Below are 57,671 nucleotides of genomic sequence, written 5' to 3' on the forward strand. Positions count from 1 at the left end.
CAGGTAACCCAGCCCGGCGGTGGCCAGGGCCACGTTGCCCACCACGTTGGCGAGCCAGTAGACCAGGTTGGTCTGGTAGCCCATATAGTCACCGAACGCCTTGCGCGCATAGGCGTAGGGGCCGCCGGCAGCCGGGTAGAGCGACGCCAGCCGGGCGAACACCAGCGCCAGCGCCACGGCGCCGGCCACGGTCACCAGCCAGCCGATCAGCGAGATGCTGCCCACCACGGCCAGGTTGGCGGGCAACATGAAAACCCCCGAGCCCATCATATTGCCCGCCACCATCAGCGTGGCGGGTACCAGGCCGATCTTGTTCTCTTCTGCCGTTTCCGTTGCCATGGTTACTCCGTCTGGATTGTTCTCCCGTGCTGCAGGAGCTTGTCCCGCAGGCGAAAGTTTTCCGGGTGCCGTGTGATTCGCCTGCGGGGCAGGCTCCTACGGGGCCGGGGTCCAGTTATTTCAGTGCGTAGATGCAGTAGCGCCCGTCGCGCACCTCGACGCCGTGGTTGTCGTGGCCGAAGCCTGGGAACTGTCGGTCGTAGGCCTCCAGCGCCTTCAGGTAGCCCAGCAACGGCCCGTCCGCGGGGCCGAAATTCTCTCCCGGCATCAGCAGCGGAATCCCGGGCGGGTAGGGCACCACACCGGTGCCGGCGCTGCGGCCCGCCAGTTGATCCAGCGGCAGCATTTCCACCTCGTTGCGCACCAGGCGTTCGTAGGCCTGCAGCGGCGAGCGGTCCGCCTGCGGCAGGGTCGAGAAAGCAGCCGACATCTGCGCCGTGGTGCGCAGGTGTTTCATGCTCGCGAACATCTCCTGTGCCAGGTCGCGCAGGCCCATTTCGCGGTATTGCGCGTGCTCACCGGTGAGACCGGGCAGGCACTCGTCCAGCGGCCGGTTGTTGTCACAGTCGCGCTTGAACGCGAGCAGGGCGTTTACCAGCGTGCCCCACTTGCCCTTGGTGATGCCGATCGAAAACAGGAACAGGATGGTGAAGTCGGTGGTTTTCTCCACGATGATGCCCAGGTTGTCCAGGTAGCTGCTGACGATACTGGCGGGGATGCCCCATTCCGCCAGCTCGCCGCTGCGCTGCATGCCCGGGGTGGTGATGGACACCTTGATCGGGTCGAGCATGCAGTAGTCCCGCTCCAGGTCGCCGAAGCCGTGCCAGCTGTCGCCGGGCTGCAGCAGCCAGCAGTCCGGCTCGCTCGCCAGCAGTTCCGGCGGCGCCTCGTGGAAGGCATAACTGCGGCCGCCGGCCGGGTCCTGCACCCTGTCCGGCTGCCAGCCGTTGAAAAACCACTCGCCCTTGGCGTCATACTCCCAGTTCAGGCGCGCCAGCACCTGGCGAAAGGCCACCGCCTCGGCGATCGATTCGCCGGTGAGCGCCGGTCCGCCGGGGCCGTCCATCATCGCCGCGCTGACATCGTTGGAGGCCATGATCGAGTACAGCGGCGAGGTCGAGGCGTGCATCATGAAGGCCTCGTTGAAGCGGCCGTGCTCGATGGGTTTGCGCCCCTCGCGGATATGGATCATGGACGCCTGCGACAGCGCCGCGAGCAGTTTGTGGGTGGAGTGGGTGGCGAATTTGGTCGGGCCCTCGCCCGCCTCGTCGGCGCCGCGCTCGTACATGGCGAAGCGATCGCGGTAGAGGGAATTGAAGCGCGCATAGGCGTACCAGGCCTCGTCGAAATGTAACCGGTCCACCGTCTCGCCCAGCAGTTCCTCCACCCGGCGCACGTTGTAGCAGAGGCCGTCGTAGGTGGAATTGGTAATCACCGCGTGTACCGGGCGGCTGTCCTCCGCGTTGGCGGCCAGCGGGTTGTCGGCGATGGCCTGCTGCACCGCGGCCTTTTCCAGCCGCTCTGGCGGTATCGGGCCGATGATGCCGTAGTGGTTGCGCACCGGTACCAGGTAGGTGGGCAGGGCGCCGGACAGGGTCATGGCGTGTTCGACCGACTTGTGGCAGTTGCGGTCGCACAGGGCCACCTGGCCGCGGGTGACCGAGGCCATCAGGATCACGCGGTTGGAGGTGGAGGAGCCGTTGGTTACATAGTAAGTGCGGTCGGCGCCGAACACCTTGGCGGCGTAGCGCTCGCCCTCGGCGATGGGGCCGGAGTGGTCCAGCAGCGAGCCCAGCTCGCCGACGGAGATGGACAGGTCCGAACGCAGCATGTTCTCGCCGTAGAACTCGTAGAAGGCGCGCCCCACCGGGGATTTCAGGAAGGCGGTGCCGCCGGTGTGGCCCGGCGTGTGCCAGGAGTACTCGTGCACCCGCGAGAAGTGCGCCAGGGCGCCGAACATCGGCGGCAGCAGCGCATTGCGGTAGCGCTCGATGGCACTCAGGATACGGCCGCCGATAAATACCGGCGTGTCCTCCAGCATCCAGATAAAGTCGTTGGCCAGTTCCAGTACGCGCCTGGGCATGGTGGACACACTCTCGCGGTCGGCGAGCAGGAAGACCGGCAGCTTCTCATTGCGCGCGCGCAGTTTGCCCAGCACCTGCAGGGCGCCGTGCTCGGTGCCGTCGCCGGGCACTTCCCAGCTCAGCAGCAGGCACTGGATGGCCGGATTGGCGGACAGCATGACGCTGGCGTCGTCGGCGGTCCCGGTGGAGATCACATTGACCTGCCGCCGTTCCAACTCCGCCTGCAGGCGGCGCGCGGCGCGGCCGGCGGGGGTATCGGCGTTGATATCTTCGCTGACCAGCAGGGCCAGCATGCTGAGGGGGGCACGCTCTTCGGGGAATGCCATGAACGGAGGCTCCGGAACTGCTTGGAGGGAATTCGCGCTGGATAAATATAATTAATAGCAGTTATATCGCTGTCCGCAGGGCGCTGCTGCCCGACCTTCAGTCCGCGCTGCGTCGGGGCGCCGTATTGCGTTCCTGCTCCAATTTGATGGCGGGCTCGAAGCTGTCCGCGCGGGCGGCTCGCCACCAGTGGGCGTAGGGGGTTTCGTCCGGCGCCTCGAGCAGCTCCCGGTCGCTCAGGAAGTGCCAGATCCGGTCGATGGGCTTGGACTCGGTGGCGCCGATGCGATGAAACAGATGGTGCGGTTGCAGGTCGCGCGGGTGCTCCAGCCCGGCGGCGGCGACGATATCCCCCAGCGCCGCCAGGGTCCTGGCCTGGAAGGCGGCGGCGCGCCCGGCCTGCACATCGACGATCAGGCCCCGTTGCCGGTGCGGGTCCTGGGTGGTGACGCCGGTGGGGCAGGTATCGGTGTGGCAGCGCTGCGCCTGTATACAGCCGATGGAGAACATGAACGGGCGCGCGGCATTGCACCAGTCGGCGCCGATCGCCAGGCACTCCGCCAGTCCCGCCGCGGAATAGATCTTGCCGCTGGCGGCCAGTCGGATCCTGTCGCGCAGGCCGCTGCCCACCAGCGCATTGCGCATTACCACCAGGCCCTCGCGCAGGGGCATGCCCACATGGTTGGAGAGCTCCAGCGGCGCCGCGCCGGTACCGCCCTCACCGCCGTCGACGACGATGAAATCGAGCAGCGAACCGGTCTCGTGCATCGCCTTCATCAGCGCCATCGTCTCGTGTATATGCCCCACGCACAGTTTGATGCCCACCGGCTTGCCACCGGACAGCGAGCGCAGCCGCTCGGCGAACTCCAGCATTTCGACCGGGGAGGAAAACGTCGAGTGGGCGCGCGGTGATACACAGTCGACGCCGGCCTGTACTTTGCGCGTGCTGGCGATTTCCCGAGTCACCTTTTTGCCCGGCAGCACGCCGCCGTGGCCGGGTTTGGCACCCTGGCTCAGCTTGATCTCGGTCATGCGCACCCGGTCGCCGCCGGCCTGCTCGCGGAACAGATCCGGATCGAAGTGGCCGTCGTCGGCGCGGGCACCAAAATAGCCGGTGCCCAACTCCCACACCAGGTCGCCGCCGTGTTTCAGGTGGTAGGGGCTGACGCCGCCCTCGCCGGTATCCTGGTAGAAGCCGCCGATCGATGCGCCCTTGTTGAGGGCCTCGATGGCGGCTGCGGACAGGGCGCCGAAACTCAGCGCCGATATATTCAACAGTGCCGCTTCATAGGGTTGCGAGCAGCGCCCGGCGTTCACACTCACGCGATCGTCGGTGCGGGGTTCCGGCGCCGGCGCCATGGAGTGGGTGAGCCAGGCGTACTCGTCCGATTGCACATCGTACTCGGTGCCGAACGGGTGCATGTCGGAGGTGCCATCGGCGCGCGCGTAGACCAGCCGGCGGGCCTCGTAGCTGAAGGGCTTGCCCTCCTCATCGCCCTCGACGACGTAGGCGCGGAGATAGGGCCGCAGGTTCAGGAACAGCCAGCGGATGCGCGCGGCAACCGGATAGTTGCGGGTGATGGTCCAGTGGCGCTGGGTCATGTCGTACAGGCCCAGGCCCACCACCGCCAGGCTCGCCAGTAGTGCGAGTAGCCACCAGTGGCTGGCCAAGAGGGCCAGCACCAGGAACAGCGGTGCCGCGAGCAGGGCGGTGGCAGGGATGATGGCGCGCTTGAGCCCATTTCTGCTGGCATAGGCGCGCCACGCCTCATAAATGATCATGCAGGCGATCCGTCATTGGCTAACTACGCAAACGATAGTAGTTGGCGCGGAGTGGCCGCGGTGGTGGATCAGCAGGCGGGAATAAGGCGCTGCGCGTGGGCGAGGGGCTCCAGGGCGGTGACGATTGAATAGGGCGCCAGTTCGGCGAGGATTTCGTCCAGGCTCAGCAGCTGCCAGCAGGCGCTGGCGCCGGCAGTCGAGTAGTCGCCGCGCAGGATCCTGCGCGCCATGGCCGCGGCGGGCGCGGCGGGAATCCAGGGGCCGTCGCCGTTCAGGCCCAGGATCTGCCACTGGTAACCGGCGAAATCGCCGCGCGTGTCCGTACCCTCGAGGCGGATGCGCATACCACCGTGATCGCAGCGGCCCGGCCAGCGGGCCGCGAGCCGATGACCCAGGTGCGCGAGCCAGGGGCGCGTGGCCGGTAGCTGCAGGCGCGCCAGGTGTGCGCAGAGGGCCAGGCCGAGCTGCAGCGGTCGCGGCTGCACGCCAGTACCAAAACGGGCCGTCTGCAGCCCGGGCACGGCGCGCGGGAACAGTTCCAGGTCCGGCACATCGAAGTTGCACAGCCAGCGTTCACCCACAGGGTGGGCAAGCTGGGCGCGCCGCAGGTCGTCGCCGGCAAAGGTCTCGCGCCACTGGCCATTGCGCAGTTGCGGGAAGGGTTCGCCCAGCGCCTCGAACCCGGCGCGCACTGTGGCCAGGCCGCGTTCGATGCGGTGTGCCGGGGCGATTTCGATATCCACGCTGCGCAGTTGTGCCAGCTGCGTACCGACAGCCTTGAGCACCGCCGAGCTTATCGCCGGCAGGCTGCTGGCGCCGGAGACCATCGGGATACCGGCGGCGCCGGCCTCCGCCGACAGGCGGTTGAAGTCGCACACGAAACGGCGGGCGTCGGCGATATCGATATAGGGCGTGCGGGATTCTATACAGGCATTGGCTACCCGGTAGTCCTGTTTCTGGAAGGGGCCGGCGCAGTGAACCAGCAGGTCCAGGTGCAGCGTCTTCAACTGTGCGGCCAGGTTGACCGCATCGCGTTCCAGCCGCAGCCCTTCGGCGAGGTCGGGCAGTCGGGAGGCGCAGAGCTCGGCCTTGAATTTGTCGCGCCCGGCGATGATCAGCTGGACATCCGGCTCGCCGCTGAGCATCTGCGCGATGCGCGAGCCGAAGGTGCCGTAGCCACCGAGAATCAGTACGCGTTTTCTGTAGTTCTTTACCATCCTGGCTTTAACCCCGATTACCGGCCCGATTCCGGCAGAGTGCGCCGCGCGCACCGTTAAGCATCAACGGTGCGCGGCGCACCCTACATGGACAGAATCATGCTATGGGCCAGTGCTGCAGTTCAAGGGAATTCCGGTCGGCCTTGAGACACCAGCCGAATGTTCCCCAGTCGCCCAGCACGATGCGCTCGGCCGCTGTGCCATCGAGACTGAACTGGTGGCGGTCCGGCCTGTGGGTGTGGCCGTGGATCAGGGTGTGTACGCCGTGCGCGCGCATCGCCTTTTCCACCTCCGCCGGGGTCACGTCCATGATGTCCTCGGCCTTGCGGCTGTTCATGGACTTGGACACGGCGCGGATCTGCGCGGCGATCTGGCGGCGCTCGTCGAGGGGTTTGGCCAGCAGGGCTTCCTGCCAATCGGGATCGCGGGCCTGCTGGCGGAAGACCATGTACTCTTCGTCGAGGGTGCAGAGGCTGTCGCCGTGCATCAACAGGACTTTCTGCCCCGCGAGTGTCACCAGGCTCGGGTCCGGCAGCAACACGGCGCCGGCGCGGTGGGCGAAATCCTGGCCCAGCAGGAAGTCCCGGTTGCCGTGCATCAGGTAGAGCTCGACACCGCTGCCACTGTAGCGGCGCAGCTCGTCGGCCACCTCCCTGGCCAGCGGTGCATCGTCGTCGTCGCCGATCCAGACCTCGAAAAAGTCACCGAGGATATACAGCGCCTCGGCACCGGCGGCCGGTCCGCGCAGGAAGTCGAAGAAGGCCCGCGTGATTTCGGGGCGGTTCTCGTCCAGGTGCAGGTCGGAGATCAGGTAGCTGGTCAAACCCGTTCCTCTGTATCAGATGGCGGCATGTGTAGGAGCCTGCCCTGCAGGCGATTCTTCCGGCGATCGCCTGCAGACTAGTGTGGTGTAAGGTATTGGGGATCAGTCTTCGGCGACAGTGATGCCGGTAACCTCGATGGTCTCCAGCGGCACGTCCTGGTGGAAGCCCTTGCTGCCGGTCTTGACGTTCTTGATCTTGTTGACCACGTCCATGCCGTCGACCACCTTGCCGAACACACAGTAGCCCCAACCCTGCGGATCCTTGCCGCGGAAGTTCAGGAAATCGTTGTCCTTGACGTTGATGAAGAACTGGGAGCTGGCGGAGTGGGGGTCCATGGTGCGGGCCATGGCCAGCGTGCCGGTTTCGTTCTTGAGGCCGTTGTCGGCTTCGTTCTCGATCGGATCGCGGGTGGGCTTCTGTTCCATGTCCGGGGTCATGCCGCCGCCCTGGACCATAAAGTTGTCGATCACCCGGTGGAAGATGGTGCCGGTGTAGAAATCGTCGCGGCAGTACTGCAGGAAGTTGGCCGCGGTCTTCGGTGCCTTGTCGAAGTCCAGTTCGATGGCGATATCGCCGTGGGTGGTATGCAGGGTGATCATAAAACGTCCTAATCGGTGACTGTGGGGCGGCATAATACCGTTTAGCCGCGGGCTGTAAAACGAGAAAGCGGGCAGGGGCGCTTTCTGTTCAAAAAGTGATCGGTCTGTGATGGTTACTCCAGTCCAAAACGGATTTTGTCAATCGGGTACTCTCCGCCTTAACTAAGCTATAATCCGCCGCTTACATTCGCCGAGCTGTAATAGAGAATCCTATGACATCCGAGAGCAAGCCCGCTCACTTTTTACAGAACATCATTCGCGAAGACCTGGCCGAGGGCCGCGTGTCCCAGGTGGTGACCCGCTTCCCGCCGGAGCCGAACGGCTACCTGCATATTGGCCACGCCAAGTCCATCTGCCTGAACTTCGGCCTGGCGGAGGAGTTTGGCGGTGCCTGTAACCTGCGCTTCGACGACACCAACCCGGCGAAGGAAGAAGAGGAGTATGTCGACTCCATCAAGCGCGATGTCACCTGGCTGGGTTTCGAGTGGGCCGGCAACGTCAAGTACACGTCGGACTACTTCGAACAGCTGCACGACTGGGCGCTGCACCTGATCCGCGAAGGCAAGGCCTATGTCTGCGACCTGTCGCCGGATGAGGCGCGCCACTATCGCGGCACCCTGAAGGAGCCGGGCAGGAACAGCCCCTTCCGCGATCGCAGTGTCGAGGAGAATCTCGAATTGTTCGGAAAGATGAAGGACGGCGTGTTCGACGAGGGCCAGTGCAGCCTGCGCGCCAAGATCGATATGGCGGCGCCGAACATCAACCTGCGCGACCCGGTGATCTACCGTATCAAGAAAATGGCGCACCACCAGACCGGCGACAAATGGTGTGTCTATCCGAGCTACGACTTTGCCCACGGCCAGTCCGATGCGCTCGAGGGGGTCAGCCACTCCATCTGTACACTGGAATTCGAAGACCACCGCCCGCTGTACGAGTGGTTTATCGACAACCTGCCGGTGCCGGCGCAGCCGCACCAGTATGAATTCGCGCGCCTGAACCTGAACTACACCGTGGTTTCCAAGCGCAAGCTGAAGCAACTGGTGGATGAGGGCCATGTGGACGGTTGGGACGATCCGCGCATGCCGACCCTGTCCGGCCAGCGCCGCCGCGGATTGACCCCGGCGTCGATCCGCAGGTTCTGCGAGATGATCGGCGTGACCCGCTCCGATTCCGTCGTCGACGTGGGGATGCTGGACTACTGTATCCGCGATGACCTGGACAAGAATGCACCGCGGGCCATGTGTGTGCTGGAGCCGCTCAAGGTCACCCTCAGAAATTACCCGGAGGGCCGACGCGAGCTCCTGAGCGCACCCGGCCATCCGGTGCGCGAGGACCTGCCGGCCCGCGAACTGCCGTTCACCGGCACCGTGTATATCGAGCGGGAAGATTTTCGCGAGGAAGCCAACAAGAAATACAAGCGCCTGGTACTGGGCAAGAAAGTGCGCCTGCGCAACGCCTATGTGATCCAGGCCGAGGACGTGGTCAAGAACGCCGATGGCGAGATCGTGGAAGTGATCTGTTCCGTCGATCTCGATACCCTGGGGGAAAACCCGGCGGACGGCGTCAAACCCAAGGGCGTGATCCACTGGGTCAGCGCCGACGAAAACGTCGACTGCGAAGTGCGTCTCTACGATCGCCTGTTCGACGACCCGGCGCCGGATGCCGGTGGCAAGAACTTCCTCGACCACGTCAACCCGGACAACCTGCAGATACTGACCGGCTGCAAGGCGGAAATCGGCCTCGCCAGCGCCGAGCCGGAGCAGGGCTACCAGTTCGAGCGCCAGGGGTATTTCTGTCGCGACAGCAAATACGGCAGTGCGGACAAGCCGGTTTTCAACCGTACCATTGGCCTGCGGGATTCATGGGCCAAGGAACAGAACAAGTAGCCAGATCCATGCGGTGCGCACGGCGCACCCTACCAGGCTGCAGCGAAATTCGACGTAGGGTGCGCCGCGCGCACCGAACCGAAAGATTGCGAGAAGATGGCTCTACAGCTCTACAACACCTTTTCCGGAAAGAAAGAACCCTTCAAGCCGCTAGTGGAAGACCGCGTGCGCATGTACGTCTGTGGTCCCACCGTCTACAACCGCGTGCATATCGGCAACGCGCGCCCGGTGGTGGTGTTCGACACCCTGTACCGGCTGCTGAAACGCAATTACAGCGACGTGATCTACGCGCGCAATATCACCGATATCGATGACAAGATCATGAAGGCGGCGCGGGATGGGGGTGAGGAGATCGGCGTACTCTCGGCGCGCTTTTCGCAAGCCTATTTCGAGGATATGGCCGCGCTCCACAACCTGGAACCGGATATCGTCCCCTACGCCACCCAGCACCTGCCGGAAATGATCGCCATGATCGAACGGCTGGTCGAGAAGGGCCATGCCTACGCGGCCGAGGGCCATGTGCTGTTTGCGGTGGAGAGCATGGCCGACTACGGCAAACTGTCCAAGCGCTCCCTGGACGACATGCTCGCCGGTGCGCGGGTCGAAGTCGCGCCCTATAAAAAGTACGCCGGCGACTTCGTGCTATGGAAACCCTCCCGCGATGACGAGCCGGGCTGGGACAGCCCCTGGGGCCGCGGCCGCCCGGGCTGGCACCTGGAGTGCTCGGCAATGATCCAGAAACACCTGGGCGAGACCATCGATATCCACGGCGGCGGCCGCGACCTGACCTTCCCGCACCACGAGAACGAGCGCGCCCAGAGCTGCTGCGCCAATGGCACAGACTTCGTGCGCTACTGGATGCACAACGGCTACGTCAACATTGACGGCGAGAAGATGTCCAAATCCCTGGGTAACTTCCGCATGGTCAACGACCTGCTCGGCCATTACCCGGGAGAGGTGCTGCGCTTTGCGCTGCTGTCCGCCCACTATCGCTCGGAGCTGAATTTCAGCGCCGATTTGCTGGACCAGGCGTGGCGCACACTGGACACCCTCTACGGCGCGCTGCGGGAAACCGAATCCGTGGCCGCGGCGGAGCCCGACCTGGGTGGTTCCGCGTTTATCGCCGCGCTGGAAGACGACCTGAATACCCCCGTTGCCATCAGCGAACTGCACCAGATCGCCAAGGACCTGAACAAGGCCGATGCCGCGGACAGGCCGCATCTCAAGGCCACACTGCTCGCCGCGGGCGAGATGCTGGGTATACTGCAGGGGGACCCCGAGGCCTGGTTCCAGGCGGCGCGCGGTGGTGACACCGAAGAGGCGATCTCCGCCGGGGAAATCAAGCAACTGATTGCCGAACGCGCCCAGAGCAAGAAAGACAGGAACTTTGCCCGCGCCGACGGGATCCGCGATGAGCTGAAAGCCAAAGGTGTAGTGCTTGAAGACAGCCGCGAAGGCACCAAGTGGCGCCGGGAATAATAACTCGTTATCTGACGATGTCGTCATTCCGGCGGAGGCCGGAATCCAGAGGCTCCCCGGGGCTTCGATCTGGATACCGGCCTCCGCCGGTATGACTATGTTGGGAGTTTTGTAGGATGGGCAAAGCGCAGCGTGCCCATCAGAGTCCGGGAAGATGGGCAGGTCGCTGCGTTCCTTTGTCCATCTTGCAGAAAATACGGAAAGCAGAATGAAAAAACTATTTGTCATGGTCACCTCCATCATCGCCCTGGCAACCCTCACCGCCTGCGAACCCAAGCGCGGTTCCGAGAAGTGGTGCAAGAAAATGGACGAAACCCCGAAAGGAGACTGGACCCTGAGCGATGCCGGTGACTACACCAAGTACTGCGTACTGAACCAGAAACCGGACGAGAACGAGCAGTAAGCGGACGTTACGCCGTTGTTTTTCGAGGACCGCTACCAGCATTTCTTCCGCCCGCTCACCGGTAAATACCGCGAGCAGGTGGTGGAATGCCTGCGTCTGTTGTACGAGCGCCTGTACACCGCCAAGGCGGACTACGGCGAGTCGCTGGTGCGCGAACAGATACTGGAGATTTTCGGCGAGGCCCTGACCCGCGCACCGCAGCTGGAGGGCGAAGACGGGGACGCCGAGTATACCGAGGGCCGCTTCCGCAACCTGCGCGAGCAGGCCGTCTGGGTCCTGAATAGCCTGGTGGAATACGGCTGGCTGGAGAAACTGGTCGACAGTGCCACCCTGTCGGTGACCTATCCATTCAGCCGCCGCGGCCGCCTGTTCACCCAACCGCTGGTGGAGCTGAACAGCACCCGCGTGCGCACCCGCCACCGCAATACCCGCAATACCCTGAACGCGCTGGAAGCCTTCGCCGGGCGCGGCGAGGTCTACGACCTGATCGACGCCTGGGAGTACTCCGAGCGCATCGTCGCCGACTTCACCGATATGATCGCCGAGCTGGAAGAGCGCAAGCGCGAGCTGGTGCGGGAAGTGGAAGCGCAGATCCTGGTGCAGCAGGCCACCGATGAATTCTTCTCCTTTATGGAGAGCCGCTTCCAGCCGGACCTGGCCATCCGCCTGTCCGCCGACAGCGTGGAAAAACACCGGGACTCCATCGACCGGGTGATCGGGCAGATTCGGCGCAAGAAAAACGAGCAGAAGGCGGAATGGGAACGGCGCCTGCGCCAGTTGCTGCCGGAGCTGGCGGTGGAGGGGCAGTCCATCCTGTGGATGATGCTGGATACCATCGAGGACCGTATGCGCCGCGCCTGTGAAGTCAAGCTGCCGGCCCTGCGCCAGGCGCTGCACGGCTTCACCAAACGCGCCGAGATCATCATCCGCCAGCTCAGCTATCTGCAGAGCAGCAGCGAGGGCGCCTTTTCCGAGTTGTGCCAGGAACTGGGCAGTGCCGATGATCGCGGTGAACTGCTGGAACAGCTGGGCGAGGCGATGTCGACCTTCCAGCTGCGCCTGTTCGACCCGAAGCAGGTGCAACTGTGGCAGCGCAGCCGCCGCCAGCCGGTCAATACCCGTGTGCAGGAGAATGCGCCGCTGGAGGCGGAAAACCGCAGGGAGATATTGTTACAGCAACTGCTGGACCAGGCGTTCACTATGAACAGTGGCCAGATAAAGGATTATATGAGCCGCGCACTGGGCAATGGCCGCGTAGTAAGAAGCTCGGAGTTACCTGTACGTGACGCGCGAGACCTGTTGGCCATGAGTCATGCGCTGGAAGCTGGTGCGGCCAATCAGGTTTCATCGGAATTCGAGCTTCGTATCTCCGATGAAAAACGCCGCGGTAAAAACGTTTACCTGGAATTTGATGAGTTCAAGTTTGAGTTGGTACTCCGAGATTGAGCGAGATCCGCAGAGCCGGTGCCGGCACGGACTGTAGCCCGGATGCAGGCGCGCAGCGCCGGAATCCGGGAGGGTGGCTCCATTCCGGGCGATTCCCGGATTCCGCTGCGCTCCATCCGGGCTACGGCAGAGGCCGGAATAGATTGGTAGAGAAATAAAAGTGATTGAACAGGCTTTGGAAGAGGCGCTGACACAGTGCCGTACAACGCGCAGTGAATTCTCCGAGCTGCTGGTGCGCCTGCTCGACTACGGCGTGATCTGCCGCGACGAGAGCAATATTGAAACGCTGCTCTACGACCGCTTCCAGCGCTGTGAGCAACTGGTGCGCGAGTGGCTGCAGCCGCTGGGTGTGCGGCTGCAGCACGACAGTCGCTTCCGCTTTATCCGCGTCTACCCACCCGGCTCCGAAGTGCCGGCTATGCCGGACCAGGAAGAACCGCACCACGGCGGTTTCCGCGCGCGCCTGACACAACAGGAAGTGGCGGCCATCCTGGTGCTGCGGGTGGAATACGACAAATGCCTGCGCGAGGGGCAGGTGGACGAGCAGGGTTGCGTGGCGCTGTCGCTCGAAGCGCTGGAACTGGGTCTGCGCAACCTGCTGAAAATGTCGCTGCCGGAGAAACTGGCGGAGCGCAAGCAGTTGCTGAAAAAACTGCGCCAGCTGCGCCTGGTCCAGTTTGCCGGTGAGGACAGCGAGGCCGTCGCCGATACCCTGTTGCGGGTGCGGCCCACCATCGCCCAGTTCGTGACGGAAGCCACGCTGCAGCAACTGCTCGATCGGGAGCCGGGCGAGCGGGCGGAAGTGGAAGCTGAAGGGCAAGAACAGGAACGGATAACGCCGGACAGCGAAGACCACAGCCTGTTCGCCGAAACGGAAGCCGGATAATAGAAACGCTCATTAATTCAAACCTATCTTGATGTATAGGGTTTCGTCATTCCGGCGCATGCCGGAATCCAGGGGGCACGAACTGGATACCGGCCTTCGCCGGCATGACGAATCGACTGGCGCCAGATAAAAATATGTTTCTAAAAAAACTGATCCTGATCAACTGGGGCAATATTCCGCAACTGGAATACGAATTCGGCCCCATCAACCTGTTTTCCGGTGGCAATGGCTCCGGCAAGACCACGGCCGCGGACGCCATCCAGACGCTGATGACCGCCGCCCACGACACGCTGTTCACCTTCAACCCGGGCCAGGATGAAACCACCCAGCGTGGCCGCGGCGGCAAGCAGGTGCGCACCCTGGCGTCCTACGTGCTCGGCTGTGACGACGGCAGCTACGCGCGGCTGCAGCCCACCGACTGCTATATCACCGGCGTTTTCTACCCCACCGAGGGTGAGGACGGCGAACCGTTTACCGCGGTGATGGGCATCCGCGCACACCTGGACTCCAGCAGCAAGCCAGCACAGGCGCGCCAGGATGCGCTGAAGTTTTTCGTGATTCCCGGAGAGCAACTGGCACTGACCGATTTCGTCAAGGAATACCGGGACGGCAAGCATTTGCTGGCGCTGGACAAATTCTACAGCGTGGCCAGCAAGCAGTTCGAGAAAGTCGAGCAGTACGACAAGAAAAAGGCCTACCTGCGCCGTCTCTACGGCGCGCTGCGCGGGCGCCGCGATGCGGTGCCGGATCGCGAGGCCACGCATGCGGCGCGCACCTTCTCCAACTTTATGGCCTACAAGCCGGTCAAGAGCATCAACGACTTCGTCGCCCAGGAGGTGCTGGAGAAACGCGACCTGGGCGACGCCATCCGCTCAGTGTCCGAGTTGATGAAGACCATCCACGGTATGGAGCAGGAGGCGCGCGAGATCGTCGAGCGCGTCGACTCGCTGCAGCGCATCGCCGAATCCGCCGATCTCTATACCGAGCAGTGGCGGCAACTGCGGGTGCAGGAATACCTGCGGGCCAAACACCAGCAGCTGCAGGTGCAGAAAACCTACCTCGAGGGCAAGAACCGACAGAAGGAATCGCGCGCGGAACTGGAGCACAGCAGCCGCGAAATCCAGCTGGCGGAACAGCGCAGCCGCGAACTGAATGAGCAACTGGTATCCGTACAGGCGCAGCGCCAGGGGATTGCCGCGCTGCGCACCAAGGACGAGCTGGACCGCAATATCGCCGATGCCAACCGCGCCCTGGCGGCGCTGGCCAATCCACTGTCGGCGCAGCAGAAAACCTTTGCCGCCAACCGCACGGCCGCGAGCGACTTGCTGGAACTGATCAACAGCACTTCCGTGTCCATGGAAATGCCGGCCTTCGCCGACAAGGGGCTGCTCAAGGCGATCAAGTCCGCGGCCCGCGCCGAGGATTTACCCGACCTGCAGAACCTGCTGGGCCGCGACTGGATCGACCTGGCCGCGCAGGAATCCCTGCGCGAGCAGGTGGCCGCGGCGGAATCCCTGCAGAGCCGACTGGTGGAACAGCTGGGCGAGCCGGGTTCCGGCGACGGTTCCCTGCGCGAACAGGTCACCGAACTGGTTTCCCGCGGTGAGCTGCGGGTACAGCAGTTGCAGAAACAGCTACACCAGCAGGAGAGCCGTATCCACCACCTGCAGTCCAACCGGGTGCGTTACCCGCAGTCGGTGGAGCAGGCCCTGGCCGCCATTCGCGAACAGTGCCCGCAGGCGGAGCCGCAGGTGCTGTGCGATTTTGTCGAGGTGCTGGACGAACGCTGGCAGATGGCGGTGGAAGGTTATATGGGCGGCGCGCGTTTCTCGATCATCGTCGAGCCGGCCTGCGAGGCCGAGGCGATCCGCATCGTGCGCAGCCTGTCCGGCCGCAATAACCGCGCACGGGTGATCCAGGGGGACAAGGCGCGCCGGGATGCGGAGCGCATGGAGCCGCCGGCCAGATCGATCCTGGAGTTGATGTCTTTCTCCCACAAGACCGCCGAGTACTACCTGCGCGCCTCCTACGGCTCGGTACTGCAGGTGCGCGACGCCGAGGAGCTGCGCGGCACCCGCCGCGGCCTCACGGCCGAGGGCCTGGCCAGTGGCAACTACAGTATGTGGCGCTGCGATATCGACGAGGCGGACCTGGTCTTCGGCCAGGGCGCCCGCGCCCGCGCGCTGGCGGCGCAGCAGCAGGCGCTGGAGCAGCTGCTGCTGGAAGCTTCGCAGGTCAACGATCAGCAGCGCCAGTTGCGCCGTATCGGCGATGCGGTGCGGGCGTTGGCACCGCTGAAACTGCTGGAGTCAGTCGACGCGGCACTGTCGGCGCAGCGGGAGCTGCGCAGCGCCGAACAGGCGCTGGCCAACCTGGACCTGGACGACGGTATCGAGCTGGAGCGGCAGGCCTCGGAACTGCACGACAAGCTGGAGGCGGAGCGCAAAACCCAGGCCGGCCTGCAAAAGCAGGTGGGCAAGCTGGAGCGGGACCTGGAAAATATCGACAAACAGCTCAAGGGCCTGTCGACGCAGCTGGATACGCTGGAGGAAACCCTGGCCGATTGCGAGGCGGCGGTACAGCGCATCGTGCATATCAGCCCGGATTTCGATGCCGAATCCACCCTGCAGAGAGCCGATGACCAGGCGGCCCGGGCCGGCAGCAGTTTCGATTTCTCCGAGGATATCGAGGAGTGGCAGGGGCTGCTGCAGAAATACCAGAACCAGTTGCTCAGTGGCGTGCGGGATTACAACAGCAACTGCAGCACCGGCGACACACTGGCGTTCGATCCGGATTTTTCCGCCGGTCACAACGAGGGTCAGTTCAAGCTGGTATGCCAGCTGGTGGAGCAGGTGACGGCGCTGCGCAACCGCCTGAAGAACAACCTGCTGGTGGACCGCCACGAGCAGCTCACCGGCCTGAAGAAATCCTTCAACACCACCTTCGTCACGCATCTGTGTCACGCCATTTACCAGTCGATCAACGACGGCAAGCGGGTGCTGGACGACCTGAACAAGGAACTGGAGCACCATCGCTTCGGTGCCGACCGCGAGCGCTTCCGCTTCGATTACAAGTGGGTGCCGGAATTCCGCGAGTACTGGGGCTTTTTCAAGGCGGTGATCGAGCTGCCCAACCTGGGTGAGGAGGAGAGCCTGTTCGACGCGCAACTCAGCGACGAGCAGGCCAGGGTGCGCGACAGGCTGCTGAATATGCTGCTCAGCGATGACGAGCAACTGGCGCGGCGGGAATTGGAGCGCATCAGCGACTACCGCAATTACCGCAACTACGAGATCTACAAGGAGCCGGACGGCAAGGAGCCGATCGCGCTCAGCCAGTATGGTACCGGTTCCGGCGGCCAGCTTGAGACACCGGCCTATATCATCCGCTCGGCGGCGGTCACCTCGGCGTTTCGCTTTAACGAGGGCAGCAGCCACCTGCAGATGGTGCTGGTGGACGAGGCCTTCTCGAAGATGGACGAATCCCGCTCGCGGGAGGTGATCCGCTACCTGACCGAAACCTTGGGCCTGCAGCTACTGTTTATCATGCCGTCGAGCAAATCCGGCCCTTTTATGGACCTGATCTCCAACCAGTTCGTATTCAGCAAGTGTCCGAGTGCGACGCCCATCGGTGAACTGAATACCCGCGTTTACGTGGACCGCAAGGTCTGCAATAGCGAGCGGATCGCCGAACTCTGGGCCAATCACCGCCGCACAATCCGCCAGCAGGCGTCGTTGGAATTTATGGATATGGTGGAGTAGCTTCACAATGATCGGTTTTTTTCGGGGCTCCCAAGGTGGTGCCCATTAGAGAGCTTTGGGCGGGCCTGCCACCGGTAGCTGTTTGCGGGAGACGCCGTGAATACATCCCTGTAGGCTTGTCTGCGAGGTCCCTCTCGCAGACACTCCCGCAAACAGCTACCGGCAGCAGGCCCTTCGCATCGACTGTGGAGTTTTTATCCGCCGAGGGGAGCGCAAGGTTCGCCTCTACGGAAGTCGGAAGGGAACAGGGAGGAAATAATGGCAATACAAATCCCCGAACTGGCCGCCGCCAACCCGGTGATCATGGACGTGCTCGAATACGTGCTCGACCGGCGCGACCGGCAGATCCTGACCGGCGAGGAAAAGCCCATCGCCCTGACCCTGGACCCGAAGAACGCGCCCCGCGACCTGCGCGCGGCCCTGTCACCGTTTACCGACCCCCACTACGACGACGGCGAGCTCTGGGACGAGCTGCAGTGGCTCGCCAATGACTACAACTGTTTCTCCATCAAGCCACCCAAGCGGCCGGGGGCGGGCAGTGCAGCCTGGGAGGGCGCGCGGCTGTATTTCAACGACCGGCGCGAGCAACTGGTTCGCGAATGGCTGGATCGCCCGCGCCCGGTGCGGGTGAACCCGGAGTGGCAGGCGGCGCTAACGGCGCGGGCGGGCCGCTTTGAATACCCCGATGCCTTTCCTCCCGGTGGCCTCGAACTGGATCCCGGTTTTGCAGATTTTGAACAGCTGCTGGCCTGCTGGGCCTCGGTCGGCGGGGAACTGGCCGGGGCCGAGACGCTGTCCTGGCGCCAGCTGTCGGCCCGCTGCTTCCTCGGCGATTCCAAGTACCTGGATGCGGAGTCCCGCCAGGCGCTGGTGCGAATGCTGTTCCCGAGCCTGTGCAACCGGATTCGCGAGCGGCCGTTGCTGATGCACCTGTACCTGCCGGAGCAGCTGCAGCGGGTGCTGCTGGTGGAAAACCAGGATTCGTTCCTGGCGCTGGCGGGCTGCCAGCCGCAGACTGCGGCACTGGTCTATATCGAGGGCTACCGCGGCGGTGCCGCGCGGGTCAGGGCGCCGGGCGTGGCCCGTTTCAGCGTCCTCAACCAGGCGCCGCTGGAACTGCGCCGGGATTTCCTGCAATGGTGGCAGGACCAGGGGGAGACCGAGCTGCCGGTGCATTTCTGGGGCGATCTCGACTACGAGGGCATGCAGATTGCCGCGGCCCTGAAGCGCAGTTTCGCCGATCTGGATTGCTGGCAGCCGGGATACTCGCTGCTGGAGCGGCGCCTGCGCGGGGGCTGTGGTCACCTGCCGCTTCAGGCGGGGAAAGTGGGGCAGCGGGTGATCGAGGCAACCGGCTGTGACTATGCGGATCGGGCCCTGCTGCCGGCACTGCGGCAGAGTGGCCGCTGCGTGGACCAGGAAGCGGTGGCGCCGGGGGAGCTGGATGCGCTGGTGGCGCAGTCGGGACTGTGAGTTTGCGGATTCCGCCGGATTCCCGGATTCCGCTGCGCTTCATCCGGGCTACGTTCCCGCTTGGGCCCCGGGGGAAATACTGGACTTGCAGTCACGTTCAGCGCTTGCGATTTATGCGCAGGTTCGCAGAAGATGTCGCTCACTTTTTTCATAATCGGCAACTCTGAAAAGGAATTTGCTGGAGAGTGCTATGCGTCAGTTTTCCATTCTGGTTGTTTTCGTTCTGGCTTTTGGCGGCGCCGCAGTGCTGTACGAAAAAGAGAGCCGCAAGGTCAAGGGAGTCCTGACCCAGATCACCGAGCTGCAGGCCCAGGTGGGCGATCTGCAGGCGGAGGTCAACCGGCTCAACGGCGAGCTTGAGGCGGTGAAGCTCGCCGAGCGCCGCCGCCCGCATTTGAGCACCATTGCCAATCGTGTGCGCCGCGACAACCGCACCGTGCGGCCTGCGGAAAGGGAAGTCGACAGTTCACGCCAACGGCGTCGCAGCGACGGACGTGAATTGATCGCCTCCGACGTTACCAGCAGCGCGCCCGCTATCCACGGCGATGAGGGCGATGATTCCGGGAGCGATGCCGAGTGGGAAGGGCCCACGGTGGATGCGGAGCAGTACCGCTCGCAATCGCAAGACAGCGGCGACGCCGAAGCGGGCCAGTTGGTCGATCCCTATCAATAGCCTGCAATAGCCCGCTTGCCATTGAATCTGTAGACATAGCCCCCAGATTGAGCGAGGTGCCAGGCGCCCGCGGTTATCCGGGGGCTTTCTTTTGCCTGGCGTATTTTCCGAAATCGGACCCGGAGTAGGAGATCCATGTCGAGCGGTAATTTTTACGACGCCCTGAGCGAACAGCTTTCCGGCCTGCTATCCGGCGAGCGCGACTGGCTGGCCAATACGGCCAATGCCGGTGCGCTGCTGTTTATGGAGCTGGCGGATATCAACTGGGCCGGATTCTACTTCCTGCACGGGGAAGAGTTGCGTCTCGGGCCCTTCCAGGGCAAACCGGCCTGCACCCGTATTCCGGTGGGCCAGGGGGTTTGCGGTACCGCCGTGGCCACTGCCGAGTCGCAGCTGGTCGAGGACGTACACGCATTCCCCGGCCATATCGCCTGCGATGCGGTATCCGCTTCGGAAGTGGTGATTCCGCTGTACAACGGCGATCACTGCCTGGGGGTACTGGATATCGACAGCCCCACCGTCGGCCGCTTTACCGGCGACGACCTGGCCGGGCTGCAGCAATTTGCGCGAGTGCTGCTGGAGCACTCGGACCTGCCCGGCTGATGGCGCTGGTCTGGCAGAAGAGGGCCGCCGGCAACCTCTACCAGGTGCGCAATCACGGCGCCAGCGTGCGCCTGTTCAGCAATGGTGTTTTCCATTCCCAGTGGAATCCACGCGATCCGTTGAAGGGCTCCCTGTGGGAACTGCTGCTGTTGCCGGCCTTCTTCCTGCCCGCCGGGCAGATCCGCTCGGTGCTGCTTCTGGGGGTTGGCGGCGGTGCGCTTATCCGCCTGCTGCAGACCTTTGTGGCTCCGGCGCGGATTGTGGGCGTGGATCTGGACCCGGTGCATCTCGACGTGGCGCGCCGCTTCTTCGGGGTGCGCGACGCGGAACTGGTCTGTGCCGACGCGCGGGAATTTGTTGCATCGGCATTGGCGGAAGGGCAACCGGGTTCCTACGATCTGGTCATCGACGATCTTTTTGGCCATGCCGGCGGTGAGGTGGAGCGCTCTGTGGCGGCGGACCGCACGTGGTGCCGCAGCCTGTCCGGACTGCTCGATGACGATGGACTGCTGGTCAGCAACTTCGGCAGCCGCCGCGAGCTGCTCGCCAGTGCCTGGCGCGATTCCGCCGTCGGGGCCGAATTCCCGCACCGCTGGACTGCCGAACTGCCCGCCTATGAAAACTGTGTGCTGGCCACCAGCCGGCGCCCGTTGTCCCGCAGACAGCTGGTGGCGGAAGCCCCGGCCCGTATCAATCCGGGCCACGCTTCCCGCCGGCTGGACAGCCGACTGAGGCGTCTTAAATAGTCCCGTGCGGGTGGCGTCACGATTGGCGCCGTTTGTCACAGCGTGTCTATACTGGGAATGAGGTAGTTCTTTTTTCGGTATCGGTCGATGCGCTACAAAACCGTCGAAGATGTCATCCACGAGGGGCGGGCTTTTCATATCCAGCTGGCGCAAAAATATGGCGAGTACGAACAACTGGCCACCGATAAGCGCGTCGAGTTGTTGCTGGATCAACTCAAGCGGCGCGAGAACTCGATGGCCCACTCGCTGGAAAATTTCCACGACGACCTGACGCCCGGCGCCCTGCACACCTGGGTACAGTTTGCCCCGGAGGGGCGAGAGCAGCAGTTCCTGCAGCGGCTGCGCAACCTGGATATAGAGAACCTCGACGATATCTCCAGCCTGGCGATGGATATAGAAATGTACCTCGCCGACCAGTACCGCGACCTGGCCCAGGGCGCCGAGACGCCATCGGCGCGGGATGCATTCGAGCGATTGCGGGATCTGGAGGAACTGGAAGAGCACACCCTGTCGATGAACCTGTTCAATCTGCGCGACTATTAGGTAGTTGCCGTAGCCCGGATGAAGCGCAGCGGAATCCGGGAATCCCGCTACCGAAAGAGTCCCCGACGCCAAGACCCCCGGGCAGGCTGTTACGACGGACCGGCAAGACGGTAAACGCAGAAGCCCCTGTCCCTGGCGATCAGGTCCACTGTTGCAAAATATGCCCGCGCCTTGCGCCCCAGGGGAATAAACTCGTTGACCACGAACAGGGCCCGCCCCCCGGACTTCAATACCCGCGCGACATTTTCCAGAAAGCGGTCGGTGAGGTCGCCCTCCACCTGGAAGCCCTGGTGAAAAGGCGGATTGCAGATCGCCAGGTCGGCGCTGTTGCTCTCCAGCCTGTCGCCCGCGTCGGACGGTGTGACTTCCCCCCGGATTTCCCGCTCGGCAAAATTCCGCGCGCAGGCGGCCAGGGCGGCGGCGTTGTTGTCGGTGGCGATAAAGTGGAAGTCGCCGAGGGCGGCCAGCTGGCTGCCGAGATAGCCGTAGCCGCAGCCCAGGTCGACAACGCGGGCGCCGCTTTCGGGCAGGTGATCGCCGAACTGGTGCGCGAGTAGTGCGCTGCCGGTATCGACCTTGTTCCAGCCGAACAGGCCCGGTTTGCTGTAGAGGCCATCCAGGGTTTCCAGCGGGCGGAGCTGCGCGTAGTCGCTGTCATCCAGGCGGGTTCCGCCGGCGCCGGTATCCGGCAGTGCATTGATACTCAAATATTCCTGGCCGGATTTCCGCAGGGCCTTGGCGCAGCCGAAATACTGCGCCACCTTGCCGGCATAGGTTTTGATGCCGCTGCTTTTCTGCCCGCACAGCAGCAGTTGCCCCTGTGGTGCAAGGATATCCGCTGCCCGGTTGATCACATGGTGCGCCACGGCCTTTTCTTTGGAGACCGGGAACAGGACGCGTCGATAGGTTTTTTTCGCGGCGGCCAGGTCAAAATCGCTGAAAAAAATCTCGCGGGTCCTGTGCCGGGCCAGCTGCGCTATATCCCAGCGATTGGTCAGCAGGTCGCCGGCAAAGCGGAAGTCCCCGGCCAGCAGGGCCTTACTGTTTTCGTCGGCGATCCACAGGGTCTCGGCGGGATCCTCTTGAAGTAGTTGTTGCAGCAGGGCGGTCATGGTTTGGCTTCGCCTAGTGGACCGAGGCGATTTCCTCCGCGGTCAGGAAACGGTAGTCGCCGGGCTCGAGTTCCTCGTCGAGCAGGATGTCGCCGATGCGTTCGCGGTGCAGCTCCAGCACCCGGTTGCCCAGGGCGGCAAACATCCGCTTGACCTGGTGGTAGCGGCCCTCGCCGATGGTAAGGCGTACCTCGTTGGCGTAGAGGATCTCCAGTTTTGCCGGTTTGGTCCGTTTCTTCTCGTTGTCCAGCCAGATGCCCCTGGCAAATTTCTCCGCGGCATCGTCGCCGATCCGCTCCGCCAGGTGGGCGTAATAGGTTTTGTCGCAGTGGTGGCGCGGCGAGGTGATCCTGTGGGACCACTGGCCGTCGTCGGTCAGCAGTACCAGGCCGGTGGTATCGATATCCAGGCGGCCGGCGATATGGAGTTTGTGTTTGTTGGGCTCGTCGAGCAGGTCCAGCACCGTGGGGTGTTCGCTGTCCTTGGTGGCGCTGACGTAGCCCAGCGGCTTATGCAGCATGATGTAGCGCGGCCCCGGTTCCTGCAGCGGTTCGCCGTCGAGGCAGACAAGGTCGCTGTCGGCTATTTGGGCGGCGGCATCGGTGACTACCAGGTCGTTGACGGTGATCCGCTCCGCCCGTGCCGCTTTTTTGACGTCGGAGCGGGACAGGTCGGTGACCTGGCTGACGGCTTTGTCTAGGCGCATTGAGTGTTTCCGGTCGCGCAGTGGGAGTTCGGTGGATGGCCCTGGCCCCGGATCGGGGCCGGGGCGGGCTGGGACCCTTTCCCGGATGGGGAGGGCCGGCGAGCGGAGGTTCAACCCCCGATCTTGCGCTCACCCGAGTCCACGGACTGGTAGATCAGTGTATTGATGGTCATGGGACCCACGCCGCCGGGCACCGGCGTGTAGGCGGCCGCGCGCTCTTTCAGCGGCTCCAGTTCGATATCGCCGACGCCGCCGGGATGGTAGCCGGCGTCGACGACCACGGCGCCGTCCCCGATCCATTCGGCCTTGATAAACTCCGGGCGGCCGACGGCGCCGACGACGATATCGGCGCGGCCGATATGCCCGGCCAGGTCCCGGGTGCGGGAGTGGCAGATGGTGACGGTAGCGTTGGCGTTCAGCAGCATCGCGGCCATGGGTTTGCCCAGGATCGGGCTGCGGCCGACGACCACTGCGTGCTTGCCGGCGAGATCGATCTCGTAGGCCTCCAGCAGGCGCATGATGCCTTTCGGCGTTGCGCAGCCGTAGGCTTCTTCGCCCATTGCCATGCGGCCGAAACCGAGGCAGGTGACACCGTCGACGTCTTTGTCCAGTTCGATGGCGTCAAAGCAGGCGCGCTCGTCGATCTGTTCCGGCACCGGGTGCTGCAGCAGAATGCCGTGCACATTCGGGTTGGCATTCAGTTCCCCGATCCTGGCCAGCAGTTCCTCCGTCGTGGTAGAGGAGGGCAGCTCCACCTGCATGGAATCCATGCCCACGCGGCGGCAGGCGTTGCCTTTCATTTTGACGTAGGTGGCGGAAGCCGGGTCGTCCCCGACCAGGATGGTGGCGAGGATTGGCGTCTGGCCGCCGCTCTTCTCTTTCAGTGCCGCCACGCGGGCGGAGAGTTCCTCTTCCGTTTTCTTTGCCAGGGCTTTGCCGTCCAGAACCAGTGCAGACATAGGTGCTATCTCAAACCAAAATAGAAGTCGTGGGCTTGTGGGCCGTAGCAGACGATTGCCCGGCCGAAATTGCGAAGCCGGCTATTTTCGCACAGGCCGGGAATAATTTCCGCCCCCGGTCATGGGGCCCGAATCCGTGAAGTCCCGGATTCAGGACTGTGTATACTGTCGGGTAAATTACTTCAAAAAGAATAGCTTAGCGGCGTTGACTCCCTCCGGGGGTGTCAGTATTATGCGCGCTCTCTCGGGGACGGCAACGGCCGGTCACGAGACCGCGGGGAAGAGGTATCGATCTCCGCTGCCAGATCCTGGGATTTGGCCTTAACGGGGCATAGCGCAGTCTGGTAGCGCGCCTGCTTTGGGAGCAGGATGTCGGGGGTTCGAATCCCTCTGCCCCGACCAGGTTTTACCGGGTTGTCATGCGCCCGTAGCTCAGCTGGATAGAGCATCCGCCTTCTAAGCGGATGGTCGCAGGTTCGAGTCCTGCCGGGTGCGCCATATTTTTGGTGGCGGCTTAAAGCTCGGCAGTTTCGAAGGAATCTGCTGCTGGCTTGGGGTCGCAGGACTATTCCGGCCCATCAGCGTAGCTGATGGGCGCCGGGACGGACGCGAAGCGGTGCTTCGCAGACGTCCGCCCCGGCCCTGCCGAATGCCTTGTCTATCGGCAGGTTTGACGTTGCCACAAGGCGTCAGCTGATAGCACTTTCAATGGTGGCCGTAGCTCAGTTGGTAGAGCACAGGATTGTGGCTCCTGAGGTCGCGGGTTCGATCCCCGTCGGCCACCCCATTTCTCCAGCCTGCTTTGCAGGCTCCGAAAAACCCGGCTGAATGCCGGGTTTTTTCGTTCCGGTCGGTGTTTTTGGCCTGGCGGCGCTTTACGCTGCGCACTTAATGATCGATAATTTGTAAGCACCTGAATTTCAATAGCTTTTGGTTATAAGTCCATGCCGTTGAGCGGGTGTTGAATTGAAACGATTGGTGAAGGTTTTGGGGGATAAAAGGTGACAGAGACCGTGGAACGCAAGGCGACAAATATTCATTGGCACGATGGTGATGTAACTCGCGACGATCGCGCCGGGATGCTCGGTCACAAGGGCGTTACCCTGTGGTTCACCGGCCTGTCAGGCTCCGGTAAGAGCACCGTGGCCGTGGCAGTGGAAAAGGCCCTGGCCGCGCGCGGTGTACTGAGCTACCGCTTGGACGGCGACAATATCCGCCACGGTATCAATGCCAACCTGGGTTTCTCCGCCGAAGACCGCACGGAGAACATCCGCCGGGTGGGTGAGATCTCCAAGCTGTTCGCCGACAGCGGGGTGGTGGTGCTGAGCAGTTTCATCAGCCCCTATCGCGAAGACCGCGACATTGTGCGCCGCATGCACGTCGAGGGTGACCTGCCGTATCTCGAGGTGTTCGTAGACTGCTCCCTGGAGGCGGCCGAGTCCCGCGATCCCAAGGGGCTCTACAAGAAGGCCCGCGCCGGCGAGATCCGCGGTTTTACCGGGATCGACGATCCCTACGAGGAGCCCACCGCGCCGGAACTGCACCTGCGCACCGACCAGATGACACTGGAAGAAGAGGTGGAAAGCGTCCTCGCCAACCTCGAGCAACGCGGTATCATCAACTCCTAGAATTCCCAGATTCCGCTGCGATACATCCAGCATCAATAACATGACTGATGTAGCCCGGATGCAGCGCAGCGGAATCCGGGAATCCCCACTAGCCCGTCCCGGCAGCTAATCCCCCACTGGTATTTCTTTCGCCGCCAGTGTTTTCGCCATTCTCAGCACTCTGGCTACATTGGGCGCCAAACGCCGGTGAGCCCGCCTATCCGTACATATACTTCAGTGCAGTACCAGATAAGTAGTGTGGAGGCGCAGATGTCGCGTTGGAGGGCAAGGATACTCTCTGTGGTCGGGCTTGTTTTGGTGGTGGTTGTCGGTGTCGGCGGCTGGGTTGGCTACCAGAAACTGCCGAGAATTCCCGGTGTGCCGGAAGCGCCCGTGGTCGGGGTTCCGGAGGGGGCCCTGGATCACCAGCCACGGCCCGCCTATTCCGGCCCGCATCCGCGGGTCATGGAACGCCCGCCGGAATATTTTCCCTTTCCCATCGCAGTCGGCGAGGTGGGGCCGTCAGAAACGCTGTTCGCCGGGCCATCCACGTATCCCTTCTACTGCGGCGAGAATAAGGTCACCAATCGCCAGCCGCTGGTGGACAACCAGAAGGGGGAAGGGGTGCCGGTGTTCGCGCTCGGTGAAGAGGGCGAGCGCACCGAGGAGGTGATTGGCTACAGCCGCGACTGCAGTCACGCCACCGCGGTGGATTATTTTTACCGCAGCACCGAAGACGGGGATTTTCATCCGCTCGACGATGCCGATGGCGATATCGACCAGGTGACGGTCAACGGCCGCACCACCGATTTCATCGTGCGCCTGGAAACCGGCACCATCAATCGATTCTTCTACGCCATTGCGGTGTTGAAGGGCGAGGGGGAAACGGCCAAGAACCCGAGTCCGGGCAACTGGAACCGCCGCCTGATCTACCAGCTCCGTGGTGGTGTCGGCATCGGCCGGCGCCAGGGGGACATCAGCAGGAGCGATATCGTACAGCGGCGCGCGGACCAGTTGGCACGTGGTTACGGAATCGTATACTCCAGTGCCAACCAGACCAGCAACCACTACGATATCTGGCTGGCCGAGGACACGGCGCGCCGGCTGAAGAAGCAGTTCACCGCACTCTACGGCGAGCCGATGTACACCGTCGGTCTCGGTGGTTCCGGCGGCGCCATCCAGCAATACCTGTTTGCGCAGAATGCGCCCGGCCTGCTGGACGCCGCGCTGCCGCTCTACTCCTATCCGGATATGGTCAGCCAGACCATCTATGTCTTCGACTGCGAGCCCCTGGAATACTTCTTCGATGTGGTCGAGGCCGACAACCCGCGCTGGCGGGATGCCGACGAGCGCACCGTGATCGAGGGGCTGGCCGCCAGCAGCGAGGTCGAGAGCCGCTTTGGCATCCTGAAAAAGGCGGCCGCCCTGTTCGACGGCCGCTACCGCGACGGCACTGAGGGGGCCACCGAGTGCACCCAGGGTTGGCGGGGCCTGGTACCGCTGGTCAACAACCCGCGTTTTGTACACTTCATCAAGAATTACGCCGACGATGTCGCCAGCCGTACCCACTGGTCCCACTGGGAGGACCTGCGGCGCTTCTACGGTGCCGACGACACCGGCTACGCCAACAGCGCCTGGGATAACGAGGGCGTCCAGTACGGCCTGGAAGCCCTGGTCAGCGGCGATATTTCCGTCGACACCTTCCTGCGCCTGAACGCCACCATCGGCGGCTGGAAGAAACCGCTGAACCAGAACGATGAACGCCTCTGGTTCCTGAACGGCGAACTCTTTCCGGTCCAGCTGTCAGTCTGGAGCGAGCAGAACATGAACCTGGGCAACCTCGACAACCCGGCCCCGCGGACCCGCGCCCGGCGCGAGGCCATCGAGGGGATCTACCGCTCCGGCCATGTCTTCCTGGGGGACGTGGAAATCCCGATCATCGATCTCCGTCACTACCTGGATGGAGACCTGGACATGCACCACGCGTCGGCGTCCTTCTCCGCCCGCGAGCGGATCCGGCGCGCCCGTGGCCATGCCGACAACCAGCTGATCTGGGTCAGCCACAAGGACTACACGCCCCTGGACGAGGCGCTGGATACGATGGACCGCTGGATGCAGAACATCATCGAGAACCCGCAAGCCGGCGTTGCCGCCAACCGGCCGATAGACGCCAGTGACCAGTGTTTCGACAGCGAGGGCAATGTGATCGCCGCGGGTGCGGGCGTGTGGAATGGCGCCTGGAACAGCCAGCCGACCGGCCCCTGCATGCGCAAATACCCGATCTACAGCACGCCGCGCCAGGTGGCCGGCGGGCCGATTACCGGCGATGTCTTCAAGTGCGCCCTGCAGCCGATTCCGCGGGCCCTGGCCAAGGGCGCCTACGGGCCCTACTCGAGGGAGATCGCCGATCATATCGAGGATATGGAGCGTATTTTCCCCACCGGCGTCTGCAACTACAACCAGCCGGATATCGCGCGACCGACGGCGGACCTGATTCCCGGCAAGGCCCCGGTCGAGATTGCCGGCCAGTCGATCACCCCCGACTACCGCCGGCCGGTGAATCATCTCGCCGGAGAAGAGCCCGCGGATGCGGTGGAGCCGGAGCAGCCAATCCCCGTCTCACTCCCGCAGGGGCAGCAGGCAAGTGATTGAAACCAATTAAGTTTTTGGCGTGAATTTTGTTGACACCCGACTTCAATCCGGTATGATTCGCGTCGCTCGAGGGGCACAGCCCAGAGCGCAAAATGGGTGGTTAGCTCAGTTGGGAGAGCGGCGGCCTTACAAGCCGTAGGTCACAGGTTCGACCCCTGTACCACCCACCAAATCCTGTTGCAGGAGCCTGCTTGCAGACGAAGAGCAAAAAGCCCACTCGACAGGTAATCGCGGACCGGTAGTTCAGTTGGTTAGAATGCCGGCCTGTCACGCCGGAGGTCGCGGGTTCGAGTCCCGTCCGGTCCGCCATATTCAGAAAAGCCCCGCTCGTGAGAGCGGGGCTTTTTTGTATGATCGCTATAGACCGACTTCGTCATTCCGACGAAAGCCGGAATCCAGGTGCCGGTGGACTGAATTCTGGACCAGGTCCGGCCACCGCGCCGTAGGGTGCGCCATGCGCACCAAACTGTTCGATACCAGTCGCTCCATTCGCGCCAATGAAGAGCAGACCCCGCACATCGCGGACCTCTGCCCCCAAGAAAACCAATCCCACACCCAATGCCGTTAGAATCTGCCAGAACCGTTGCCAGCGAACCATCGAGCATGCCACCCCGCTACCTGACCAGCCTGAACCTGCAAGCCTTTATTCAGGCTGCCAGCGAAGTCCCCTATCAAAAGATCGAAAGTGATCTTTTCCCCGGTATCGAACTCTGGATCCGTCGCGACGACCTCCTCGACCCGCTGATCTCCGGCAACAAAGCCTACAAACTGATCTATAACCTGATCGCGGCGAGAGAGCAGGGCGCCGATACCCTAATCACATGTGGCGGCGCCTGGTCAAACCATCTCCACGCTACCGCGGCTGCCGGCGCCCGCTTCGGCTTCAGAACCCTCGGGATCATCCGCGGCGAACGCCCGCGCCTGTCGAGTGCGACACTGCGCGACGCAGAGCGGTTTGGTATGGAGTTCAGGTTCGTCAGCCGCGAACAATACCACTCGCGCAACCACCCCGGCTTCCTCGAACAGTTGAACATTGATCCGGCTGAAGCAGTCTACCTCCCCGAGGGCGGCGCCAATCTGGCCGGTGCCAGAGGCGCACAACTATTGGGAAAAATTATTGATAAGACATGTCCGATCAGGTTTTCTCAAGTCTGGGTGGCATGCGGGACCGGAGTCACTGTGGCCGGGTTGAGCACCGGCCTGAAAGCCACGCCGGTATATGGCGTGGAAGTACTCAAAGCCGGCCACTCAATTGCCCGCGACACAGAGTATTGGTCGGAAAGGCTCCAGCACGCCTCTCCTACCCGTGAGGAGATGGGTGGGGAGGGAGCAGTTGATCCGATCTGTCGAACTTCCCGGCAAGAAATCCATCTGAAAAACCAGTATCACTGCGGCGGCTATGCCAAATGCCCCCACCACCTGAGGGCGTTTCAAAGGGAGTTTGAATGCCAGGCGGGCATCCCGCTCGATCCCGTCTATACGGCGAAGCTGATGTACGGCCTCTGTGAGACTGCCAGGGTGGGGCAACTGGACGCCTCAGCGCGGATTCTGGCCCTGCACTCAGGAGGCCTCCAAGGGCGCCGCGGTTTCAGGCCTGAGTAGCGCTTCGCGTTTTGCGGGATAAGCAATACTGTCCCGCTCTACTGGTTCGACTCGGGTCTGCGGCTAAGGCATAATCGCCTGTCACAATTTATGGGGAGCATTCCCCAAAAAGGTGCACAAAAATTAGCCAGCTGCACCGACAAAAGAAGAGCATCAACAATCGCTGGGCCCAGATTCGGGCACCATGGGGGAGCGGTGTCGGAATTTCAAAACATCGGCCTGATCGGCCGCACTGAAAGTGACAGTGCCGTACTCTCGCTCAAACGCCTGATGGCGTTCCTGGAGCGGGAGGGCTTTGCAGTGGTACTGGAAGAGGAAACCGCCAGCGCCGCCCCCAACCACAACGCCCGTGTGGCACCCAAAGACAAACTCGGTGAGCTCTGTGATCTGGTGATTGTGGTAGGCGGCGACGGTAGCCTCCTGGCCGCTGCCCGTGCCCTGGCCAAATTCAGTGTGCCGTTACTCGGAATCAACCGCGGGCGTCTTGGCTTTCTTACCGATATTACTCCCGATGAAATTGAGCAGAAAGTTGGTGAGGTGCTGGCCGGCAAGTATATGGCTGAGAGCCGGTTTCTGTTGGATATGTCTGTGACTCGGGATGGGAAGCCGATCGGGAAGGGCTCTGCGCTGAATGATGTGGTTATCCATCCGGGTGAGTTTATTCGGATGATTGAGTTCGATCTCTATATAGATGGTCAATTCGTTTACACCCAACGTTCTGATGGTTTAATTATTTCTACGCCTACGGGCTCGACGGCATACGCCCTGTCAGGTGGGGGGCCAATCATGCACCCTAAGCTGGATGCCATAGTGCTGGTACCGTTGAATCCGCACACCCTCAGCAGTCGCCCTATCGTTGTCGAGGGCAGTAGCGAGTTCAAGATCATTGTCGGTGAACACAACACCGCTAATCCGCATGTAACTTGTGACGGTCATGATCAGGTCATTACTGAGCCGGGTGACGTCATTCGGATTCATAAGAAACCGCATAGACTGACCCTTATTCACCCTATTGATCATAATTTTTACGAAACATGTCGTTCCAAGTTGAACTGGCAGAATAATTAAGAACGAGGAAGTAAATGGAAAATCGGACCATAACTCCGGTCATTCTTTGTGGTGGTTCTGGCACTCGCCTGTGGCCTAAATCCCGTCGTATGTTGCCTAAGCAGCTGCTCAATCTGACTGGCGAGCAGACCATGCTGCAGCAGACACTGGAGCGTGTTCGTTGTTATTCCAAGCCGATTGTGGTCTGTAACGAAGACCACCGATTCATGGTGGCGCAGCAGGCGAGAGAGATTGGGTTCGACGATCTGACAATCATTATTGAGCCGGTTGGTCGCAATACGGCTCCGGCAATAGCCTTTGCCGCCCTCACTGCGCTTCAGGATGACGGGGATACTAATCTATTGGTACTGCCTGCCGACCACCTGCTTGACGATGTGGAGCAATTTCATGACGCGGTGGATAGAGGTCTGCAGACGAGCTCAGAGGGTGGGTTGGTCACTTTCGGCATTGTCCCAACCGCGCCGGAAACTGGTTACGGTTATATCCAAAAGGCTGGTGGCGACGCGGAAAATATTAAGCGCATTGCTCAATTTGTGGAAAAACCGGATTTGGCAACCGCTCAGAGTTACTTGCATGATGGTAGCTACTATTGGAATGCAGGAATGTTCCTGTTCGGAGCTAAGGCCCTTATGAGCGAGCTTGTCACTCATTCGCCAGCCATCGCTGCGACTTCTGAAAATGCAGTAAAAAATGCAGTTGTAGAAAGCGACTTCGTGCGCCTACAGAAATCCGATGTGGAGAATATACCAGAAGACAGTATTGACTACGCGGTAATGGAAAAAACAAAAGTCGGCTACGTGATTCCACTAGATTGTGGTTGGTCCGATGTGGGGTCATGGTCCTCGCTCTGGGAAGCTCTGGAGAAAGATGAGGAAGGTAATGTCGCCTTGGGTGATGTGATTCTGGAAGATTGTAAAAATTCTCTTGTCTTCGGTGAAGATCACTTGGTCGCTGCTGTAGGTGTTGATGATCTGGTTATTGTGGATACCAAGAATGCAACGTTGGTGGCTCCTAAAGGTCGGGCGCAAGAAGTGAAAGCTATTGTCAGTAAATTAAAGGTAGCTGGTCGGAACGAGCACGAGCTTCACCGCGAAGTTGTGCGCCCTTGGGGTAAGTACGACTCCATTGGCAGTGGACCTCGGTTTCAGGTTAAACGTATCACCGTCAATCCAGGAGCAAGTCTCTCCCTGCAAATGCATCACCACCGCGCTGAGCACTGGGTCGTTGTCTCAGGTACTGCGATTGTGGAGCGAGAGGGAAAGGAGACTATGCTTTCTGAGAATGAGAGTGTTTATATCCCGATCGGCACGAAACATAGACTGAAGAATCCAGGTATTCTTCCTATTGAATTGATAGAAGTCCAAAGTGGTAGTTATCTAGGGGAGGACGATATTGTTCGATTTGATGATAAGTATGGGCGCTCTTGAGGGGTGCTTTTTCGAAATTATGTAGCTAACCTCAAAAAGTTGCATTAGATATTTGGGCAATACATGTATGCTCGCAGTTATTTTCTAGGCTTTGAAGGCTAACTCTAAGCTTCATTCAATATATGGTTGTTTTGGAATGATTGATGAATTGAAAGCGTTTGTTCGAACTGAGAACATTTTTCCTGCACATGACAAGATGTGGCTGCAGGCCAAAAGTTTTGTTGATGGTCTAGGTATTACTGGTCGGATATTAGCGCCATTTGAATTTTCTGAATACTATCCTGAATTGGAGCCGGTTCAGTTTAGCTATTTCAAGAATGTCGATGAATATGAAGTGGTTGTGCTAAATAAGGCACAAATAGATAGATATGACGATTCTTTTGTAGATTCGGTGCAAGATAGTTTTGTTTATGCATTTGGTAACTCTGTCTTCAATGTTTACGTGAAGGATGGCGTGACTTCATGCCCAGACCTTAATCATAAGTACAGGAGGTTAAGCGTTGAGCATGTAATAAAAAGAGCTGTAAAATATCAACGTGGTTTCCCTCTGTTGCATAAAATAAAATCAAAACTTACAAATAAAACGCCTACTATTCTTGTAGTCTCAGCAAGTAAGTTTGGTAATGCCGGTGATGATGCTATAACTGAGTCTGCGGTGAAGATTTTAGAAAAGTCGTTCAAGGGTGCGTACATCCGTCTAGCACGACCTCCTTTTCGGCGTTGTGATGTTGACGGCGCAGATATTGTTGCCCTTGGTGGAGGAGGGGTTCTTTATGATTCGTGTTTTAATAACGCGATGAATTACTGTGATTATCTTTTTTACGCGAAAAGTAGGGGGAAGAGAACCCTTGGTATCGGGCTCGGTACACAAGGGATAAAATCTGCACGGGGTCGCGAGATGTATCGTCATGCCCTCGGTGGGTGTGAATTGTTAGTGGTTCGCAACAAGCGTGACGAGGAAGTTTTAGTAGAAGATTGCGGAGTTGAAACCGAGGTTTGCACAACAAATGATATTGTTTTTTCTTTTGGTAAGAAGTTTTCAAAGCAAAAGCTTGGTAAGCCTAGAAAGCGTTTGAGAGTTGCTGTATCACTGTTGGATTCAAAGAATCTTCTTGCTGCAAACGCCATGAAAAGATATCGCGAAGGGTGCAACGAGAGTATTGATTTCCTTTGCAAGAAACACGACGTGTGCTTTGTTGTACAAAGTAAAGATGACTTAGAACTTTACGATAAGTATGTGAGTGAGTATGGGGCAAAAGTCATAACATATGACTATGGAAATACTCGGAAATTTATTGATTTCTATAAAACGGTTGATTTGTCTGTTACATCTAGGTTCCACGGCTATATTTTTTCATTGCTGGCTGGGGTTCCTGTAATATCGGTTGGTTCAAATGCGGGAAAAATTGATCGTTTAATCAAGGCTGCAATTCCATCAGGGAAATTTGGGTACATCCCCTTGAGAGATTTTTCTATTGATTCATTTCATCAAGTTTTTAATGTTTTTATGGAGAGTCCTGAGCAATATATTCCTCTGCAGGCTGAAGTTGCGGAGGCCGTGAAGTCGGCGCAATCTACGGTGAATCATGTTAAGCGGACCTTTTCTTAAATTGGTGTTTTCTCCCTTTAGGGAGTTCTTGTCTGCCTGGAAGCTGGTTCAGTTAGAAGCGAATGTAAGGTATAAAAAAACGAACCTCGGTATTGTTTGGTATTTGTTAGCTTTTGTTTTCAAGGTTGCAGTTTTGGGGGGGGTGTATACTAAAGCCTTAGGTAAGCCACCAGCGGAGTATTTACCGTATTTAGTGTTGGGGGTTTCTCTTTGGGGGTTTGTTTCTGGATCGATCCAGTACGGTTGTGTGGCTCTGATAAATAATGAAAAGTTTATATATTTCGATAATGCAAGGCTGTTCTTTTTTGTGTTCAAAGGAGTGATGCGGGAATTCCTATTTGCTTCTTTGCTAATGTCTTGGTCGCTCTTCTTGACTTGTGTGTTGACAGATGTGGCAGTTGTATCGCTTCTGTTGTTTATGTTAGGTATGGCTTTGGTGTTTGTTGCTGTGTATTTGGTGGCATGTATTTTGGCGTTTATTTGTCTCGTGAGGGCTGATGTAACCCACTTTATATCGTCAATGATGAATGTTTTCTTCATTGCTACGCCAATAATTTGGGATTCTTCCGATGCGCCAGGACTCCAAAAGTTGATGGTATATAACCCCTTTTACTATCTGATCGAAGTGATGCGCTCACCGGTGTTGGGGCGTGAGTTACCGCCAACTTTGTATGTTTTTTTTATTGTTTTGATTCCGGTTTTACTACTGTTGTTGTGGGGTTGTAGTAAGCTCGTTCGAAAGGGATTTGCCTCATATGTTTGAAGGTGGGCTGATTTCTATGTCGCAGGCTTCCTATGGCTACGGAAAAGGTGCTCCGGTGCTCATTAATGTTGACTTGGATATACGAAAGGGCGATGTTGTTGTTATAAAGGGCGCTTCTGCATCAGGTAAGACAACTCTGGCAAAAGCAATAGCCGGTTTTTTGTCTCCTGATAGAGGGGTAGTCGATAGATGCGGGCGGGTTAACCTTCTAGTAAACAAAGGGCTGGGGTTGAAGCCAAGTTTGTCTTTATATGACAATGCAATGATTCGTTATCTGAACTTTAACTCTAGTCTGTCGACTTCTAGGCGTAAGGTGCGAAACATCCTGAGTTTTGCCAAGCTAGATGATCGATCACATGCTGCGCTTTCTTCTCTCCCATCGTTGCTGAAGTCCCGTTTCGCATTATGTTTATATTTGTTAAATAGTTACGGGCTGCTTGTTATTGATGAAAATATTGGCTTGAGTGACCCGGAATTTAGAGAAGAGGTCGACGATATTGTGAGATATTTAATGGAGCAGTCTGATGCCCTTGTTGCATTTTCTCGGAAACGAACTCCTTTTGATGCTTATTCTAATAGAGCCTTTACTATTGAGTCAGGACGGTTGATTGCTAGATAAAAAGGGTTTGGTTAGGGCTTGGGTAAAGTTTTTGATTGGTAATACTGATGAAGTTTTTTTCTTTTGCGCAAAATTTTGAAGATGTCATGCTGTGGCGTGTGTTGAGCGATGTTGAGTCTGGTTTTTATATTGATGTCGGTGCTGCTTGGCCTCGTGAGCACTCAGTAACCAAGGCATTTTATGATCGTGGTTGGCAAGGAATAAATATTGAGCCAAACCCTGAATTTTTTTCCAAGCTTGAGGAGGAGAGAGAAAGAGATATTAATTTAGCGTGTGCACTTTCCAGTGAAAAAGGTGTTGCCAACTTCAATATTATTAAGGGTACAGGTCTATCAACTCTTGATGCAAGCATCGCAGAGGATCACAAGAAAAATGGTTGGGGTATAGAGAAGCAGGAGGTTCCGGTTAGCACATTGCGTGACGTGTGGGAAGAGTATGTGCCTGCAGGCCGCATAGTGCACTTTCTTAAGATTGATGTTGAGGGTTTGGAGCGCGCTGTTCTCATGGGGAATGACTGGCGCAGCAACAGGCCTTGGATAATTTTGGTTGAGACCACGAAACCTCTATCGGTAGAAGATAATAGCCACGAATGGGAGCCAATAGTTTTGGATGCTGGCTATGAATTGGTATATGAGGATGGGTTAAATCGGTTCTATCTTGAAAGAGATAAGCTATATTTTCGAGAAAAGTTTAGGTTTCCGCCTAATACTTTTGATGATTTCGCTTTGGCTGAATATTCTGAAGCTTCATCGTGCTCTCAGGATTTGAGTACGGCTGATGGAAGGTTAGTTGATGAGCTTCGGACACAGTTACAGGCCTCTGATGAGTATGTTGATGATTTGCGGGCTCAATTACATGCTCGTGAAGAAAGCCTCAATTATATGCAGCATAAGCTGTTAACATCGGAGAAGGAATTGCAGTTGATTCACGCGGATTTATCTATATCTCGTTCGCACCTTTCCGAGTCTGAGGCACGTCTGTCTGAGGCTAATGATAAACTTTATCTGATGGAAAACAGTATTTCTTGGTTTTTGACAAAACCATTAAGAAAGCTAAATCCAAAAACTATTTTTAGATACACTTTTCGGAATGCTCGGATATGGATTTCCGATTATCCCAGGTTAAAGGTTTATGTAAAAAAGTTGCTAGCGTTAGTGCCCGGTCTTTCTCGTTGCTCAGCTATCGCATCTTTTGACGTGAAATCTTCTTCTAAGCGTTTCGCATACTTGGAGTTTGAAGATGGCAATGTGGCTTTCTGTATGGGGCCACTTAAGGATCGGCGCGGTATAGGTCGTGTGTCGCAAGCATTGTTCGAAAATTTGTGTTATAAGGCAAGCCGAGAGTTTTACTCTAGCGAACACCACAAGGAAGTTGATGCTGATTGGGTACATTTTTACTCTTCAATTCATTGGTGTCCAGATGAATTGCCTGAGAATTCAGTTGTTATGATTCATGACGTTATTCCATTGCTGTTTCCTGATATTTTTCCGGAGGTTTCGCGGGAATGGAATGGCCGTTTTAGGGCGATTGCTCAGAAGGCGGGTAAAATTATAACAATAAGTAAATCAAGTGCGGCTGACATATCTCGATTGCTTGACATAAGTCTTGAAAAAATCGAGGTTGTCTATAATGGGGTGGTGGGGCTGCCAGTTCTTTCCGGCAAGAGCGATATTAAGTTGCCAGACCAAGAGTTTCTTGTTTTTTTTGGTTCTCACGATTTCCATAAGAATGTCGATATTATTTTTTCTTCATTTCGGGATCAACGTCTAGAAGGATTTCAGTTGTTGATGATTGGAGATAATGAGCGTTGTAGACATCGAGTTTTCGAATTGGGGCTTGAGGATAGGGTAAAGTTCTTGGGGCGTTTGTCGGATGAGGAAGCGGGCTATGTAATTAGTAAGGCACTTGTATTGCTTTTCCCCAGCCTTTACGAAGGTTTTGGGCTGCCTCCATTTGAGGCTGCACTTTTAGGTACTCCATCGATATGTAGTAGAAGGCCTGCAATGACAGAGTTGCTTGATGGGGCAGTATTGTTCGCTGATCCTTATTCCGAAGAGGAATGGATTGAGGCAATTCTTAAGATTAAATCAGATTCGAAATGTCGTGCAACCCTATCTGAGAAGGGTCGTACAATTGCCGAAAAGTATAGGTGGGAGTTGGCGACTGAAAAGTTACTTGAAAGCCTCTGCTAAAAATGGAACCTCTTTTCTAAGGCGAGAGCTTGTTCTCTGAATTGGTGAGAAAGAGCTCTGAGTCTGAGTGACTGTACTCAGTCACTGCATGGGAATTTGCATGATTTGGAGACCTTTTAGGTTTTTTGTGAGTTTTAAACAATCTTTCATATATACTTAAGACTGGCTAATACTTTTTAAATTTGGAGTATAAGCAAAGTGGAAAGTGTGCTATTGATATAAGAGGTTTTGAGGTTGGGTGTTAAAACTGAAATTGTGCACTGTTATAGGACGTTCCTTCCGGAGTCACAAGGTGGGCTGGAGCAAATAATTCTGGAAGTCGCCCAGAATACAGCTCATTCCAGTGTGGTTACACTGGCTGCTAGTAAAGCAGATTATTCTGTTGGGAGAAGGGCTGTTCCGGTATCAGCATCAAAGCGTTGGTTCTCTGTGGCGTCTTGTTGTGTCGGTTTTGGAATTGTTGCCAACTTGTGGCGCCACAGCGCCAGTGTTTTTCATTTTCATTCTCCGTGGCCTTTTGGGGATCTTGCTTACCTCTTGGGGGGGCGATCGCGTCCCCTAGTGGTTACGTATCATTCCGATGTTGTCAGGCAAAAATTACTAAATGTCTTGTATTACCCATTAATGAGCTGCTTTTTGGCCAGAGCTGACCGAATTGTGGCGACATCCCAGAATTATGTGGCTAGTAGCCCCGTATTAGCCAAATATAGGGGCAAGGTTGAAGTAATTCCTCTAGGGATTTCCGAAGAAGAGTATCCAGAACCCTCTGGTGACTTACTGGCTGCCACGGAGCGATACTATGGGCGAGATTTTATGCTATTTGTTGGTGTATTGCGCTATTACAAGGGGCTGGAGTACTTGATTCGAGCCGCTGTAGAACAACCCTACAGGGTGGTCATAGCGGGAAAAGGCCCGGAGCTTGGACGGCTCAAAGCTCTCGCAAACGATTTAGAGGCAAGTAATGTAGTTTTTGCTGGTTTTGTGAGTGATGAAGAAAAAGTAGCTCTAATGAATCTCTGTCGAGCAGTGGTTCTTCCCTCGCATTTACGGTCGGAGGCTTTTGGAGTCACCTTGATCGAGGGATTGATGTATGGCAAACCATTGATTTCCTGCGAGATAGGTACCGGCACCAGTTATGTTAATCGTGATGGAGAGACTGGCCATGTAATCCCTCCTGCTAACCCTACAGCACTTCGTGAGGCTATGGGCGATTTTTGGAGAAATCCCCTAAAAGCCAAACGTGTAGGGTGGAAGGGGCGCCAGCGTTATGAAAAGTTGTTTACTGGAGAGCAGATGGCAGTAGCATACCAAAAGCTTTATCGCGATGTACTGAATAGCCGAGAGGATATGCAAACATGGCGAAAATAGCTGTGGATGCTCGTCCCCTGTCGACACCTACCACTGGAATTGGTCGCTATACCTATGCAATACTGAAATATTTAGTAAAAAGCAGACATGAATGGTACTTATATAGTCACCAACCTCTATTGGCTGACTTTCTCTCTTACCCTAATGTGACAGTTCGTTGTGGTAATGTCCGGCGGGCCAATATGGGGTCTTTGTTTGCCCAAACTGTTTTCCCTATTTGGGCATGGAGAGACGAAGTCGAACTTTTTTGGTCTCCGAGACATCACTTGCCACTTTGGCTTGGTCCAACCGTGTCTAGAATGGTTACGATTCATGATTTGGTCTGGCAGAAGTTTCCGGAGACCATGTCTTATCTCGGTTTGCAACTTGAGCGAATCTTGATGCCGCCGACGCTGAAGAGGGCGGACGCTGTAGTGACAGTTTCAGGCAGCACCGCGAGGGAGTTGGAGCAATCTTTTCCCGGTTGCGCTAAAAAGGTGCATACTATTTATGAGGCTCCTTTCCTAAAGATATCTGATGAGCCTGGCCCTGTGGGTGATTATTTCCTTTTTGTGGGTACTATCGAACCACGTAAAAACCTATATCGTCTTCTGCATGCTTATGCTCTCTATCAGGCTCAGACAGCGAAATCGCTACCGCTAAAAATTTGCGGCGGCAAGGGGTGGGGAATATCGAAACTAGAGAATAAAATCAGGGAGTTGGATATAGAAGGTAGAGTGGAGATTCTCGGTTATGTCGCCGATGACCAATTGCCGAGGTTATACAGAGAGGCGAGAGCGTTATTGATTCCTTCCCTGTATGAGGGTTTCGGCTTGCCCATCGTTGAAGCGTACAGTCAGGGTACTCCCGTCCTTACAGCCAATGTAGGGGCTATGGCTGAAGTTGCCAGGGATGCGGCTCTGATAGTGGACCCGGAGAGTGAGAGTGAGATAGCTAAGGCGCTAATGATTTTTACGCAGGACCACAGTAAAGTCGTAGACTTGCAGCTGCGTGCCTTGCGAAGATCTGAAGAGTTTTCTTGGGGGAGAGCATCAGTGGAGACGCTGGCTGTAATGGAGTCTATTATTTAAGGAATTTATAAAAAATAAATCGGCGCTAAATGTCTGTCCATGTCCTCGTGCTTCTGGGTGGTAAACAAGAGAAATTTATAGAGATAATTTTCCCTACTTTAGCTATAGTAAAAGCCAAACAGTTGAAGTGCCTAATAGAGAGGTGGTATATAATAGCTCGGATCTCAGAGCGAAGTGTAATTTCGATGCCCTGAGTTGAAGGGGTGAGATGGAGCAGCCTCTATAGCCCTTTAACCGCCACGTTGAACTTGCACAGATGAGATATCATCATCTCACCGAGGAAGAACGGTACCAGATTCACCCTGAATAAAGCAGGGCACAACTAAATCGAGATTTAGAGTTGATCGGGCATGGCCCGGCAACGATAATCCGGGAGCTGTGACTCAATCGCGGGGGAGCAAGGTTAGCTCCTTAAGCAGGCCTACCGGCTGGCCTGTCAGTGCTGGCAACGCATGCCGGATCAGCGTCAGTGATTGGCTGACGATTGAAGAGAAGTTACGTGTTGACCGAGCCCGGAGTAGTTATCGGACAGCACCGAGCTTGCGAGCACCTAGGCGATCTATCTGTATGTCTAGGAGAACAAGCGTGCCGGTGGGATCTCCACACCCGCCTTCGCTGCTAGAAGAAGCGACGCAAGCGCTATGCCTCGGGACGCGACCGGCGTGACCGGACCTGAAGGCCAGTCAGCGAGCGCCCTGTTATGGTCGATGAGGGGATCAGAATCGGTGATCAGGAAGGTGATTTTGTTATCGAGCATGGCCATTCAGGGACTCTTGTGGCGTTCGTAGAGAGCGACGCACACAGATCTGTAAGGCCGAAGCTGCTGACACTGTTCGCCCGGCCATGGCTGACATGTTGCGCAAGGTCAGGCGCGTCAGCCACACCCTGACTCTGGATAACGGAAAGGAGTTTTCTCAACACGAGAAGCTTGTCGAAGAGCTGGGGGGCAAAGCTATTTTGCGAATCCATACGCGTCTTGGCAGCATGGGCTGAAGGGGCCGATAAGGCAGTACCCCGTAAGCGATTGATAGACCCCACCTAAAAGCCAGAATCATTCCCTGATGCTCTCCTGATTTTCAATGATCAAGAGAAGAGAGGTAAGCTTCGAAGTTCTAAAAAATTTGGCCTGAAATGGTTGATAATTACGCTATGAAAAAAATAATCTTGCATATCGGTCCGCATAAAACTGGATCGACATCACTTCAATCCGCGTTGCGATCTAATCGGGCAGAGCTTGAGGATGTTGGCGTCCTCTACCCTGTTACAGGTACTGGGAAATCTGATGCTCGGATTCATGGGCAGCATAATTTAGCTTGGGATGTTGGGGGGGATTATCGATTTAAATCAGATCTTGGCAGTTGGGATGAGCTTAGGGATGAAATACATAATTCGAATTGTGAGTATGTGTTTATTAGTAGTGAAGCATTCTCTTTGTTGAGTAAGGGACCGGTTAAGAGGGTAATAGAAGCACTTCAAGAATATGATTTGCGAATAGTCTATGTTGCGCGGTTTTATACCGATGTTATTCGCTCCGTTTATGCGATGTTGGCGATAAAGTGGAATACTAGGTCTGCATCATCTTTCTATAGGGCAAAAGTGTCCTCTGGTATTGACTCCATTAATAGAAGTGAAAGCGCAAAAAGATTGACAGAAAGCGAGCCAGCTATTGCTACTTTTTTGCATAGGCCTAAAGTGGAGCAGTGGATAAAAATGCTGGGTGCTGATGCAGTTAGCATACTCTTCTATGATGATCTGTTTCCAGGGTATTTTGAGAAACTTGCTTCTGTGGCTGGTCTTCCACGATCCTTGCCAATCATCGACATGCCAAGACTTAATTCAGCACGATCTTTGGCGCATATCGGTATTGTGGCATCTATATGTCGTGCACTTGACGGTATCATGGAACGTGCAGAGTTCAACATTGAGTTGGCTCCTTACGTCGCCAAATCTTTTGAGGAGTTTTCCTCATCGCTTCCTCAGCCAGAAGGTCTGCCTGATGATGTTCTTTCTAAGTTGGCTTCGTATGTTGAGGCAGATATGGAGTGGCTGGAGCAATATGCGCGTGTGCCTGCTTCATGGAAATCCTTTGACGAGGGCGGAAAGTTTGTTGAGCCAGACATTCCTAGTTTAGAGGTTGGTCGTCTGCTGGCGGGCGATTTTATAAGTCGGAGGATTCGTATTCTCGCAGATATTGTCGAGAGAATGCCAGGTAAAGGGAAGTCTCGGAGTAAAATTGAGGAGCGGAAAAAGAGGTTAGAAGAAATACGGGATAGGCTGAAGATGTAGAAGAAGTGTGGCTGATTCACGTTAACGTTGACTAGCTGTCTGGAGGTGGTTGACCGTAGTGGTTCAGGTCCGATTTGACAATTGCCGGTTTTTTGCTGGATTTGCTTTGTTGTAGTTGTTGAATTAGTTCAATCCAAATCAAAAGATATGTAGTTGCTATGTGAATAGATCTGGAAGAGACCGTCCCTCCGGCTTGTTCTCCTCTGTCTTTTCCCGTTTGAGTAATCGACTTATCAATATTTTTATCTGCTGCGTATTGAGCGGTTTTGGTGGTGTCAGGTAAAGGGCGGCATCCAATTGATCCTGTAGTTTCTCCAGTTCTTCAAAGTCCAGTTGCTCATTCATTTCGCTCAGGTTGTTTCCTGCCGCGTTGGGCCAGCGGGCGCGTATCCAGTTCATGGTCGCCTGCTGAATTTGTGTCGGGTCGTTACTTTCTACCGCTTGTTCCAGCGCTTGAGCCTGCCGCTCTGCACTTGGCCGCGGCTTGGCAGGGCCGGGTGCCGGGTTTTGGCTCTTTCTTTGGTGGAAGAAATACAATAGCCACAAAAGATGCGACGCCAAGGCGGCAATGGCCAGGTTGCGCCAGAAGTTACTCTGGTCTTCCAGGGAGCTCCCGTTAGGCTGTAGGCCGGTTGAACCGCCGGGCTCTTGGGTTGCTGTGGCTGATGCCGCGCCGGTCACGGTAAACCGAAACGCCGGCAACTGAGTCGCCCGCTGCCGCCCGGTCTTGGTATCCCACCAAGTCACAGTAACGGCAGGCAACTGATAGTCCCCGGGCTTGGTCGCAACGATAGCCGTAGTCTCAATACGGCTGCCGATAACCCCGCTCTGGCCCAGTTGATCATCCTGCTGAGGCTGGTCCGGATAGGTCTTCAGTCCCTCCACATTGAGCTTGGGCAGCGGCGGCAGCTGGGCTGCACGCAGGCCTTCGGCGCGGATGGTTACTATGCGGGTGATGGGCTCGCCTACGGTAAAGGTCTGCGGATCCTTGCTCCAGCTCTGCACGATGCCGAGGCTGGCGGCCGGCAGCCAGTTGGCGCCACTGTAGCTGTCGGGTTTGGGCAGGACTTCGAGGCTTTGCGGTTGTGAGCGCAGTCTCAGTCTCTGTGTATTCCGGTTAAACAGCGAGAAGGGGTCGCGGCGACCGGCGACGGCGACGTAGCTCAGTGCCGGGATGGTCAGCTGGCCGGAGCTTTCCGGGAAGACGGCGTAGGTCAGTTCGTAGACGGCGTGGCCGACGCCGTTGATGCGCCTTTCGTAGCGCTGCTCATCCACCTTTTCCACGTGGGCGCCGGGTACCTGTAGAGGCTCGGTGGCGATATCGTGCAGGCCGATGGTGGTGTAGAGGCGCACTTTGACCAGCAGCTGTTCCTGTACGTGCACCCGATCCTTGTCCAGCTCCACTTCCAGGAAGGCCTGGCGCTCGTCTGCGTCCGGGCTGGCGCCGGCTGCGGTGACGGTGATGGGGATGGCGTCGGAGACGGCGCCCTGGTAGTGCAGGGAGGGGACGAACAGTTTGCCTTCGCGTTTGGGGGCCAGGGTCAGCATCCATTCTACGAAGCTCTCGGCGCGGCCGTTGATGACGCGGTACTGGTTGGATTGTTGGCGGGAAAGGATATCGAAATCCTGTTCGAGGAGTTCGAAGTCCGGTTGACCGCCGCTTTCATTGCCGGAATAGCGCAGGCGCAGGGTCAGGGTTTCGTCGATGCCGATTTTGTTGCGGTCGACGGTGGCGGTTAGTTGGTCGTCGGCGTGGGCGGTGGTGGCCAGCATTAACAGAAGCAGTAGCTGTAGGAGCTTGCTTGCAAGCGAATGGAAATGTTCGCCTGCGAGCGGGTTCCTGCGTTGGTTGTGAGGATCGATGGGCACGCTGCGCTTTGCCCATCCTACGGCGGGCTGGCGGGGGGCGCTCCCGAGCTCGGTGTTCCCCGGGCGGGCCCTCTCCCCCGGCCCTTCTCCCGGAGGAAGAGGGAAGTTATATATTCCGTATTCCGAATTCATCATTCCGTATTCCTCTCCTACCATCTCTGGGTAGCGCCGTTTTCCGGCGGCTGCCATTCGCCGCTGCGGTAGGCGCGGCGGCGTTGCAGGCTTTCGTATTTGAATTTCTCGCGCATCAGGCCGGCCGGGTCGTCCGGGATCTGGCGCAACCACTGGTCCAGGGCCTGTTGGGTCTCGGGGTCCAGGTCGCTTTCCCGGGCGCCGGCCTGTTGTTGTTGGCCCTGCTGCTCCCGTTGCTCCCCGTTTTTCGGCTGGCCCTGCTGCTTCTGCTTTTCGGCGTTCTGTTGCTCGCCGTCGCGGGACTTTTTGCCGGACTGTTGATCCCGGGGCTGGCTGTTCTGGGAGCCGGCATTCTGTTGGTTCTGCTGCTGGTTCTCGTTCTGCCCGGATTGTTGCTGGCCGGATTGCTGTTGCTTCTGGTCCTGTTGCTGTTTTTGTTGCTGGTCCTGGCCGGACTGTTGTTGCTGCTGTTGCTGTTTTTGCTGCAGCTCCTTGAGTTTCTGTGCGATTTCGCGATTGTGCTCGGCATCGGCCATCTGCGGCTGCTGCTTCAGGGCTTCGTCATAGGCGGCGATGGCCTCGCCGTAGCGGCCCTGCTGCGCCAGGCTGTTACCGAGATTGTACAGGCCGCGGGCGTCGCCGCTCTGGGCAAAGTCTTTCTGCGCGGCCGGGTAGTCGCCGGCGCGGTAATTGGCGGTGCCGCGCCACTGGGGATTCCTGAACGTCTTCGCTGCCTGTTCCGCCTTGCCTTCCTCCAGCAGGCGCCGGCCCTGCTGGTCGTCGCGCAGCCACAGATCGCCCTCTGCAGCCTGGGATTGTTGCGGCGGCAACAGCAGCAGCGCGATGGGCAGGGCGCAGGCGAGGGCGCCGCGGCGGAACAGCAGGGCGACAAACGGCAGCAGTAGCAGTGCCAGCCAGGGGCCCTCTTCGCGCCACTGGTCGAACTCGCGCTCGGTCAGTTGTGCCTGTTCCGGCGTCTCTCCCTCGGGCAGCAGGGCGGCGATATCGCTGTCAGTGACGCTGATTTCGGCGAAGCGGCCGCCGCTGTTGCGGGCCAGCTTGCCCAGTTGGCCGGCATCGAAATCGGCGATGATGATGGAGCCGCTGCTGTCGGTGACGAAGCCGCCGCTGTTGCCGCGTGGAATCGGGCTGCCTTCACCGCTGCCGACAGCGAGGATCGACAGGCTGACATCCCGGCCAGCCACCAGGCCGGCGACGGTACTGAGCGCACTCTCGTCGATGCCGTCGGTGACGGCGAGCAGCTGCCCGCGACCGGCGGCGCCGTCCTTCAGCAGCTGCATGCCGGTCTCCACCGCCATTTCGATATTGCTGCCGGGCACCGGAACGATCGACGGCGACAGTGCCGGCACCAGGTTGGCGATGGTGGCGGTGTCTTCGGTCAGCGGGGTGACGATATGGGCCTCGCCGCCGTAGGCCACCAGTGCGGTGAGGCCGTCTTCTCGCTGGCGCAGTATGTCGAGGATCTTCAGGCGCGCGCGGGTCAGGCGGTCCGGTGACAGGTCTGTGGCCATCATCGACGGCGACAGGTCCAGCAGGATCACCAGTGCATCCTGGTTGCTGTAGACGGGCGTCGGCAGCTTGCGCCAGGCAGGGCCGGCCAGGGCGACAATCGCTGACGCCAGCAGCGCGAAGATCAGGCCGAACAGCCACGGGCGCTTGCTGCCGCCGCGCAGCACCAGGTGGGGCAGCAGTTCCGGGTCGATGACTTTCTGCAGCTGGCCGCTGTTGAGGGTGGTGCGGGCCAGCGCCCAGCAGAGCAGGGCGGCGGGGATCAGCAGCCACAGCAGGTGCGGGCGCAGGAAATGGAATTGGTGGAGGTCGGCAAGGAAATTCATGTGATTGGCCTCCGGTTGGTGGGCCTGCGGCCCGTGCCGAGCTGGAGCTCGGCGTTCCCAGGGCGGAGCTGGAGCTCCGCGGTCCCGGGGTGGAATTGGTGGAGGTCGGTAAAGAAATTCATGTGGTCTGCCTCCGGCTGGCGGGCCTGGGGCCCGTCTGGCGGCGAGTACTCCCGGGCTCGGTGTTCCCGGGGCGGGCGAGCCGGAGCTTCGCGGTTGCGGCGCCCGGTAGCGGTGCCGCGGCCCACAGCAGTGCCAGTAGCAGGGCGGCGCCCAGCGGCCAGACGTACAGGGACTTCAGCGGGCGGTAGCTGGCGGCTTCCTGCTCCACCGGTTCCAGCTGGTCCAGTTCGCGGTAGATCTGCGCCAGCTCTTCCGGGTTGTGGGCGCGGAAATAGCGGCCGCCGGTTTTGTCGGCGATGGCCTGCAGGGTTTCGCTGTCCAGGTCGCGGGAGGGGTTGATGCGCCGCGCGCCGAAGCGGCTGCCGAGCAGGCCCGGCTGGACCATTTCCTCGGCGCCGATGCCGATGGTGTAGACCGTCACGCCGGCCTGCGCTGCCAGCTCGGCGGCTTTCAGGGGTGACACCTCACCGGCGGTATTGGCGCCGTCGGTCAGCAGGATCAGTACGCGCTGCTCCGCCGGTCGCTGGGTGAGACGTTTCACCGACAGGCCGATGGCATCGCCGATGGCGGTGCCCTGGCCGGCGAAACCGATCTGCGCTTCCTGCAGCAGGCTGTCCACCGTTTCCCGGTCGAAGGTCAGCGGTGCCTGCAGGTAGGCGCGGGTGCCGAACAGCACCAGGCCCAGCCGATCGCCCTTGCGGCGCTCGACAAAGTCGCCGACGACATCCTTGACCGCGGCGATACGCATGGCGGGGCGGCCTTCCAGCAGCATGTCCGGCGTCTCCATACTGCCGGAGATATCCACGGCCACCAGCAGGTCGCGGGCGCTGCTGGTCTGGGAGATGGGCTCGCCGTACCACTGCGGACGCGCGGCCGCAGTGATCAGCAGCGCCCAGATCAGGGTCAGCAGGGCCAGGTTCAGCAGGTTGCCGGGGCTGCCGCCACCGTGCTGGGAGAGCTCGGCATAGAAGGGCACTTTCAGAGCGCTGCTGAGCGGTCGTGCACGCGGCAGCAGCAGGCGCGTCAGCAGCGGCAGTGGCAGCAGTACGAAGACCCAGGGCCAGGCGAATTCAAACACCGGTTGCCTCCGCGGTTGCCGCCTGTTGTTTTTGTTTTGTGGTCTCGGTCGAGTGCGATTCCACCCAGGCGATGGCGTATTCCGTCAGCGCGCGATTGCCGCTCTCGTCGGGTTGGTCGGCGCGATAGAGATGCTCCAGCAGGGCCTTCGCCGCCGCGTCCGGGCACTCGATGGCGGCGGTGTTGGCGAGAAATTCGAGCCACTGCCGGCCGACCAGGTTGCCGCAGCGGGCGCGGCCGAAGGTGGTCACGGCGACCCGTTTCAGGATTTCGTTGATGTCCTGCGTGGCGCGGGGATCGGCCGGGTTGATGTCGCGCAGCAGGCGCACGGCCTCCTCGCGGTAGCGGTTTTGCTCGCGGCGTTTCCTGCGGCGGCGCAGCCACAGGAGTGCAATGGCGATCGCGGCCAGCACCAGCGCGGCCAGCAACCACCAGCCGGGTGCGGGCGGCCACCAGCTGATCGGGGCCGGCTCCCGGATGTCGTGGAGTTGCGCCAGCAGTTCCTTTTCCTCGGGGGAGAGTTGCGGCGGCGCCGGTTGTTGTTGCAGAAGCCTTCTCACAAGAAAGACTCCCGTTGCCCCGTTCGTAGGAGCCTGCTTGCAGGCGTGTAGGCTTGTAGGGTGCGCCGTGCGCACCGCTTGACCGGAGGGGTATCGTGCGTGGTGCGCACGGCGCACCCTGCGGGTAATCCTGTCACTGCGCGGGCCTCCGGTTTTTCTGTTGGCGCGAACCGTAAAAGGACAGCAGTGCTGGCACAAGTGGCTGCGTATTGTCGAAATCCAGCAGCGGCATGCGGTGCCGGCGGCAGAGTTGTTCCACTTCTTCCCGCGCCAGCGCCCGGCTCTCGGCGAAGTGTTCGCGCAGCGGGCGGCTGCCGGCATTCAGGAAGGTGCGCTGGCGGCCGTCGGAGATGGTCAGGGACTGCTGTGGCAGGTGGCGCTCCAGCGGGTCGGTGATACGCAGCACCTGCAGGTCCGCGTGGCGGTTCAGCAGGTAGAGTGGCTGCGCACAGCTCTCGTCCAGGTCGTGGCAGTCGCTGATCAGGAACAGGGCGCTGCCCGGGCGCGCGATGCGGCGCGCCTCCTCCAGCAGGGTTTTCAGCGGTTGGCTGCCGTCTGCCGGCACGGGGCTGTCCAATGAACCGGCCCGGTCGACCATATTGTGGATCATCGCCAGCACTGCGTGGTGGCTGCGGCGCGGGCGCACCGTATCGATGTCGTCGTCGGCGAACAGCAGCGCGCCGATACGGTCGCTGTGTTGCAGCCCGGCCCAGCCCAGGGCGGCGGCGATGCCGCTGGCGGCCACCGACTTGAATGCCAGTTGGCTGCCGAAGAACATCGGTGAGCGCAGGTCCAGCAGGATCACCACCGGCCGCTCGCGCTCCTCCTGGTACAGCTTGGTGTGGGTCTTGCCGGTGCGGGCGGTCACGCGCCAGTCGATGGAGCGCACATCGTCGCCGGGCTGGTAGTCGCGCACTTCCTCGAAATTCATTCCGCGACCGCGGTAGCGGGTCAGCAGGCTGCCGGCCTGGTCGGCCTTGGCCAGGCGGGGTTTGAACAGCTGCAGCTGGCGGGCGATATAGCGCATCTGCACCAGCGGCTCGACGGCGGGGTAGGCGCCGCGGAGTTCCAGGTCTGTGTGGTTCAGTACTTCGTGCAAGATTCTACTGCCCTTTCCCCCGGCCCCTCTCCCGAGGGGAGAGAAGAGTTAAACTTTCGAGCTTGTTGGGGTTCGCAGAGCTCATCCCAACCTGCATGCTATTCGAGTCCCGAGTCCCGAGTCCCGAGTCCCGAGTCCCGAGTCCCGATTAAATCGCCGGCACCTGCTGCAGCAACCGCGCGATCACCTGGTCCGCGTCGATGCCGGCGGCCTCCGCCTCGAAGCTGAGCAGCAGGCGGTGGCGCAGGATGTCCGGGGCCACGTCCATCACGTCGTCCGGGGTGACGAAGTCGCGGCCGGCCAGCCAGGCGCGGGCCCGCGCGCAGCGGTCGAGGGCGATCGTGGCCCGCGGACTGGCGCCAAAATCTAGCCAGGATGCCAGCTCGCTGTCATACTTCGCCGGCTCCCGGGTAGCAATGACAAGTTGGACAATATAGGTCTCCACCGCCTCGACCATCTGCATTTCCAGAATCTGCTGTCGGGCGCGGAAAATGGCTTCCTGACCGATTTGTCCGGAAGGGCGATTTTCGCCAAGGCTTGCCTCGGATCTGGCCAGGCGCAAAATTTTCGCTTCCGCCTCGGCACCCGGATAGGCAAGATTCACCTGCATGAGGAACCTATCCAATTGTGCCTCTGGCAGCGGATAGGTCCCTTCCTGTTCTATCGGGTTTTGTGTTGCCATCACCAGGAATAAATCAGGCAGCGGATAGGTCTTGCGGCCCACGCTGATCTGGCGTTCCGCCATGGCCTCCAGCAGTGCCGATTGCACCTTGGCCGGCGCGCGGTTGATTTCGTCCGCCAGCACCAGGTTGTGGAACACGGGCCCGGGTTGAAAATGGAACTCTCCGGTTTCCGGTCGGTAGATATCGGTGCCGGTAATGTCCGCCGGCAACAGGTCCGGCGTAAATTGGACGCGATGGAAATCACCCTCTATAGCTTCGCCCAGCGTCTTGATCGCCTTGGTCTTGGCCAGCCCCGGCGCGCCTTCCACCAGCAGGTGGCCGTCCGCCAGCAGGGCGATCAGTATGCGGTTGACCAGGGTCTCCTGGCCGATGATCTGCTGTCCCAGCCAGTCGCCCAGGGAGATGATGCTGTCCCTGAGGTTCGGGTTTGCTTCCATAGCACTAGCGTCCGCCATATTCGTGTCACTTCTGTTGAGAATGATCCTTCTCCCGCCCGCCGGAAGACCGGCTATCTATCATCTTTATATATAGTCGCCGCCAATGCGGGTGGGTGTGTTGATTTTAGCGGCGCTCGCGGCGGAGGCAACCGTCGGACGCGATAGACAGCGCAGCGGGCACAAAGTTCAGCCTGCGCAGGGGCCGGGATGCCGGTCCGAAAGAATACAGGACTCCGGTGTACAGCCGGGAAACTGACGGTGTTGTTCTCGGGTCTGGGGTATACAGAACCGATGGAAAAGAATGAATTTGGGAGGTTCCCCGTGAATATGGCGACGGTAATCACCGACAGCCGGGAAGAGCTGCTGGAGCAGCTGAGTGCACTGATTCGCGAGAAGCTGGCCGGGCGTGCCGGGCCCCGCGAGATGGAGCAGGTGCTGACGTTTGCCGAACAGTTCCTGTACCAGTACCCGCTGGAAGACCTAGTCGGGCGGCGCCTGGCGGATGTCTACGGCTGCATTTACACCTGGTGGGATTTTATCCAGCAGCGTAGCGGCGACAGCCCCAGGGTGCGGGTATTCAACCCGCGCCTGGAGGACGACGGCTGGGAGTGCAGCCACACCGTGGTGGGCATATTGCAGCGGGATATGCCGTTCCTGGTGGACTCTGCGCGCATGGAGATCAACCGCCGGGACACCGTGATTCACTCGATCAAGAGCACGGTGATGCAGGTGCAGCGCGACAGGCGCGGCAAACTGCAGCAGCTGCTGCCGCGCCACCACAGTATCGAGGAGGGGGATCCGTCCATCGCCGGCGAGGCGTTGATCTATGTGGAAATCAACCTGGACACCTCCTCGTCCTTCGCCGCGGACCTCACGGCGGCGCTGAAAGACGTGCTGGGCGACGTGGAACTGGTGGTGGACGACTATGTGCCCATGCTGGACGCCTGCAGTGCCATGGAGGACCAGTTGCACACCGGCCTGTCCGAGGACGACGCCAATCTGCAGGAAGCCTGTGCCTTCATGCAGTGGATGCGCGATGGCAACTTTACTTTCCTCGGTTATCGCGAATACGAGTTCTGCCAGCAGGGCGACAAAAAAGTGCTGTGCGAAGTGGAGCAGCGCCGCCTGGGTATTTTCAAGAAGCTGGAAGAGCCGGCGGAACCGACCCCCGAGGCCGCTTTCAACGAGGGCAAGCAACGCTTCTACCAGGGCCCCAACTTCCTCACCTTCGCCAAGTCCTCGGTCAAGTCGCGGGTGCACCGCGCCGCCTATTCCGACTATGTGACCGTCAAGCGCTACGATGCCGACGGCGAGGTCATCGGCGAGTCCGCCTTTATGGGTCTCTATACCTCGCCGGTGTACACCGAGAGCCCGGCCAAGATTCCCATCATCCGCCGCAAGATGGCCTCGGTGATGGAGTCCAGCGGCCTGGACCTGCACAGCCACGATGGCAAGGCGCTGCGCCGCATCCTGGATACTTTCCCGCGGGATGAGCTGTTCCAGAGCGGTACCCAGGAACTGTTTCACACCGTGATGGGTGTGCTCAGCATGAACGAGCGCGCGCACATCCGCCTCTTCATGCGCCGCGATCCGTTCGGCAAGTTCGTCACCGCCACGGTGTACGTGCCGCGGGAGCAGTTCAACAGCGATGTGCGCGAGCGTATCTGCGCGCATATCGCCAGGGCCATCAAGGCCAGAGAGTCCGATTTCACCACCTACTTTTCCGAATCCATTCTCGCGCGGGTGCACTTCGTGTTCCGGGTTTCCCCCAGCGAGCCGGTGGATATAGACGTAGCGCAATTGGAGGCGCAGATAGTGGATATCACCCGTTCCTGGGAAGATGTATTCCAGAGATCCCTGATCGAAAGCCACGGCGAGGAAGAGGGCAACCGCCTCTACAGTGCCTACGGCCGCGCTTTCCCCGCCGGTTACCGCGAGGATTTTGAACCGCGTATCGCGGTGCAGGACGTGGCCGCCATCGCCGACCTGAGCGCCGACAATCGCGTGGCCATGAGTTTCTACCAGCCGGTGGGCGCGGAACCCGGCAGCCTGCGTTTCAAGGTGTTCAACTGGGGTGCGGGCCTGACCCTGTCGGATGTGATCCCGGTACTGGAAAACCTGGGCCTGCGGGTGCTCGGCGAGTTCCCCTACACGGTGCGCCCGGCCGGCGGCACCGAGGTGTGGATGCACGAGTTCCACCTGGAATTCGGCCTGCCCACCCGCATCGACGCGCAGGCATCGCGCAACCTGTTCCAGGACGCCTTCGCGGCCATCTGGAGCGGCGTGGCCGAGAGCGACGCCTTCAACCGTCTGGTGCTGGCGGCGCGCCTGAACTGGCGTGAAGTCTCGATGCTGCGCGCCTATGCCCGCTACCTGAAGCAGACCAAGTTCAGCGCCAGCCAGTCGTACATCGCCCGCACCCTGGCCAACCACGTCGAGATCACCCGCAACCTGGTGGCGCTGTTCCGCGCCATGTTCGATCCGCGCGTCGCCAGTGGTACCGGCGAGCAGACCCGCGTCGAGCGCCTGGTCAAGAAGATTCACGACGGGCTCGACAGCGTCGACAACCTGAACGAGGACCAGGTGATCCGCCGCTACCTGGAGCTGATCCTGGCCACGCTGCGCACCAACGTGTTCCAGGCCAATGCCGATGGCGATCCCAAGGATTACATCTCCATCAAGTTCAGCCCGCGGGATATCCCCGGTATCCCCGAGCCGCGGCCGGAATTCGAGATCTTCGTCTATTCGCCGCAGGTGGAGGGCGTGCACCTGCGCGGCGGCAAGGTGGCCCGCGGCGGTTTGCGCTGGTCCGACCGGCTGGAGGATTTCCGCACCGAGGTGCTGGGCTTGGTGAAAGCGCAGAATGTCAAAAATGCGGTGATCGTGCCCAGCGGTGCCAAGGGTGGCTTTGTGGTGCGCCGCCCGCCGGCGGACGGCGGCCGCGAGGCGATGATGGAGGCCGGCATCGCCTGCTATACCACGTTCATCCGCGGCCTGCTGGATATCACCGACAACCTGCACGACGGTGACGTGGTGCCGCCGGAGCAGGTAGTGCGCCGCGACGGCGACGACCCCTACCTGGTGGTTGCCGCGGACAAGGGCACGGCGACTTTCTCCGATATTGCCAACGGTATCGCCGCGGAGTACGACTTCTGGCTCGGCGACGCCTTCGCCTCCGGTGGCAGCCACGGCTACGACCACAAGAAAATGGGCATCACCGCGCGCGGTGCCTGGGTGTCGGTGCAGCGCCACTTCCGCGAGATGGGCATCAACGTCCAGCAGGAGGATTTCTCGGTTATCGGCATCGGCGATATGGGTGGCGATGTGTTCGGTAACGGCATGCTGTTGTCGGAACATATCTGCCTGAAGGCGGCGTTCAACCACCTGCATATCTTTGTCGACCCGAATCCGGATGCGGCCACCAGTTTCGCCGAGCGCCAGCGCCTGTTCGAGATGCCGCGCTCCAGCTGGATGGACTACGAGAAGAAATTGATCTCCCGGGGCGGCGGCATTTTCGAGCGCCGCGCCAAGTCGATCAGGATCAGCCCGGAGATGAAGGCGGCGTTCGATATCGAAGCCGACCAGCTCAACCCCAACGAGCTGATCAGCGCACTGCTGCGCGCGCCGGTGGACCTGATCTGGAACGGCGGCATCGGCACCTACGTCAAGGCCAGCACCGAATCCCACGCCGAGGTGGGCGACAAGTCCAACGACAACCTGCGGGTCAGCGGCGCCGAGCTGCGCGCCAAAGTGTTCGGCGAGGGCGGCAACCTGGGCATGACTCAGCGCGGCCGTATCGAGTTCGCGCTCAACGGCGGCCGCTGCAATACCGACTTTATCGACAACGCCGGCGGCGTGGACTGCTCGGACCACGAGGTCAACATCAAGATCCTCCTCAACAAGGTGGTGGCCAACGGCGACCTGACCGACAAGCAGCGCAACCAGCTGCTGGAGGAAATGACCGAATCCGTATCGGCGCTGGTGCTGGACAACAACTACGACCAGACCCGCGCGCTGAGTGTGGCCGAGTACCAGGTGTCCGAGCGGCTGGACGAATACCGCCGCGCGATCAACGCGCTGGAGAGCGAGGGGCGCCTGAACCGCGCGCTGGAGTTCATCCCGGACAACGAGCAGATCACCGAGCGCCAGAACCGCGGCCAGTACCTGACGCGCCCGGAGCTGTCGGTGCTGATTTCCTATGTGAAGGTGAAGCTGAAAGAGGAATTGCTCGATGCGGCGGTCACCGGCAATCCGCGGGTGCAGGAGGCGGTGGAGTCCGCCTTCCCGGCGGAACTGGTGGCGCGCTACCGGGAGCTGGTCTATGACCACCCGCTGCGCCGGCAGATCGTCGCCACCCAGGTGGCGAACGAGTTGGTCAACAATATGGGGATCACTTTCTACCACCGTATCAGCGGTGCCACCGGGGCCGATATCGACACCATCGCCGCGGCCTATATCTGTGCCCGCGAGGTGTACCGGATGCCGGAATTCCTCGACCAGTTGGCGGCGCTGGACTACAAGGTGCCGGCGAGCCTGCAGATCGAGCTGATGAGCTCCATGATCGGCCGCGTGCGTCGCGCCGCGCGCTGGTTTATCCGCAATCGCCGCAGCGACCTGGAGCCGGCGCAGGACCAGGCGATGTACCGCGAATCCGTACAGCGCGTGATCACGGCGCTGCCGGAGGTGCTGAGCGGCGAACCGCGCCGGGAATGGGAGTCCCGCTACCAGGGCCTGCAGGAGGCCCATGTGCCGGAGAAGGTGGCACTGCTGGCGGCGTCGCCAACCTACCTGTACTCGGCCCTCGGGATCTCCGAATCCGCCCGCGCCAGCGAGCGCCCGGTGGAAGAGGTGGCGCGGGTCTATTTCCGCCTCGCCGATGCCCTGGACCTGCACTGGTTCGGCAACCAGATCATCGACCTGCCGGTGGACAGCTTCTGGCAGGCGCAGGCGCGCGAGACCAGCATGGACGACCTGGACAACCAGCTCAGCAGCCTGGCGATCAACATACTGCGTCTCGCCGGTGAACAGGATCTGGATGTGGATGGCGCAATGACCCGCTGGAGCGATATCATGGCGCCCGCCATCCAGCGCTGGAATAGCATGGTGGCGGAATTGAAAGCTGCCCCCATCGGCGATTTCGCCATGTTTACCGTGGCACTGCGCGAGCTGATGTACCTGGCCAATGCGACTGCGGATCGGGAGTCGCTGGCGGAGTAGTCGGGGGCTCGTATAGGGCGCGCTGCGCGCAGGGTGAACCCGGTGTTCGCCCGCGCCGCGGCCCTGCCGTCACCGAGATAGACAAACAAGGATCACCATGTACGAACACCTGCGCAAGGCACTGTTTGCGCTGGACCCGGAAAGGGCCCATCACCTGTCCCTCGATGCCATCGGCGCCGCCGAGCGCCTCGGCCTGCTGTCGCTGTTTACCAGGCCTGTCGCCGACGATCCGGTGGAACTGATGGGCCTGACCCTGCCCAACCCGGTGGGCCTGGCCGCGGGGCTGGACAAGAATGCCCAGGCCTTCAACGGCCTGGGGGCACTGGGATTCGGTTTTGTCGAAGTGGGCACGGTGACGCCGCGCCCGCAGCCGGGCAACCCGCAGCCGCGGCTGTTCCGCATCGAGGAGGCCGGCGGCATCATCAACCGCATGGGGTTCAACAACCTGGGGGTGGACTACCTGGTGGAGCGCGTCAAGCGCCGTCGCTACGGCGGTGTGCTGGGCATCAATGTGGGCAAGAATTTCGATACGCCGGTGGAGCGGGCCGCAGACGATTACTGCCTGTGTATGGAAAAGGTGTACCCCTACGCGGATTACATTACCGCGAATATCTCCTCGCCGAACACCAGGGGCCTGCGCGACCTGCAGTTCGGGGAGGGGCTCAAGCAGTTGCTGGGCGCGATCAAGGAAAAGCAGCGGCAATTGGCGCAGGCCGGCGACCGCTACGTACCGCTGGCGATCAAGATAGCGCCGGATATGGACGACGAGGCCATCGCCGGAATTGCCGAGGTGCTGTGCGAATTCGAGATCGACGGCGTTATCGCCACCAATACCACGATCGATAAATCGGCGGTGAGTGAACTGGCGCACGGCAACGAGGAAGGCGGGCTCAGCGGCCGCCCGCTGGCGAGCCGCTCGACGGAAGTGATCGCACAGCTGGCGAAATCGCTGCGCGGCCGCCTGCCGATTATCGGCGTCGGCGGGATTTTCGATGGCGAGTCGGCCGCGGAAAAGATCCGTGCCGGCGCCACTGCGGTACAGCTCTACACCGGCTTCATCTACCGGGGGCCCGCGGTCATCCGCGAAGCCGCCGAGGCCATCGCCCTGGCGCGCCGCAAGCAGTGACCGGTCGCGGACGGATCACTGCCCGCTGGCAATCGATCAGGAGGCAGTGCTCCAGCCGTCCGGGTGGTGATCCTCCGGCTGCAGAGTGCGGAACTGCTCCAGTTTCTGTGCTTTGGTTGAGGCCCCAAACCCGTTCCAGTAATCTTCCCGGCCGTCGCGCCAGCCGTTGACCCACTCCTGGTGGCGATCGCCATTGGCGTAGGGACAACTTCCCAGCGGCTTGTTTTCCGTGGCGGCGAGATACCCTTTGCAGAAGGCTCTGTTGGACTGGTTACGTTTTTGGCGTTTCATCTTATACAGCACCTCGGCTTTCGTGTGTTTGCGGCGACTTTTTCCTTCGTCTCCCTAAGCTTAGTGAATATGGCGAGATGGTTGCCACACTGTCTCGGTGGAGAATCTGACTGGAATGCTGCGCCCGCCCAGGGTCGCTGTGAACGAACATTTTCATCTGAAGGGCGCCGCGAATAGAAACAGAATGCATAGGCCGGGGAACGCGGTTGCGGCAAAGGGGCGACCGGGAGAATCCTGTCCGCCCGCGCGACCGTCGCCGGATACCGATTGAGGAACCATAGATTTTGACTGACGCTACTTCCGCCCGGCTCGAGTTCACCGCCACCTGTCCCAGGGGCCTGGAGGGGTTGCTGGCCGCCGAGCTGCGCGATCTCGGGGCCTCGGCCCTGCACGAACAGCCGGCTTCGGTACATTTCGCGGGCCCGCTCGAGCTGGCCTACCGCTGCTGTCTGTGGAGTCGCCTGGCGAACCGGATACTGCTGCGCCTGTCGCAGGTTCGCATCGGCGATGCGGAAGATCTCTACCGCGCTGTTGCGGCGCTGCCCTGGGAGGAGCATATCAGCCCGGCGGCGAAGCTGTGGCTGCAGTTCTCCGGCACCAACCGCGAGATCCGCAACAGCCAGTTCGGCGCACAGAAGGCCAAGGATGCCATCGTCGACCGGCTGCGCCGCCAGAGCGGTGCGCGGCCGGTGGTGGAGCGGCAGCACCCGGACCTGACCGTGGCGCTGCGACTGCATCGGGACAAACTGGATATCGCCATCGACCTGAGCGGCGAGAGCCTGCACAAGCGCGGCTACCGCACCCATATCGGCGCCGCGCCGCTGAAGGAAAACCTGGCCGCGGCGCTGCTGCTGCGCGCCGGCTGGCCGCAAATCGCCGCGCAGGGCGGGGCGCTGCTGGACCCGATGTGCGGCTCCGGCACGATACTGATCGAGGGCGCCATGATGGCCGCGGACTATGCCCCGGGCCTGCTGCGCGACGGTTTCGGCTTCGAGCGCTGGCTCAACCACCAGTCGGACATCTGGCTCAAGTTGCGCGAGGAGGCGCTGCAGCGCCGCCGCGCGGGCCTCGAGCGCGGTGGCCCCGGCGGGGAAAG

General features: G+C 59.7%; 43 protein-coding genes and 5 tRNA genes (2 of these 48 running past the window's edge). 31 read left to right on the forward strand and 17 right to left on the reverse strand.

Annotated features, from left to right (window positions below; genetic code table 11):
* The 6 genes from adiC to MWN76_RS14820 form a co-directional block, all read right to left on the reverse strand.
* Positions 1-339, reverse strand: the 5' portion of a protein-coding gene (gene adiC, locus MWN76_RS14795; protein WP_250462392.1) for an arginine/agmatine antiporter. The gene continues 1,146 nt to the left of window position 1, outside the view; only the first 339 of its 1,485 coding nucleotides appear in the window; it begins with the start codon at positions 337-339; its stop codon lies beyond the left edge, outside the window.
* Between the two features lie 115 nt (positions 340-454).
* Positions 455-2,749, reverse strand: a complete 2,295-nt coding sequence (locus tag MWN76_RS14800; RefSeq protein WP_250462394.1) for an Orn/Lys/Arg family decarboxylase — start codon at positions 2,747-2,749, stop codon at positions 455-457.
* A 97-nt stretch (positions 2,750-2,846) separates the two neighbouring features.
* Positions 2,847-4,529, reverse strand: a complete 1,683-nt coding sequence (locus MWN76_RS14805) for an FMN-binding glutamate synthase family protein (protein ID WP_250462397.1) — start codon at positions 4,527-4,529, stop codon at positions 2,847-2,849.
* Between the two features lie 68 nt (positions 4,530-4,597).
* Complete coding sequence (locus MWN76_RS14810) at positions 4,598-5,746, reverse strand: saccharopine dehydrogenase family protein (protein ID WP_250462400.1); 1,149 nt, start codon at positions 5,744-5,746, stop codon at positions 4,598-4,600.
* Positions 5,747-5,843: 97 nt separating this feature from the next.
* Positions 5,844-6,569: a UDP-2,3-diacylglucosamine diphosphatase gene (locus MWN76_RS14815; RefSeq protein ID WP_250462403.1), complete on the reverse strand. Its 726-nt coding sequence runs from the start codon at positions 6,567-6,569 to the stop codon at positions 5,844-5,846.
* Between the two features lie 102 nt (positions 6,570-6,671).
* Positions 6,672-7,169, reverse strand: coding sequence for a peptidylprolyl isomerase (locus MWN76_RS14820; RefSeq protein WP_250462406.1), 498 nt, complete (start codon positions 7,167-7,169; stop codon positions 6,672-6,674).
* Between the two features lie 212 nt (positions 7,170-7,381).
* Between MWN76_RS14820 and MWN76_RS14825 the strand changes: the two genes are divergently transcribed.
* The 11 genes from MWN76_RS14825 (at position 7,382) to MWN76_RS14875 (ending at position 21,065) form a co-directional block, all read left to right on the forward strand.
* The gene (locus MWN76_RS14825; protein WP_250462409.1) at positions 7,382-9,055 is read left to right on the forward strand and encodes a glutamine--tRNA ligase/YqeY domain fusion protein; all 1,674 of its coding nucleotides are present in this window, start codon (positions 7,382-7,384) and stop codon (positions 9,053-9,055) included.
* Between the two features lie 96 nt (positions 9,056-9,151).
* Entirely contained in the window at positions 9,152-10,534 is a 1,383-nt protein-coding gene (cysS, locus tag MWN76_RS14830) for a cysteine--tRNA ligase (protein WP_250462412.1), read from the forward strand.
* A 208-nt stretch (positions 10,535-10,742) separates the two neighbouring features.
* Entirely contained in the window at positions 10,743-10,937 is a 195-nt protein-coding gene (locus MWN76_RS14835; protein WP_250462415.1) for a DUF3012 domain-containing protein, read from the forward strand.
* A 15-nt stretch (positions 10,938-10,952) separates the two neighbouring features.
* On the forward strand, positions 10,953-12,383 hold the full coding sequence (locus tag MWN76_RS14840; RefSeq protein ID WP_250462418.1) for a Wadjet anti-phage system protein JetA family protein: 1,431 nt from the start codon (positions 10,953-10,955) through the stop codon (positions 12,381-12,383).
* A gap of 160 nt (positions 12,384-12,543) precedes the next feature.
* Entirely contained in the window at positions 12,544-13,269 is a 726-nt protein-coding gene (locus MWN76_RS14845; protein WP_250462420.1) for a DUF4194 domain-containing protein, read from the forward strand.
* 134 nt (positions 13,270-13,403) lie between these two features.
* On the forward strand, positions 13,404-17,027 hold the full coding sequence (locus tag MWN76_RS14850) for an ATP-binding protein (RefSeq protein WP_250462422.1): 3,624 nt from the start codon (positions 13,404-13,406) through the stop codon (positions 17,025-17,027).
* A gap of 258 nt (positions 17,028-17,285) precedes the next feature.
* Positions 17,286-18,500, forward strand: coding sequence for a Wadjet anti-phage system protein JetD domain-containing protein (locus MWN76_RS14855; protein WP_250462424.1), 1,215 nt, complete (start codon positions 17,286-17,288; stop codon positions 18,498-18,500).
* A gap of 190 nt (positions 18,501-18,690) precedes the next feature.
* Positions 18,691-19,173 carry a hypothetical protein gene (locus tag MWN76_RS14860; protein ID WP_250462427.1) on the forward strand — a complete coding sequence of 161 codons (483 nt, stop codon included), beginning with the start codon at positions 18,691-18,693 and terminating at the stop codon, positions 19,171-19,173.
* Between the two features lie 135 nt (positions 19,174-19,308).
* Positions 19,309-19,776 (forward strand): GAF domain-containing protein, encoded by a 468-nt coding sequence (locus MWN76_RS14865; protein ID WP_250462429.1) that lies wholly within the window; start codon positions 19,309-19,311, stop codon positions 19,774-19,776.
* Positions 19,776-20,522: a methyltransferase domain-containing protein gene (locus tag MWN76_RS14870; RefSeq protein ID WP_250462432.1), complete on the forward strand. Its 747-nt coding sequence runs from the start codon at positions 19,776-19,778 to the stop codon at positions 20,520-20,522. Before MWN76_RS14865 ends, MWN76_RS14870 begins: the two co-directional genes overlap by 1 nt.
* Before the next feature lie 87 nt (positions 20,523-20,609).
* Complete coding sequence (locus MWN76_RS14875; RefSeq protein WP_250462435.1) at positions 20,610-21,065, forward strand: hypothetical protein; 456 nt, start codon at positions 20,610-20,612, stop codon at positions 21,063-21,065.
* A gap of 89 nt (positions 21,066-21,154) precedes the next feature.
* Here the strand turns inward: MWN76_RS14875 and MWN76_RS14880 are convergent, their stop codons facing one another.
* From MWN76_RS14880 to folD, 3 genes are all read right to left on the reverse strand, one after another.
* Positions 21,155-22,177 (reverse strand): class I SAM-dependent methyltransferase, encoded by a 1,023-nt coding sequence (locus MWN76_RS14880; protein ID WP_250462437.1) that lies wholly within the window; start codon positions 22,175-22,177, stop codon positions 21,155-21,157.
* A 13-nt stretch (positions 22,178-22,190) separates the two neighbouring features.
* Positions 22,191-22,883 (reverse strand): 16S rRNA pseudouridine(516) synthase RsuA, encoded by a 693-nt coding sequence (gene rsuA / locus MWN76_RS14885; protein ID WP_250462439.1) that lies wholly within the window; start codon positions 22,881-22,883, stop codon positions 22,191-22,193.
* Positions 22,884-22,993: 110 nt separating this feature from the next.
* Positions 22,994-23,842: a bifunctional methylenetetrahydrofolate dehydrogenase/methenyltetrahydrofolate cyclohydrolase FolD gene (gene folD / locus MWN76_RS14890; RefSeq protein WP_250462441.1), complete on the reverse strand. Its 849-nt coding sequence runs from the start codon at positions 23,840-23,842 to the stop codon at positions 22,994-22,996.
* 325 nt (positions 23,843-24,167) lie between these two features.
* Here folD and MWN76_RS14895 point away from each other — a divergent pair.
* The 16 genes from MWN76_RS14895 (at position 24,168) to MWN76_RS14970 (ending at position 39,819) form a co-directional block, all read left to right on the forward strand.
* Positions 24,168-24,244, forward strand: a tRNA-Pro gene (locus MWN76_RS14895).
* Between the two features lie 19 nt (positions 24,245-24,263).
* Positions 24,264-24,340 (forward strand) — tRNA-Arg (locus MWN76_RS14900).
* Between the two features lie 213 nt (positions 24,341-24,553).
* A tRNA-His gene (locus tag MWN76_RS14905) sits at positions 24,554-24,629 on the forward strand.
* Positions 24,630-24,843: 214 nt separating this feature from the next.
* Entirely contained in the window at positions 24,844-25,470 is a 627-nt protein-coding gene (gene cysC, locus MWN76_RS14910; RefSeq protein ID WP_250462443.1) for an adenylyl-sulfate kinase, read from the forward strand.
* Between the two features lie 279 nt (positions 25,471-25,749).
* The gene (locus MWN76_RS14915; RefSeq protein WP_250462445.1) at positions 25,750-28,101 is read left to right on the forward strand and encodes a DUF6351 family protein; all 2,352 of its coding nucleotides are present in this window, start codon (positions 25,750-25,752) and stop codon (positions 28,099-28,101) included.
* Between the two features lie 94 nt (positions 28,102-28,195).
* A tRNA-Val gene (locus MWN76_RS14920) sits at positions 28,196-28,271 on the forward strand.
* A 62-nt stretch (positions 28,272-28,333) separates the two neighbouring features.
* Positions 28,334-28,410, forward strand: a tRNA-Asp gene (locus MWN76_RS14925).
* A gap of 294 nt (positions 28,411-28,704) precedes the next feature.
* Positions 28,705-29,703, forward strand: a complete 999-nt coding sequence (locus tag MWN76_RS14930) for a 1-aminocyclopropane-1-carboxylate deaminase/D-cysteine desulfhydrase (protein ID WP_250462447.1) — start codon at positions 28,705-28,707, stop codon at positions 29,701-29,703.
* Positions 29,704-29,898: 195 nt separating this feature from the next.
* On the forward strand, positions 29,899-30,771 hold the full coding sequence (locus MWN76_RS14935; RefSeq protein ID WP_250462449.1) for an NAD(+) kinase: 873 nt from the start codon (positions 29,899-29,901) through the stop codon (positions 30,769-30,771).
* Positions 30,772-30,785: 14 nt separating this feature from the next.
* The gene (locus tag MWN76_RS14940) at positions 30,786-32,198 is read left to right on the forward strand and encodes a mannose-1-phosphate guanylyltransferase/mannose-6-phosphate isomerase (RefSeq protein WP_250462451.1); all 1,413 of its coding nucleotides are present in this window, start codon (positions 30,786-30,788) and stop codon (positions 32,196-32,198) included.
* 136 nt (positions 32,199-32,334) lie between these two features.
* Positions 32,335-33,807, forward strand: a complete 1,473-nt coding sequence (locus tag MWN76_RS14945; protein WP_250462453.1) for a polysaccharide pyruvyl transferase family protein — start codon at positions 32,335-32,337, stop codon at positions 33,805-33,807.
* A gap of 28 nt (positions 33,808-33,835) precedes the next feature.
* The gene (locus tag MWN76_RS14950) at positions 33,836-34,570 is read left to right on the forward strand and encodes an ABC transporter permease (protein ID WP_250462455.1); all 735 of its coding nucleotides are present in this window, start codon (positions 33,836-33,838) and stop codon (positions 34,568-34,570) included.
* Entirely contained in the window at positions 34,563-35,189 is a 627-nt protein-coding gene (locus MWN76_RS14955) for an ATP-binding cassette domain-containing protein (protein WP_250462458.1), read from the forward strand. The genes MWN76_RS14950 and MWN76_RS14955 overlap by 8 nt, the downstream gene beginning before the upstream one ends.
* A gap of 47 nt (positions 35,190-35,236) precedes the next feature.
* On the forward strand, positions 35,237-37,381 hold the full coding sequence (locus tag MWN76_RS14960) for an FkbM family methyltransferase (protein ID WP_250462460.1): 2,145 nt from the start codon (positions 35,237-35,239) through the stop codon (positions 37,379-37,381).
* A 234-nt stretch (positions 37,382-37,615) separates the two neighbouring features.
* Entirely contained in the window at positions 37,616-38,749 is a 1,134-nt protein-coding gene (locus tag MWN76_RS14965) for a glycosyltransferase (RefSeq protein ID WP_250462462.1), read from the forward strand.
* Entirely contained in the window at positions 38,737-39,819 is a 1,083-nt protein-coding gene (locus MWN76_RS14970; RefSeq protein WP_250462464.1) for a glycosyltransferase family 4 protein, read from the forward strand. Before MWN76_RS14965 ends, MWN76_RS14970 begins: the two co-directional genes overlap by 13 nt.
* A gap of 571 nt (positions 39,820-40,390) precedes the next feature.
* Here MWN76_RS14970 and MWN76_RS14975 read toward each other — a convergent pair.
* Positions 40,391-40,582: a hypothetical protein gene (locus tag MWN76_RS14975; protein ID WP_250462466.1), complete on the reverse strand. Its 192-nt coding sequence runs from the start codon at positions 40,580-40,582 to the stop codon at positions 40,391-40,393.
* Positions 40,583-40,968: 386 nt separating this feature from the next.
* On the opposite strand from MWN76_RS14975, the gene MWN76_RS14980 reads away from it, so the two are divergent.
* Positions 40,969-42,105 (forward strand): hypothetical protein, encoded by a 1,137-nt coding sequence (locus MWN76_RS14980; RefSeq protein WP_250462468.1) that lies wholly within the window; start codon positions 40,969-40,971, stop codon positions 42,103-42,105.
* Positions 42,106-42,261: 156 nt separating this feature from the next.
* Here the strand turns inward: MWN76_RS14980 and MWN76_RS14985 are convergent, their stop codons facing one another.
* From MWN76_RS14985 to MWN76_RS15010, 6 genes are all read right to left on the reverse strand, one after another.
* A complete protein-coding gene (locus MWN76_RS14985; RefSeq protein WP_250462471.1) occupies positions 42,262-44,109 on the reverse strand; it encodes a BatD family protein in 1,848 nt (615 codons plus the stop codon).
* Positions 44,110-44,123: 14 nt separating this feature from the next.
* Positions 44,124-45,962 carry a VWA domain-containing protein gene (locus MWN76_RS14990; protein WP_250462473.1) on the reverse strand — a complete coding sequence of 613 codons (1,839 nt, stop codon included), beginning with the start codon at positions 45,960-45,962 and terminating at the stop codon, positions 44,124-44,126.
* A 118-nt stretch (positions 45,963-46,080) separates the two neighbouring features.
* Positions 46,081-47,163 (reverse strand): vWA domain-containing protein, encoded by a 1,083-nt coding sequence (locus MWN76_RS14995; RefSeq protein ID WP_250462476.1) that lies wholly within the window; start codon positions 47,161-47,163, stop codon positions 46,081-46,083.
* Complete coding sequence (locus tag MWN76_RS15000) at positions 47,156-47,722, reverse strand: DUF4381 domain-containing protein (protein WP_250462477.1); 567 nt, start codon at positions 47,720-47,722, stop codon at positions 47,156-47,158. The genes MWN76_RS14995 and MWN76_RS15000 overlap by 8 nt, the downstream gene beginning before the upstream one ends.
* A 133-nt stretch (positions 47,723-47,855) precedes the next feature.
* Entirely contained in the window at positions 47,856-48,821 is a 966-nt protein-coding gene (locus tag MWN76_RS15005; RefSeq protein ID WP_250462479.1) for a DUF58 domain-containing protein, read from the reverse strand.
* A gap of 148 nt (positions 48,822-48,969) precedes the next feature.
* A complete protein-coding gene (locus tag MWN76_RS15010; protein ID WP_250462481.1) occupies positions 48,970-49,941 on the reverse strand; it encodes an AAA family ATPase in 972 nt (323 codons plus the stop codon).
* A gap of 327 nt (positions 49,942-50,268) precedes the next feature.
* Here MWN76_RS15010 and MWN76_RS15015 point away from each other — a divergent pair, with 327 nt between their 5' ends.
* Positions 50,269-55,158 carry an NAD-glutamate dehydrogenase gene (locus MWN76_RS15015; protein WP_250462633.1) on the forward strand — a complete coding sequence of 1,630 codons (4,890 nt, stop codon included), beginning with the start codon at positions 50,269-50,271 and terminating at the stop codon, positions 55,156-55,158.
* Positions 55,159-55,255: 97 nt separating this feature from the next.
* Positions 55,256-56,284, forward strand: a complete 1,029-nt coding sequence (locus tag MWN76_RS15020; RefSeq protein WP_250462483.1) for a quinone-dependent dihydroorotate dehydrogenase — start codon at positions 55,256-55,258, stop codon at positions 56,282-56,284.
* A 36-nt stretch (positions 56,285-56,320) separates the two neighbouring features.
* Here the strand turns inward: MWN76_RS15020 and rmf are convergent, their stop codons facing one another.
* Positions 56,321-56,575: a ribosome modulation factor gene (gene rmf, locus MWN76_RS15025; protein WP_250462485.1), complete on the reverse strand. Its 255-nt coding sequence runs from the start codon at positions 56,573-56,575 to the stop codon at positions 56,321-56,323.
* 284 nt (positions 56,576-56,859) lie between these two features.
* Here rmf and rlmKL point away from each other — a divergent pair, with 284 nt between their 5' ends.
* On the forward strand, positions 56,860-57,671 hold the 5' end (the start) of the coding sequence (gene rlmKL / locus MWN76_RS15030) for a bifunctional 23S rRNA (guanine(2069)-N(7))-methyltransferase RlmK/23S rRNA (guanine(2445)-N(2))-methyltransferase RlmL (protein WP_250462487.1). 1,390 nt of this gene lie beyond the right edge of the window; 812 of the gene's 2,202 nt are visible here — the first part of the coding sequence; it begins with the start codon at positions 56,860-56,862; its stop codon lies off the right edge, out of view.

The sequence above is a fragment of the Microbulbifer litoralis genome (assembly GCF_023634065.1).
GTDB lineage: Bacteria > Pseudomonadota > Gammaproteobacteria > Pseudomonadales > Cellvibrionaceae > Microbulbifer > Microbulbifer litoralis.

Coding starts and splice junctions, on each gene's coding strand:
- MWN76_RS14800 (WP_250462394.1), bottom strand. CDS start 2,749: ATGGCATTCCCCGAAGAGCGTGCCCCCCTCAGCATGCTGGCCCTGCTG.
- MWN76_RS14805 (WP_250462397.1), bottom strand. CDS start 4,529: ATGATCATTTATGAGGCGTGGCGCGCCTATGCCAGCAGAAATGGGCTC.
- MWN76_RS14810 (WP_250462400.1), bottom strand. CDS start 5,746: ATGGTAAAGAACTACAGAAAACGCGTACTGATTCTCGGTGGCTACGGC.
- MWN76_RS14820 (WP_250462406.1), bottom strand. CDS start 7,169: ATGATCACCCTGCATACCACCCACGGCGATATCGCCATCGAACTGGAC.
- MWN76_RS14825 (WP_250462409.1), top strand. CDS start 7,382: ATGACATCCGAGAGCAAGCCCGCTCACTTTTTACAGAACATCATTCGC.
- cysS (WP_250462412.1), top strand. CDS start 9,152: ATGGCTCTACAGCTCTACAACACCTTTTCCGGAAAGAAAGAACCCTTC.
- MWN76_RS14835 (WP_250462415.1), top strand. CDS start 10,743: ATGAAAAAACTATTTGTCATGGTCACCTCCATCATCGCCCTGGCAACC.
- MWN76_RS14850 (WP_250462422.1), top strand. CDS start 13,404: ATGTTTCTAAAAAAACTGATCCTGATCAACTGGGGCAATATTCCGCAA.
- MWN76_RS14855 (WP_250462424.1), top strand. CDS start 17,286: ATGGCAATACAAATCCCCGAACTGGCCGCCGCCAACCCGGTGATCATG.
- MWN76_RS14860 (WP_250462427.1), top strand. CDS start 18,691: ATGCGTCAGTTTTCCATTCTGGTTGTTTTCGTTCTGGCTTTTGGCGGC.
- MWN76_RS14865 (WP_250462429.1), top strand. CDS start 19,309: ATGTCGAGCGGTAATTTTTACGACGCCCTGAGCGAACAGCTTTCCGGC.
- MWN76_RS14870 (WP_250462432.1), top strand. CDS start 19,776: ATGGCGCTGGTCTGGCAGAAGAGGGCCGCCGGCAACCTCTACCAGGTG.
- MWN76_RS14875 (WP_250462435.1), top strand. CDS start 20,610: ATGCGCTACAAAACCGTCGAAGATGTCATCCACGAGGGGCGGGCTTTT.
- MWN76_RS14880 (WP_250462437.1), bottom strand. CDS start 22,177: ATGACCGCCCTGCTGCAACAACTACTTCAAGAGGATCCCGCCGAGACC.
- rsuA (WP_250462439.1), bottom strand. CDS start 22,883: ATGCGCCTAGACAAAGCCGTCAGCCAGGTCACCGACCTGTCCCGCTCC.
- folD (WP_250462441.1), bottom strand. CDS start 23,842: ATGTCTGCACTGGTTCTGGACGGCAAAGCCCTGGCAAAGAAAACGGAA.
- MWN76_RS14930 (WP_250462447.1), top strand. CDS start 28,705: ATGCCACCCCGCTACCTGACCAGCCTGAACCTGCAAGCCTTTATTCAG.
- MWN76_RS14940 (WP_250462451.1), top strand. CDS start 30,786: ATGGAAAATCGGACCATAACTCCGGTCATTCTTTGTGGTGGTTCTGGC.
- MWN76_RS14945 (WP_250462453.1), top strand. CDS start 32,335: ATGATTGATGAATTGAAAGCGTTTGTTCGAACTGAGAACATTTTTCCT.
- MWN76_RS14955 (WP_250462458.1), top strand. CDS start 34,563: ATGTTTGAAGGTGGGCTGATTTCTATGTCGCAGGCTTCCTATGGCTAC.
- MWN76_RS14960 (WP_250462460.1), top strand. CDS start 35,237: ATGAAGTTTTTTTCTTTTGCGCAAAATTTTGAAGATGTCATGCTGTGG.
- MWN76_RS14970 (WP_250462464.1), top strand. CDS start 38,737: ATGGCGAAAATAGCTGTGGATGCTCGTCCCCTGTCGACACCTACCACT.
- MWN76_RS14975 (WP_250462466.1), bottom strand. CDS start 40,582: ATGGCCATGCTCGATAACAAAATCACCTTCCTGATCACCGATTCTGAT.
- MWN76_RS14980 (WP_250462468.1), top strand. CDS start 40,969: ATGAAAAAAATAATCTTGCATATCGGTCCGCATAAAACTGGATCGACA.
- MWN76_RS14985 (WP_250462471.1), bottom strand. CDS start 44,109: ATGATGAATTCGGAATACGGAATATATAACTTCCCTCTTCCTCCGGGA.
- MWN76_RS14990 (WP_250462473.1), bottom strand. CDS start 45,962: ATGAATTTCCTTGCCGACCTCCACCAATTCCATTTCCTGCGCCCGCAC.
- MWN76_RS15010 (WP_250462481.1), bottom strand. CDS start 49,941: ATGGAAGCAAACCCGAACCTCAGGGACAGCATCATCTCCCTGGGCGAC.
- MWN76_RS15015 (WP_250462633.1), top strand. CDS start 50,269: ATGGCGACGGTAATCACCGACAGCCGGGAAGAGCTGCTGGAGCAGCTG.
- MWN76_RS15020 (WP_250462483.1), top strand. CDS start 55,256: ATGTACGAACACCTGCGCAAGGCACTGTTTGCGCTGGACCCGGAAAGG.
- rmf (WP_250462485.1), bottom strand. CDS start 56,575: ATGAAACGCCAAAAACGTAACCAGTCCAACAGAGCCTTCTGCAAAGGG.